Annotated in this window: 53 protein-coding genes (1 of these 53 running past the window's edge); 13 read left to right on the top strand and 40 right to left on the bottom strand. The window is 56.7% G+C overall.

Going from position 1 to position 57,671, the window contains the following annotated elements; translation table 11 throughout:
* Positions 1–216, top strand: a 216-nt coding sequence (locus tag KYE_RS21825; protein WP_227497747.1) for a hypothetical protein, incomplete at its 5' end; no start/stop codon positions are given.
* 37 nt (positions 217–253) lie between these two features.
* Here KYE_RS21825 and KYE_RS04075 read toward each other — a convergent pair.
* The 6 genes from KYE_RS04075 to KYE_RS04100 form a co-directional block, all read right to left on the bottom strand.
* Positions 254–877, bottom strand: coding sequence for a sulfite oxidase heme-binding subunit YedZ (locus KYE_RS04075; RefSeq protein ID WP_008170683.1), 624 nt, complete (start codon positions 875–877; stop codon positions 254–256).
* Positions 877–1,851: a protein-methionine-sulfoxide reductase catalytic subunit MsrP gene (gene msrP / locus KYE_RS04080; RefSeq protein WP_008170685.1), complete on the bottom strand. Its 975-nt coding sequence runs from the start codon at positions 1,849–1,851 to the stop codon at positions 877–879. Before msrP ends, KYE_RS04075 begins: the two co-directional genes overlap by 1 nt.
* A 97-nt stretch (positions 1,852–1,948) precedes the next feature.
* Complete coding sequence (gene pssA, locus KYE_RS04085) at positions 1,949–2,767, bottom strand: CDP-diacylglycerol--serine O-phosphatidyltransferase (protein ID WP_008170687.1); 819 nt, start codon at positions 2,765–2,767, stop codon at positions 1,949–1,951.
* Between the two features lie 89 nt (positions 2,768–2,856).
* Positions 2,857–3,873 carry a ketol-acid reductoisomerase gene (ilvC, locus tag KYE_RS04090; protein WP_008170689.1) on the bottom strand — a complete coding sequence of 339 codons (1,017 nt, stop codon included), beginning with the start codon at positions 3,871–3,873 and terminating at the stop codon, positions 2,857–2,859.
* A gap of 64 nt (positions 3,874–3,937) precedes the next feature.
* Positions 3,938–4,429 carry an acetolactate synthase small subunit gene (gene ilvN / locus KYE_RS04095; protein ID WP_008170692.1) on the bottom strand — a complete coding sequence of 164 codons (492 nt, stop codon included), beginning with the start codon at positions 4,427–4,429 and terminating at the stop codon, positions 3,938–3,940.
* Between the two features lie 2 nt (positions 4,430–4,431).
* On the bottom strand, positions 4,432–6,150 hold the full coding sequence (locus KYE_RS04100; RefSeq protein ID WP_008170695.1) for an acetolactate synthase 3 large subunit: 1,719 nt from the start codon (positions 6,148–6,150) through the stop codon (positions 4,432–4,434).
* Between the two features lie 520 nt (positions 6,151–6,670).
* Between KYE_RS04100 and KYE_RS04105 the strand changes: the two genes are divergently transcribed.
* Positions 6,671–7,126, top strand: coding sequence for a DUF4124 domain-containing protein (locus tag KYE_RS04105; RefSeq protein WP_008170697.1), 456 nt, complete (start codon positions 6,671–6,673; stop codon positions 7,124–7,126).
* Positions 7,127–7,190: 64 nt separating this feature from the next.
* Here KYE_RS04105 and clpB read toward each other — a convergent pair whose 3' ends face one another.
* The 3 genes from clpB to rluD all read right to left on the bottom strand — a co-directional run bounded on the left by clpB (position 7,191) and on the right by rluD (position 11,815).
* Positions 7,191–9,767, bottom strand: coding sequence for an ATP-dependent chaperone ClpB (gene clpB / locus KYE_RS04110; protein WP_008170699.1), 2,577 nt, complete (start codon positions 9,765–9,767; stop codon positions 7,191–7,193).
* Positions 9,768–10,089: 322 nt separating this feature from the next.
* Positions 10,090–10,848: a peptidoglycan editing factor PgeF gene (gene pgeF / locus KYE_RS04115; protein WP_008170700.1), complete on the bottom strand. Its 759-nt coding sequence runs from the start codon at positions 10,846–10,848 to the stop codon at positions 10,090–10,092.
* Positions 10,838–11,815, bottom strand: coding sequence for a 23S rRNA pseudouridine(1911/1915/1917) synthase RluD (rluD, locus tag KYE_RS04120; protein ID WP_008170702.1), 978 nt, complete (start codon positions 11,813–11,815; stop codon positions 10,838–10,840). The genes pgeF and rluD overlap by 11 nt, the downstream gene beginning before the upstream one ends.
* A 134-nt stretch (positions 11,816–11,949) precedes the next feature.
* Between rluD and KYE_RS04125 the strand changes: the two genes are divergently transcribed.
* Positions 11,950–12,783 carry an outer membrane protein assembly factor BamD gene (locus tag KYE_RS04125; protein WP_008170703.1) on the top strand — a complete coding sequence of 278 codons (834 nt, stop codon included), beginning with the start codon at positions 11,950–11,952 and terminating at the stop codon, positions 12,781–12,783.
* Positions 12,784–12,843: 60 nt separating this feature from the next.
* Here the strand turns inward: KYE_RS04125 and KYE_RS04130 are convergent, their stop codons facing one another.
* Entirely contained in the window at positions 12,844–14,514 is a 1,671-nt protein-coding gene (locus KYE_RS04130; RefSeq protein ID WP_008170705.1) for an NAD+ synthase, read from the bottom strand.
* Between the two features lie 93 nt (positions 14,515–14,607).
* Between KYE_RS04130 and KYE_RS04135 the strand changes: the two genes are divergently transcribed.
* From KYE_RS04135 to KYE_RS21005, 3 genes are all read left to right on the top strand, one after another.
* Positions 14,608–16,263: a sensor histidine kinase gene (locus KYE_RS04135; RefSeq protein WP_008170707.1), complete on the top strand. Its 1,656-nt coding sequence runs from the start codon at positions 14,608–14,610 to the stop codon at positions 16,261–16,263.
* A 56-nt stretch (positions 16,264–16,319) separates the two neighbouring features.
* Entirely contained in the window at positions 16,320–17,711 is a 1,392-nt protein-coding gene (locus tag KYE_RS04140) for a sigma-54-dependent transcriptional regulator (protein ID WP_008170709.1), read from the top strand.
* A gap of 95 nt (positions 17,712–17,806) precedes the next feature.
* Positions 17,807–18,367 carry a GspH/FimT family pseudopilin gene (locus tag KYE_RS21005; RefSeq protein ID WP_081467505.1) on the top strand — a complete coding sequence of 187 codons (561 nt, stop codon included), beginning with the start codon at positions 17,807–17,809 and terminating at the stop codon, positions 18,365–18,367.
* Between the two features lies 1 nt (position 18,368).
* Here the strand turns inward: KYE_RS21005 and KYE_RS04145 are convergent, their stop codons facing one another.
* The 13 genes from KYE_RS04145 to murJ form a co-directional block, all read right to left on the bottom strand.
* Positions 18,369–18,824 (bottom strand): type IV pilin protein, encoded by a 456-nt coding sequence (locus KYE_RS04145; RefSeq protein WP_008170711.1) that lies wholly within the window; start codon positions 18,822–18,824, stop codon positions 18,369–18,371.
* Positions 18,821–19,147 (bottom strand): hypothetical protein, encoded by a 327-nt coding sequence (locus KYE_RS04150; RefSeq protein WP_139043660.1) that lies wholly within the window; start codon positions 19,145–19,147, stop codon positions 18,821–18,823. The genes KYE_RS04145 and KYE_RS04150 overlap by 4 nt, the downstream gene beginning before the upstream one ends.
* Positions 19,148–19,188: 41 nt before the next feature.
* On the bottom strand, positions 19,189–22,545 hold the full coding sequence (locus KYE_RS04155) for a pilus assembly protein (RefSeq protein WP_008170716.1): 3,357 nt from the start codon (positions 22,543–22,545) through the stop codon (positions 19,189–19,191).
* The gene (locus KYE_RS20845) at positions 22,542–23,114 is read right to left on the bottom strand and encodes a PilX N-terminal domain-containing pilus assembly protein (RefSeq protein WP_008170718.1); all 573 of its coding nucleotides are present in this window, start codon (positions 23,112–23,114) and stop codon (positions 22,542–22,544) included. The genes KYE_RS04155 and KYE_RS20845 overlap by 4 nt, the downstream gene beginning before the upstream one ends.
* Before the next feature lie 10 nt (positions 23,115–23,124).
* On the bottom strand, positions 23,125–24,177 hold the full coding sequence (locus tag KYE_RS04165) for a PilW family protein (protein WP_008170720.1): 1,053 nt from the start codon (positions 24,175–24,177) through the stop codon (positions 23,125–23,127).
* Positions 24,178–24,180: 3 nt separating this feature from the next.
* A complete protein-coding gene (pilV, locus tag KYE_RS20850) occupies positions 24,181–24,660 on the bottom strand; it encodes a type IV pilus modification protein PilV (protein ID WP_319795858.1) in 480 nt (159 codons plus the stop codon).
* Positions 24,576–25,052 (bottom strand): GspH/FimT family pseudopilin, encoded by a 477-nt coding sequence (locus tag KYE_RS21010; RefSeq protein WP_081467503.1) that lies wholly within the window; start codon positions 25,050–25,052, stop codon positions 24,576–24,578. The genes pilV and KYE_RS21010 overlap by 85 nt, the downstream gene beginning before the upstream one ends.
* A 181-nt stretch (positions 25,053–25,233) precedes the next feature.
* Positions 25,234–26,187, bottom strand: a complete 954-nt coding sequence (gene ispH / locus KYE_RS04175) for a 4-hydroxy-3-methylbut-2-enyl diphosphate reductase (RefSeq protein ID WP_008170723.1) — start codon at positions 26,185–26,187, stop codon at positions 25,234–25,236.
* An 18-nt stretch (positions 26,188–26,205) separates the two neighbouring features.
* Positions 26,206–26,658 carry an FKBP-type peptidyl-prolyl cis-trans isomerase gene (gene fkpB, locus KYE_RS04180; RefSeq protein WP_008170725.1) on the bottom strand — a complete coding sequence of 151 codons (453 nt, stop codon included), beginning with the start codon at positions 26,656–26,658 and terminating at the stop codon, positions 26,206–26,208.
* 5 nt (positions 26,659–26,663) lie between these two features.
* A complete protein-coding gene (gene lspA / locus KYE_RS04185) occupies positions 26,664–27,188 on the bottom strand; it encodes a signal peptidase II (protein WP_008170727.1) in 525 nt (174 codons plus the stop codon).
* Positions 27,188–30,007, bottom strand: coding sequence for an isoleucine--tRNA ligase (ileS, locus tag KYE_RS04190; protein WP_008170729.1), 2,820 nt, complete (start codon positions 30,005–30,007; stop codon positions 27,188–27,190). Before ileS ends, lspA begins: the two co-directional genes overlap by 1 nt.
* A gap of 74 nt (positions 30,008–30,081) precedes the next feature.
* On the bottom strand, positions 30,082–31,053 hold the full coding sequence (gene ribF, locus KYE_RS04195) for a bifunctional riboflavin kinase/FAD synthetase (RefSeq protein ID WP_008170730.1): 972 nt from the start codon (positions 31,051–31,053) through the stop codon (positions 30,082–30,084).
* Positions 31,054–31,134: 81 nt separating this feature from the next.
* On the bottom strand, positions 31,135–32,715 hold the full coding sequence (murJ, locus tag KYE_RS04200; protein WP_081467504.1) for a murein biosynthesis integral membrane protein MurJ: 1,581 nt from the start codon (positions 32,713–32,715) through the stop codon (positions 31,135–31,137).
* A 261-nt stretch (positions 32,716–32,976) separates the two neighbouring features.
* Between murJ and rpsT the strand changes: the two genes are divergently transcribed.
* Complete coding sequence (rpsT, locus tag KYE_RS04205) at positions 32,977–33,246, top strand: 30S ribosomal protein S20 (RefSeq protein ID WP_008170735.1); 270 nt, start codon at positions 32,977–32,979, stop codon at positions 33,244–33,246.
* 61 nt (positions 33,247–33,307) lie between these two features.
* Here rpsT and proB read toward each other — a convergent pair whose 3' ends face one another.
* From proB to rplU, 4 genes are all read right to left on the bottom strand, one after another.
* A complete protein-coding gene (gene proB, locus KYE_RS04210; RefSeq protein WP_008170737.1) occupies positions 33,308–34,432 on the bottom strand; it encodes a glutamate 5-kinase in 1,125 nt (374 codons plus the stop codon).
* A gap of 36 nt (positions 34,433–34,468) precedes the next feature.
* Positions 34,469–35,662 (bottom strand): Obg family GTPase CgtA, encoded by a 1,194-nt coding sequence (gene cgtA, locus KYE_RS04215; protein ID WP_008170740.1) that lies wholly within the window; start codon positions 35,660–35,662, stop codon positions 34,469–34,471.
* 144 nt (positions 35,663–35,806) lie between these two features.
* Positions 35,807–36,067 carry a 50S ribosomal protein L27 gene (gene rpmA / locus KYE_RS04220; RefSeq protein ID WP_008170742.1) on the bottom strand — a complete coding sequence of 87 codons (261 nt, stop codon included), beginning with the start codon at positions 36,065–36,067 and terminating at the stop codon, positions 35,807–35,809.
* Between the two features lie 36 nt (positions 36,068–36,103).
* A complete protein-coding gene (gene rplU / locus KYE_RS04225) occupies positions 36,104–36,415 on the bottom strand; it encodes a 50S ribosomal protein L21 (protein ID WP_008170744.1) in 312 nt (103 codons plus the stop codon).
* Positions 36,416–36,658: 243 nt separating this feature from the next.
* On the opposite strand from rplU, the gene ispB reads away from it, so the two are divergent.
* Positions 36,659–37,627, top strand: a complete 969-nt coding sequence (gene ispB / locus KYE_RS04230) for an octaprenyl diphosphate synthase (RefSeq protein WP_008170746.1) — start codon at positions 36,659–36,661, stop codon at positions 37,625–37,627.
* On the opposite strand, the gene KYE_RS04235 is transcribed toward ispB, so the two are convergent.
* The gene (locus KYE_RS04235) at positions 37,620–38,606 is read right to left on the bottom strand and encodes a glutathione S-transferase family protein (protein ID WP_008170748.1); all 987 of its coding nucleotides are present in this window, start codon (positions 38,604–38,606) and stop codon (positions 37,620–37,622) included. The genes ispB and KYE_RS04235 overlap by 8 nt on opposite strands.
* A 115-nt stretch (positions 38,607–38,721) precedes the next feature.
* On the opposite strand from KYE_RS04235, the gene KYE_RS04240 reads away from it, so the two are divergent.
* From KYE_RS04240 to KYE_RS04250, 3 genes are all read left to right on the top strand, one after another.
* The gene (locus KYE_RS04240) at positions 38,722–39,633 is read left to right on the top strand and encodes a LysR substrate-binding domain-containing protein (protein ID WP_008170750.1); all 912 of its coding nucleotides are present in this window, start codon (positions 38,722–38,724) and stop codon (positions 39,631–39,633) included.
* 116 nt (positions 39,634–39,749) lie between these two features.
* The gene (locus KYE_RS04245; protein ID WP_008170752.1) at positions 39,750–41,279 is read left to right on the top strand and encodes a WS/DGAT/MGAT family O-acyltransferase; all 1,530 of its coding nucleotides are present in this window, start codon (positions 39,750–39,752) and stop codon (positions 41,277–41,279) included.
* A gap of 425 nt (positions 41,280–41,704) precedes the next feature.
* Positions 41,705–41,908 carry a DUF6316 family protein gene (locus KYE_RS04250; protein WP_008170755.1) on the top strand — a complete coding sequence of 68 codons (204 nt, stop codon included), beginning with the start codon at positions 41,705–41,707 and terminating at the stop codon, positions 41,906–41,908.
* Positions 41,909–41,925: 17 nt separating this feature from the next.
* On the opposite strand, the gene KYE_RS04255 is transcribed toward KYE_RS04250, so the two are convergent.
* The 8 genes from KYE_RS04255 to glyA form a co-directional block, all read right to left on the bottom strand.
* On the bottom strand, positions 41,926–42,453 hold the full coding sequence (locus KYE_RS04255; RefSeq protein WP_008170757.1) for a phosphatidylglycerophosphatase A: 528 nt from the start codon (positions 42,451–42,453) through the stop codon (positions 41,926–41,928).
* Entirely contained in the window at positions 42,450–43,406 is a 957-nt protein-coding gene (gene thiL / locus KYE_RS04260; RefSeq protein WP_008170758.1) for a thiamine-phosphate kinase, read from the bottom strand. Before thiL ends, KYE_RS04255 begins: the two co-directional genes overlap by 4 nt.
* A 3-nt stretch (positions 43,407–43,409) precedes the next feature.
* Positions 43,410–43,886, bottom strand: a complete 477-nt coding sequence (gene nusB, locus KYE_RS04265) for a transcription antitermination factor NusB (protein WP_008170760.1) — start codon at positions 43,884–43,886, stop codon at positions 43,410–43,412.
* Positions 43,886–44,362 (bottom strand): 6,7-dimethyl-8-ribityllumazine synthase, encoded by a 477-nt coding sequence (ribE, locus tag KYE_RS04270; protein WP_008170762.1) that lies wholly within the window; start codon positions 44,360–44,362, stop codon positions 43,886–43,888. Before ribE ends, nusB begins: the two co-directional genes overlap by 1 nt.
* A 47-nt stretch (positions 44,363–44,409) precedes the next feature.
* On the bottom strand, positions 44,410–45,525 hold the full coding sequence (gene ribBA / locus KYE_RS04275; RefSeq protein ID WP_008170765.1) for a bifunctional 3,4-dihydroxy-2-butanone-4-phosphate synthase/GTP cyclohydrolase II: 1,116 nt from the start codon (positions 45,523–45,525) through the stop codon (positions 44,410–44,412).
* A 64-nt stretch (positions 45,526–45,589) separates the two neighbouring features.
* Complete coding sequence (gene ribD / locus KYE_RS04280) at positions 45,590–46,705, bottom strand: bifunctional diaminohydroxyphosphoribosylaminopyrimidine deaminase/5-amino-6-(5-phosphoribosylamino)uracil reductase RibD (RefSeq protein ID WP_008170768.1); 1,116 nt, start codon at positions 46,703–46,705, stop codon at positions 45,590–45,592.
* Positions 46,702–47,220, bottom strand: a complete 519-nt coding sequence (gene nrdR / locus KYE_RS04285; RefSeq protein ID WP_008170769.1) for a transcriptional regulator NrdR — start codon at positions 47,218–47,220, stop codon at positions 46,702–46,704. The genes ribD and nrdR overlap by 4 nt, the downstream gene beginning before the upstream one ends.
* Positions 47,221–47,297: 77 nt before the next feature.
* Positions 47,298–48,551: a serine hydroxymethyltransferase gene (gene glyA, locus KYE_RS04290; RefSeq protein ID WP_008170771.1), complete on the bottom strand. Its 1,254-nt coding sequence runs from the start codon at positions 48,549–48,551 to the stop codon at positions 47,298–47,300.
* A gap of 267 nt (positions 48,552–48,818) precedes the next feature.
* Between glyA and ettA the strand changes: the two genes are divergently transcribed.
* A complete protein-coding gene (gene ettA, locus KYE_RS04295) occupies positions 48,819–50,480 on the top strand; it encodes an energy-dependent translational throttle protein EttA (RefSeq protein ID WP_008170773.1) in 1,662 nt (553 codons plus the stop codon).
* On the top strand, positions 50,480–51,856 hold the full coding sequence (gene radA / locus KYE_RS04300; RefSeq protein ID WP_008170775.1) for a DNA repair protein RadA: 1,377 nt from the start codon (positions 50,480–50,482) through the stop codon (positions 51,854–51,856). Before ettA ends, radA begins: the two co-directional genes overlap by 1 nt.
* Before the next feature lie 170 nt (positions 51,857–52,026).
* Here radA and KYE_RS04305 read toward each other — a convergent pair whose 3' ends face one another.
* From KYE_RS04305 to gltB, 4 genes are all read right to left on the bottom strand, one after another.
* Positions 52,027–52,395: a PilZ domain-containing protein gene (locus tag KYE_RS04305; protein WP_008170777.1), complete on the bottom strand. Its 369-nt coding sequence runs from the start codon at positions 52,393–52,395 to the stop codon at positions 52,027–52,029.
* Positions 52,396–52,663: 268 nt separating this feature from the next.
* The gene (gene hemE, locus KYE_RS04310) at positions 52,664–53,728 is read right to left on the bottom strand and encodes a uroporphyrinogen decarboxylase (protein ID WP_008170779.1); all 1,065 of its coding nucleotides are present in this window, start codon (positions 53,726–53,728) and stop codon (positions 52,664–52,666) included.
* Positions 53,729–53,854: 126 nt separating this feature from the next.
* Positions 53,855–55,273 (bottom strand): FAD-dependent oxidoreductase, encoded by a 1,419-nt coding sequence (locus KYE_RS04315; RefSeq protein WP_008170781.1) that lies wholly within the window; start codon positions 55,271–55,273, stop codon positions 53,855–53,857.
* A 72-nt stretch (positions 55,274–55,345) separates the two neighbouring features.
* A protein-coding gene (gltB, locus tag KYE_RS04320) for a glutamate synthase large subunit (RefSeq protein WP_008170784.1) crosses the window boundary here: on the bottom strand, positions 55,346–57,671 show its 3' portion. It continues 2,123 nt past the right edge of the window; 2,326 of the gene's 4,449 nt are visible here — the last part of the coding sequence; its start codon lies off the right edge, out of view; its stop codon occupies positions 55,346–55,348.

Here is a 57,671-nt window from a genome sequence, read left to right on the forward strand (position 1 = left end):
AGTATTCTACATCGTAACGCCGCCTTGTCAACCGTTAATCCGAAGAATTTTAAAACTCATTTTCTTCAGTACTTTCAAACGGTTACTTCTGCTCGGAAAACCGCTGTGAGTGGCTTGTCCCTCAGAAGTGGTGCGCATTCTACAGGCGTCAGGAAAACTGTCAACGAGGTTTTTGAATTAATTTATAGCGGTATCGGTTTCCACGTATCCGCCTGATCAGTCAGTGATCAGATCGTATTCTTTTTACTCAAAATCAGCCTCTGACAAACGGAATCAGCGCGCGACTCCCGCTCCATTTCCAACGAAGCGCCAGCAGAACTGCGATTATCAGGCCGTACACCACCATTTCTCCAACGTCACTGCGGGACTGCCAGATGAAATGAACCCATGCCGCTATCGCAATCGGGTACACCAGCTTATGCAAGGCTTTCCATTGCCGGCCCATCCGCCTCATCATCCCCTTTGTTGAGGTTAACGCCAGTGGCACAAGCATAAGGAAAGACACCGCCCCCGCCAGGATATATGGCCGCTTGGTGAACGTGGCCCATAGATCGCTCCAGCCAAGAATAAACTGCAGAAACGCCAATACATGCAACACCGCATAAAAGAACGCAAACAGACCAAGCATCCGGCGAACCCGGATCCACGCTCCCCACCCTGTCCAACGCTTGAGCGGTGTCATGCATAAGGTAGCAATCAATAACTGAAATGCCGCGATGCCCAGCGACTCTGTTACTTCTTGCCCGGGATCCGGGCCGAGGGACTGGCTGGCAATGCTGGCAATCAGCACCAACAGGGGAACGCTGGCGAGCAGCGCTACCAGCAGGCGAAACGCCAGCACAAACCCCGGTTGGTTCAGCACACGCTTCTCATTCATCAATAGAACTTGCTCAAATCCATGCCCTTGTACAGATCGGCAACCTGTTCTCCATAACCATTGAACTTGACGGTTTCCATGTAGTTGGGAGAGAGCAAGCCAGAGGGCAGCCTGCGCTCCCGCTTCTGGCTCCACCTCGGATGGTCAACTTCAGGGTTCACGTTGGCATAGAAGCCATACTCCTGGGGCGCAAGCATTTCCCAGGTAGTCTTGGGGCGCTCCTCCTGAAAGCGAATCTTGACGATCGACTTGATGCTCTTGAAACCGTACTTCCAGGGCACGACCAGCCGGATAGGCGCGCCATTCTGGTTGGGCATGGTTTTGCCATACAGCCCGACCGCGAGGAAGCTTAACTCGTTCATGGCCTCATCCATTCTCAACCCCTCCTGGTAAGGCCAGTCGATGGTGCTGAACAATGAGCGCTGCCCTCGCATCTGATCCGGATCATACAGGGTCTCGAAATAGACGTACTTTGCGCGGGAGTTGGGTTCAAGCCGTTTAATGATGTCGGCCAGTGGAATCCCGATCCAGGGGATCACCATCGACCAGGCCTCGACACAACGAAGTCGGTACACCCTTTCCTGATATTCATGGGGCTTGAGCAGGTCCTCCAGAGCATACTCACCGGGCCGCCCGCACTCCCCCTCAACCACGACGGACCAGGGATCAACGCTCATTTCATCGGCGTACCTGGCAGGATCCCCTTTGCCGGTGCCAAATTCATAAAAGTTGTTATAGCGAGTGACATCCTCGAAAGGCGTCTTTTTCTCATCGGTTGAGAAACCGGGCATTGCAACGTAGTCCAGCGCTTCCCCAGGGACCGGAAGCTCTGCAGCGGATAATAGACCCGGCATTGAAAGGCCAGCGGCAACGGCCACAGTGCCGGACATGAATTGCCGTCGGTTGAGGTAGACAGATTCGGGGGTAACTTCAGAATGAGGCAAAGCCCAGGATGGGCGCTTCTTAATGAACATGGAAAGTCTCCGTCAGGGCGTCAGCCAGCTAGGGCGTTGACCGGAGACTGTGGTTAAAATTCCCGGACCTCGATGAGGAAGCCCGGGAAGCGAGAGCTCAGTCAGCGGCCCCTGAAGCTTTCCGGGGCTTGCCACGGAACAGCGCACGAACAGGGCCGGACAACGCGTATATCAGAAATCCGGTAAAGAGTACGGTAGCCGGATCCAGCGCGATCACTACAAACACCAGAACCACAAGCAGAATAGCAGCAAAAGGCACCCGACCACGCAGATCCAGATCCTTGAAACTGCGATAGAGGATGTTGCTGACCATCAGCACGCCCGTACCTGCAACCACCACCATTGTCAGCAACGTGAGCCAGGCAGCGGGTTCAAAGAGATGGAAGCACCAGACCAGGCCGGCAACGCACGCTGCGGCAGCCGGGCTGGGCAAACCAACAAAGAACTTCTTGTCGACCGAACCGATCTGGGTGTTGAAACGCGCCAGACGAAGCGCAGCGCCAGCCACGTATATGAACGTAACGGCCCAACCGACCTTATCGAAGGCGTTCAGCGACCAGAAAAAAGCGACAAGTCCCGGGGCCACGCCAAAGGCCACCATGTCGGCCAGGCTGTCGTATTCTTCACCGAATTTGCTCTGGGTATTGGTCATCCGGGCAACACGGCCATCAAGACCATCCAGGATCATGGATACAAAAATGGCAATCGCGGCATTATCAAACACGCCGTTTGCGGCAGAGACTATGGCGTAGAAACCCGAAAACAGCGAAGCCGTTGTAAGCGCATTGGGGAGCAGGTAAATACCTTTGCGGCGGACCGGCGCACCTTCCACCAGCTCTTCTTCAACCACTTCCCCGGCCTCTACCTCAAAGTCCGGGTTCTGCTTGCCGTCGGCGGCTTTTCTTTCTTCAGTCATTCCCATTACTCCGGAAAGCGTTTGGGCGGAGTATATACGAAAAACGCGGCCACCCGGGCCGCGTTTTTCAAAACCAGGCGGAATTCCGCTTAGTTTTTGTCCTTATCCACGATCTTGTTCGCGGAGATCCACGGCATCATACCGCGCAGCTTCTCACCAACCACTTCGATTTCGTGAGCAGCGTTCTGGCGACGACGCGCCGTCATGGACGGGTAGTTCAGAGCGCCTTCAGAAATGAACATCTTGGCGTACTCGCCGCTCTGGATACGCTTCAGCGCGTTGCGCATCGCTTCGCGGGACTGCTCGTTGATGATTTCCGGGCCAGTCACATACTCGCCATACTCCGCGTTGTTGGAGATGGAGTAGTTCATGTTGGCGATACCGCCTTCGTACATCAGGTCGACGATCAGCTTCAGCTCGTGCAGACACTCGAAGTAAGCCATTTCCGGCTCGTAACCGCCTTCCACCAGCGTTTCGAACGCGGCTTTAACCAGCTCCACAGTACCACCGCAAAGAACGGCCTGCTCACCAAACAGATCGGTTTCGGTCTCATCCTTGAACGTGGTTTCAATGATGCCGGTACGACCGCCACCGATACCGCTGGCGTAGGACAGCGCCAGGTTCTTGGCGTTGCCGGAGGAGTCCTGGAAGATGGCGATCAGGTCAGGAATACCACCGCCGTTAGCGAACTCGGTGCGCACTGTGTGGCCCGGAGCCTTGGGAGCAATCATGATGACATCCAGATCCTTGCGCGGAACGATCTGATTGTAGTGGATGGCAAAACCGTGCGCGAATGCCAGAGTGGCGCCCTGCTGCAGATTCGGCTCGATTTCCGCCTTGTACAGCTGAGCCTGGTACTCGTCCGGAGTCAGAACCATGACCACGTCAGCGGCAGCAACGGCAGAGGGCACGTCGCTGGTCTTCAGGCCATAGGCTTCTGCCTTGGCAATGGAAGAAGAACCCGGGCGCAGACCCACGGTCACGTCAACGCCGGACTCTTTCAGGTTGCACGCGTGAGCGTGGCCCTGGGAGCCGAAACCGATGATGGCAACTTTCTTGCCCTGGATGATGGAAAGATCGCAATCCTTATCGTAATAAACCTGCATGAGAAACCTCTGTTATTTGTGATGACCCCAGAGGGCCATAATGTTCAAACCCTGTTTGAAATCGTTAAAGGCTAAGCACCTTCTCGCCCCGGGCAATACCGGATACACCGCTGCGCACCACTTCCAGCACACCCGACGTGCCAACGGCCTGAATAAAGCCGTCCAGCTTCTCGCTGTCCCCGGCCAACTGAACCGTGTAGACGGAGCTGGTCACATCCACGATCTGGCCGCGGAAAATGTCCACCGTACGCTTGATCTCGGCACGCTGGGAACCGGTGGCTTTCAGCTTGACCAGCATCAGCTCACGCTCGATATGGGCACCTTCGGTGAGATCCACCAGCTTGACGACTTCAATCAGCTTGTTCAGTTGCTTGGTGATCTGCTCGATCACCTTGTCCGACCCCGTGGTGGTCACCGTCAGACGGGACAAGGTCTCGTCCTCGGTTGGCGCCACAGTGAGTGTTTCGATGTTGTAGTTACGCTGGGAAAACAGACCCACAACCCGTGACAGGGCGCCAGGCTCGTTTTCAAGCAAAACAGAAATGATTCGACGCATGATCAGACCCTCTCCGTCTTGCTGAGCCACATATCTTTCATGGAACCCCGGGCAACCTGCATCGGATACACGTGCTCAAAGCGATCCACGTAGATATCCACGAATACCAGCTCGTCTTTCATGGCCAGCACTTCTTTCAGCTTGGTCTCCAGATCCTCCTTCTTCTCAATCCGGACACCCTTGTGGCCGTAGGCTTCCGCCAGCTTGATGAAGTCGGGCAGGGATTCCATGTAGGACTCGGCATGGCGGGACTCATAGTTCATGTCCTGCCATTGCTTGACCATACCCAGAGCCTGGTTATTCAGGTTAATGATCTTAACCGGCAGGTTGTACTGCTTGCAGGTCGACAGCTCCTGGATGTTCATCTGGATACTGCCCTCACCGGTAATGCACAGCACTTCGTCGTCCGGATGGGTCAGTTTTACCCCCATGGCCGCCGGCAGGCCGAAGCCCATGGTGCCGAGACCACCGGAATTGATCCAGCGGTTGGGCTTATCGAACTTGTAGTACTGGGCCGCGAACATCTGGTGCTGACCCACATCGGAAGTCACGAAGGCTTCGCCGTTGGTCAAGCGACAAAGCATTTCAATGACTTCCTGGGGCTTGATCACATCCGGGCTGGTCTCATAGCGCATGCCATGGAATGCCCGCCACTCGTCGATCTGCTTCCACCAGGAAGCGATTGCGTCCGCGTCCGGCTTTTCCTTGGCTTCCTTCACCAGCGACAGCATTTCCTTGAGCACAGCGTCAACCGGGCCAACGATGGGCACATCGGCATCCACCGTTTTGGAAATCGAGGCCGGGTCGATGTCGATATGGATGATGCGCGCGCCCGGACAGAACTTCTCGGTCGCGTTGGTCACCCGATCGTCAAACCGGGCTCCCACGCAGAGAATGAGATCCGAGTGGTGCATGGCCATGTTGGCTTCGTAGGTGCCGTGCATGCCAAGCCAGCCGAGGTGCTGTTTATCGCTGGCCGGGTAACAGCCAATGCCCATCAGGGTATTGGTGATCGGATAGCCCAGCAGCCTTACCAGCTCGGTCAGCTGATCCGATGCCTTGCCCAGAACAACCCCACCACCTGCGTAGATAATTGGGCGCTTCGCCGCCAGCATCATGTCGACCGCTTTCTTGATCTGACCGGCATGGCCGCGAATAGCGGGGTTGTAAGAGCGCAGTTTGACCTTCTTGGGATAGGCGTACTCGTAACGCTCGTTCGGCGTGGTCATATCCTTGGGAATATCCACGACCACAGGACCGGGGCGACCGGTCGCGGCAATATAATACGCCTTACGGATAATCTCCGGGATTTCCTCGGGATGACGGACACTGAGATTGTGCTTAACCACCGGACGGGAGACACCCATCATATCGGTTTCCTGGAACGCGTCCTCGCCGATGAGGGTGGACGCAACCTGGCCGCACAGAACCACCATGGGGATGGAATCCATGAATGCGGTGGCAATGCCAGTGATGGTGTTGGTGGCTCCAGGACCCGAGGTCACCAGTACGGTACCTGGTTTTCCGGTCGCACGGGCATAACCGTCGGCCATGTGGACCGCCGCCTGCTCGTGCCTTACCAGAATGTGCTTGACTTTGTCCTGCCTGAACAGCGCATCATAAATATGAAGGGCTGCACCACCCGGATAGCCGTATATGTATTCGATACCTTCATCTTGAAGGGACCGGATCAGCATATCGGCGCCAGACAATAACTCCACGATTTTCTACCCTCTTCTACGAGTGAATGAGCCGGGAAGGCTCCCGGTTGCCTGGATTCACGGTGTCCATGCTTCTTTTGAAAGCGGAACCGGCTGCTCCTCCACACCTTGTTAAGAGGTTGTCTCCTGGCCAGCCGCCCTCCTGAGGGTTGCGGAGAACGGCCAATCAACGGGTTGCACGTAAGCAACAACCATCCCGCGACGGATACGCGGCGCGTTCAGTGTGGTAATTGATGGGGGATACTCGCTCGGGATTGCCTGCCGTATTGACCCCAGTCTTCAGGCAATCGGTAATTCTGACAGCGCGAAACTCCCTGTCAATAGCCGCTGCAGGTTTCTGTGCCTATACTGGCCGAAGGTCTGCCATACTTGGAACAAATCCGATACAAAGATTTGAACCAGACAGAAGAAAATCCGCAATAGCGATGGCATGATAGGCAACATTGAAATTAAAAAAACGGGCCCGGTCTATCCAGGTTGTCTGCCTGCCCGGGAGCAGTGAACATACGCGAGTTGAGCCATGAACAGAAAAATCCTGACGCTGACCTTATTGCTGGCCGTTGTACCAGGTGTCGCCACGAGCGCCTCTGTCTATAAATGGACCGATGAAAACGGAGTTACCCACTTTGGCGACCGACAACCCACGGGCTCGAAGGCCGAGCGGGTCAATGTGCGTTCCGGCACTTCTACCGATGCTTCTGGCAACCGGCAGAGCCCCCAGGAGCGTCTGCAGAATATGCAGGAACACCAGGAAGATGAGGCAAGGCAGCGCCAGGAGACCGCCGTTGAGGAGGCCCGCCGGAAACAGCGCGACGCAAATTGCGCGACAGCCCGGTCCAACTTGGAGGTAATTGCCAACCACGCCCGCATCCGGATTGAGGAAAACGGCGAACTGCGCTATCTGACTCCGGAAGAGCTTGCCGAGAAACGGGCAGAACTTGAGCGAATGGCGGAAGATAATTGCGAACCGATGTGAACATGTAAAAATGGGGTCAGATGAAAGCTTTCATCTGACCCCGACTTCAGCTCCGACTCTCGGGTCAGGCTTTGGTGAAATCCAGGTGGTGGTCCTTCACTGTGCCACGAATGACATCACCCGACACAAACTCTCCCTTTAGCAGCCTCTGGGCCAGCGGGTTCTCGATCATCCGCTGGATGGCCCGCTTCAGCGGCCGGGCACCGTAGACCGGGTCATAGCCCACTTCCGCCAACAACTCCATGGCAGCATCATCCAGCTCCAGCTTCATATCCTGCTCTTTCAGGCGCTTGCTCAGAGACTCGATCTGAATCCGGGCAATGCCCTGGATTTGACTCTCCGCCAGCGGGTGGAACACCACCACTTCATCCACGCGGTTGATGAACTCGGGGCGGAAATGAGTGCCGACGACTTCCATGACGGCATTCTTCATGACCTCGTAGCTCTCCTCGCCGGCTTTCTGCTGGATGATGTCCGAGCCGAGGTTTGAGGTCATGACAATGACCGTGTTCCGGAAGTCGACGGTCCTGCCCTGCCCGTCAGTCAGGCGACCATCCTCAAGTACCTGCAAAAGTATGTTGAACACATCCGGATGGGCTTTTTCCACCTCATCCAGCAACAAGACGGAATACGGCCGGCGGCGAACCGCTTCGGTCAGGTAGCCACCTTCCTCGTAGCCGACATAGCCCGGAGGCGCACCAATCAGGCGGGCCACGGAATGCTTCTCCATGAACTCGGACATATCGATGCGCACCATGGCTTCCTCGGTATCAAACAGGAAGGACGCCAGGGCCTTGCACAGCTCGGTTTTACCCACACCCGTCGGGCCGAGAAACAGGAACGAACCGTTTGGACGATTGGGGTCGGACAATCCGGCCCGGGAACGACGCACCGCGTTAGAAACAGCTTCAACCGCCTCATCCTGGCCGATAACCCGACCATGAAGCGCCTCTTCCATGCGCATGAGCTTATCGCGCTCACCTTCGAGCATCTTGGACACCGGGATGCCGGTCCACTTGGAGACAATCTCGGCGATTTCCTCGTCGGTTACCCGGTTGCGAAGCAGCTTCATTTCCATCATTTCTGCCTGGCTGGCCATATCCAGCTGGCGCTCAAGCTCAGGAATCTGCCCGTACTGGAGCTCGGACATCTTGCCGAGGTCACCGGCACGACGGGCATTCTCCAGATCAATGCGGGCCTGTTCCAACCGGCTCTTGATCTTCTGGGACCCGTGCAATGCCGCCTTTTCGGTATTCCAGACTTCTTCCAGATCGGCGTACTCACGCTCGACACCGGTGATCACATCGGACAGTTCCGACAGGCGTTTTTTCGAGGCAGCATCGGTCTCTTTCTTGAGCGCCTCACGCTCGATTTTCAACTGAATCAGACGACGTTCGAGACGATCCAGGGCCTCCGGCTTCGAATCCATTTCCATCCGGATCTGGGAAGCGGCCTCGTCCACCAGGTCAATGGCCTTGTCCGGCAGCTGACGGTCGGCAATGTAACGATGCGACAGTTTGGCGGCGGCGATAATGGCGCCATCTGTCACCTCAACCCCGTGGTGAACTTCATAACGCTCTTTCAGGCCCCGCAGGATGGCGATGGTATCTTCCTCACTGGGTTCGCTGACCAGTACTTTCTGGAAGCGACGCTCAAGAGCGGCGTCTTTTTCGATGTTTTCACGGTATTCGTCCAGGGTAGTCGCGCCCACGCAGTGCAGCTCGCCACGAGCGAGCGCCGGCTTGAGCATATTACCGGCATCCATGGAGCCTTCGGCCTTGCCGGCACCAACCATGGTGTGAATCTCGTCGATGAACAGGATGATCTGACCTTCCTGTTTGGACAGTTCGTTCAGAACAGCTTTCAGGCGTTCTTCAAACTCACCCCGGAACTTGGCGCCGGCAATAAGGGCACCCATATCGAGTGACAGAACCTTCTTGTCCTTGAGGCCATCGGGCACCTCGCCGTTGACGATACGCTGGGCCAGCCCTTCGACGATGGCGGTTTTACCAACGCCGGGCTCACCGATGAGAACCGGGTTGTTCTTCCGGCGGCGCTGCAATACCTGAATGGTACGGCGAATTTCATCATCGCGGCCGATTACCGGGTCCAGCTTGCCGGCCTCGGCTCGCTCGGTAAGGTCGATGGTGTATTTGGACAGAGCCTGACGGTTTTCTTCGGCGCTGGCGTCGTTGACGGCTTCACCGCCGCGAACGTCGTCAATCGCTTTTTCCAGGGCAGCTTTATCAACACCCTGCTCCCGAAGTACGCGACCCAAAGTACCCCGATCTTCCAGGGCGGCCAGCAACATGAGCTCACTGGAGATGTACTGGTCTTTGCGTTTCTGGGCGAGCTTGTCGGCAATGTTGAACAGCCGGCCCATGTCATTGGACATGGAGACGTCGCCGGCCGATCCCTGCACTTCGGGCAGGTTTTCGATCTCCCGGGCGATCGCCTGGCGAATGCGTCCGGGCTCTGCGCCGGCCTGCTTGAGCAAGGGTTTGATGGCGCTGCCTTCCTGATCAAGCAGTGCCTGCATCAGGTGCACCGGCTCAATGAAGTTGTGATCCTTTCCGACCGCGATGGACTGTGCGTCCGCGAGGGCGGTCTGCAGCTTGCTGGTCAGCTTGTCGATTCTCATGTGTACTTTCCCCAAATTTCTGCGAATACCATGGTGCCTTGGGTGGCGGATATTCGATTGCTTTGACAGTTAATGTAGGGGCAAGTAGAGCGACTTCAAGCGGGGCTTCGGTGTATTCGTCAGAAAATTGACGGCCGTCAGTTATCTGATTCGAGCTTGGGTGCAAGGCTGGTGCAGGACTACTTTCCAGAACACGCCGTAAATACGTCCATGTAGGCTTGACTGCAGCATCCATGCTGCAGACAGTTCTGTAAAGTAGTCCTGCACCAGCCCCCGAAATTTGCGATCACAATCAGAACTAAACCATGAAAGACACTAATAATCAGCCTGTTAGCCAGATCAAAGTTGCCATCCGTCCAGTCCGACCATCCCTGCGGTACGAAAAAAACCGATCTGGATTTTGAACGGTACACAGACCACCGCCAGTCACGACGGAAACACCAAGGCGATTTAAACGTAAGACGGCAAGGCGATAGATATCCGCCATGAAATGCCCTGGCCGAGCGCCTGCGTCTTTGAAGGCGTGGACCGCTTTGGGATCATGGTCGAGGAAGGCGTCACGCACTTCCGGGCCAACTTCGAAGCTGTCAGGACCGATGGCCGGGCCGAGCCAGGCTTGCAGGGTTTCGGGAGCCACGGCCATGGCGCTCACGAGATTCTCGATAACGCCGCCACACAGGCTTCGCCAGCCGCAGTGGGCGGCACCGACGACTGTTCCTTCGCTATCAGCAAGGATAACGGGCAGGCAGTCAGCGGTGAGGATGGCGCAGGCGATGCCCGGATGACGGGTGTAGCTGGCGTCAGCCTCGACGGTTTGTCCGACGTTATTCGCGGTTAGTTCAACAACCTCGGTTCCGTGTACCTGGTTGAGCCAGCCAATCCGGTCGCTATCCAGTCCGATGGACTCGGCGAGCCTTCGCCGATTCTCTTGTACGTGTTCCGGGTCGTCTTCGACGTGACTACCGAGGTTAAGACTGTCCCAGGGTCGAACGCTGACACCCCCGACGCGAGTTGTGCTGATGGCCCGCACTCTATCGGGAGCAGACCAGTCTGGTTTCAGGGCGTTACCTTCAATAGTCACGGGTTTCCAGCTCCCGGGCGTGTTTGCGCAGAGCTTCAATCAACGCAACCATATCCTCAGGCAAGGGAACCTCCCAGGTCAGGATTTCACCGGTTTCCGGGTGTTCCAGGGTCAATTGCCGGGCGTGGAGGGCCTGACGGTTGAACGCCGAGAGGGCCTCTCTAAGCTCGTCAGTGGTTCCCTTGGGCAGTCTCAGCCGACCTCCATAGAGCGGATCTCCGACCAGCGGGTGTTTTACATGGGCCATATGAACCCGGATCTGATGGGTTCGGCCGCTTTCCAGTTTGCAGCGGACGTGAGTGTGGGCGGCAAAACGTTCCACCAGACGATAATGGGTGACCGCCGGTTTGCCGGAGGCGACGACCGCCATTTTCTTGCGCTCCCGAGGATGCCGGCCGATGGGCGCATCAACCGTTGCGCCGCCGGTGAGGGTGCCAACGACGACGGCCTCGTACTCGCGGCCCATGGTTCGGGTTTGTAGCTGGTCGACCAGGGACGTGTGCGCAATCAGGCTACGGGCAACGACCATAATGCCCGAGGTGTCTTTGTCGAGGCGGTGTACGATACCCGCCCTGGGCAGATTCTCGACCTCCGGTGCGTAGTTCAGCAGGGCATTGACCAGGGTTCCATCGGCATGGCCGGCCGCCGGGTGCACTACTAGGCCCGCGGGCTTGTTGATGACCAGCAAGTGCTCGTCCTCATAGACAATATCGAGGGAGATTTCCTCGGCCTGCCAGCTCACCTGGGCTTCCGGCTCGGCATCCAGCGCCAGGCGATCATCCAGCATCACTTTGTCCCGAGGCTTTCGCGTCTCACCATTCACCGTCAACGCGCCGCTTTTGATCCAGGACTGCAGGCGGGAACGGGAATGTTCGGGCATCAGTTCTGCCGCGGCCTGGTCAAGGCGCCGATCACTCAGTTCCGGCGGCACGACAAAGTTGGCGATGATTCGTTTTTCAGATGACATTAAGCCCCCAGGGCCTGTGTGTGTTACGTTTCGGTCAGATTATTGGAAACAGCGAGGCATTGCTCTGCACATGGAGCCACTTCCCCGCTACAATGACTGCCCTTGAATTAATCGACATTATACGGGATTCCGGAATGAGATCAGGTCTTCGTTTGCTGTTACTTTCCACACTGGTTGTTCTGGTCAGTGCCTGCGCCTCCAACAAGCAGGAGGAAGTACTTCCGGAGAAGACCTACTATGAGAATGCACGCCAGGCCATGACCTCCGGGAATTTCAACGAGGCAGAGGAGAACCTGGATGCCCTGGAAACCTACTATCCCTTCGGTCGCTACGCCGAACAGGCCCAGCTTGATCTGATTTATGCCCGCTACCAGAACCTGGACCTGGAAGGTTCCCGCGCAGCTGCCGACCGTTTTTTGCGTCTGAACCCGCAAAGTGACCACGGGGATTATGCGCTCTATATGCGTGGCCTCGCCTCCTACAACCTGGATATCGGCCTTGCTGCCCGTTACTTTCCGATCGACGTTGCGGCCCGGGATCCAGGCGAGCAGCTGCAGTCTTTCCGGGATTTTTCGGAACTGCTGAGCCGCTACCCGGAAAGCCAGTACGTCGCAGATGCCCGACAGCGAATGATCGCAGTGCGCAATCGCATGGCTGAGCTGGAACTTTACGCTGCCCGCTATTACGTCAAACGCCAGGCCTATGTGGCGGCCAACAACCGGGCGCGGTACATCATCGAGAATTATCCGACCGCAACGGTTACTGAAGAGGCTCTGATTATCCTGGCAGAAACCTTTCGCTTCCTGGATCTGAAAAAAGGTTCACAGGACGCAATCGCCATGCTCCGTACCAATTTCCCGGAAAGTGAGGCATTCAATGCCGACGGCGATTTTGAGGTGGATCTGCTGGAGGGTGAAAACCGTTCACTGACGAACGTTGTTACCTTCGGTTTGATGGGCGACGAGTAAGGGCTCAAACAGCTGAATTTGGGGCCAGATGAAAAGTTCATCTGACCCCGAATACTTCAACTATTTGCCACTCTTCCAGCCGTTGGTGATCGGATAACGCCGGTCCTTGCCAAATCCTCGCTCGGTAATTCGAACACCAATCGGCGCCTGCCGACGTTTGTATTCGTTGATATCTACAAGACGAATAACCCGCTCAACGTCGACTCGCTCGAAACCTTCCGCAACGATCGCATCGGCACTGAAATCCCGCTCTACATACAGATTCAAAATCTGATCCAGTACATCGTAACCGGGCAGGCTGTCTTCATCTTTCTGGTCCGGCGCCAGTTCTGCCGATGGCGGCCGGGTGATCACACGCTCGGGGATCACTTCTCCCTCCGAAAGCGTGTTGCGGTATTTGGCCAGGCGGAATACCAGGGTTTTGGGCACATCCTTGAGCACATCAAAGCCGCCAGCCATATCGCCATAAAGCGTTGAATAGCCCACCGCCATCTCGCTCTTGTTACCAGTGGTCAGCACCAGGGAACCAAACTTGTTGGAAAGCGACATCAGCAGAACACCCCGGAGACGCGCCTGCAGGTTTTCCTCGGTTGTATCCGGTTTGGTGCCCTCAAAAGGCGCTGCCAGAGTTTCCATGAAGGCGTCGTACATGGGTTCAATGGAAAACACATCATACTGCACGCCCAGGGCAACGGCTTCAGCCTCGGCATCCTCAAGGCTCATGCTGGAGGTGTAACGGAACGGCATCATCACCGCCCGAACCCGATCCTTGCCCAGTGCATCGACGGCAACCGCCAGAGTCACTGCCGAGTCGATACCGCCTGAAAGCCCTAGAACCACCGATTTGAATCCGTTCTTGTTTACGTAATCCCGTACACCGGTCACCAGGGCGCTGTAGACATTAGCCTCCAATGTCGGCTCTTCCGGCAACGCCTGGGATACCGACTGACAGTGGTGTTCGCACAGAAAGTCGACCGGATATAATCCTTCACCAAACTGAGGGGCCTCTGCAGTCAGCACACCGGAATGGTCAAACACCATGGAGCCACCGTCAAAAACCAGCTCGTCCTGACCGCCCACCAGATTCACATAAACGATACTGACCAGATTCTCCCGGGACTTTCTCTCCAACAGGGCCTTGCGACGTGCCTGCTTGTCGATATCGTAGGGTGACGCATTGAGATTCAGAATCAGACGGGCGCCTGCGGCCGCACAGTCTTCTACCGGGCCCTCCTTCCAGAGATCTTCACACACGGTGATACCTACGGGAACGCCGCGGATATCCAGAGTCAGAACATCCTGGCCTTCGGCAAAGTAACGCTTCTCGTCAAACACCTGGTAGTTGGGCGGGAAGCGCTTGAAATACCGGCCGGTAATTTCGCCACCATCAATCACCACCGCCGCGTTATACAACAGCGGGCCATGACGAAGGGGAGCACCGATAACGATCACCGGGTCCAGCCGTTCCGCCTGCAACCTTTCCAGCGCTTCGTTGACCCGTACCTCCAGGCTCGGGCGCAACAGCAGATCCTCCGGCGGATAGCCGGTCAGGCAAAGCTCCGGGAAAACCACGATGTCTGCCTGATGCTCGGACGATGCCCGGCGGGTAGCCTCCAGGACGAGCTCGGTATTGCCGGGTATGTCTCCCACCAGAAAATCCAGCTGGGCCATCACCACCCGCAGTTTTCTGGCAGACACCCCGGTCGCTGCCTGGTTTCCGGACACGGACATAAATCGGCTCCTGTAACTCATTGCCATGAAAAGGCTATTATAACCCCGCATAGGCGTGGATTTCTTCCGACCAACAGCGGATTCCTGTAAATCATGGCAGCAGATACACCAGCACAGTCGGCCGAAACGCTCGGCCAACCCCCTTCAACACCGTCCGGTGTGCAGCAGGCAAAGCTATTCAGGATCTACAACCACTACCGCCTGGTGGTGAGCCTGATGCTGGTGGCGCTGTTATTCGTGGACCCAGTCAACTTTGACATGCGTTTCCGGCTGCTGGATTACTACCAGGCAGGCGTCTCCGCTTACCTTGGTCTCAATGCCTTCATTGCCCTGCTCCTGGTGGCGGGCTTTCACCCCAGCCAGCGCCACATTACGCTTTCCATCCTGGTGGATATCCTGATCATGCACGGCCTGCTGCTTGCCAGTACAGGCATTACCAACGGCCTGGCCAACCTGGTGATTGTGTCTGTTGCGGCGGGCAATATCCTGACCCCAAGCCGCATGGGCACCTTCTATGCCGCTTTGGCCGCAATCTGCTCCCTGGGGATCTCTGGCTGGGCAGTTCTGGCTCTGGGCGAGTCCGCCGACGATATTGTCCGGGCCGGCTCACTGGGCATCCTTTACTTTGCTGCGGCTTTCGTCCTACAGAGCATTTCCCGCCGGATGATGCGCAGCGAGGCTCTGGCAAGCAGCCGCGCACGCAGTATTGCCGAGCTGGAGAAGATCAACCAGCAGATTATCCAGCGCATGCGTACCGGCATTCTGGTGCTGGACCGTTTCGGCCAGATCCGTCTTGCCAACGCTGCCGCCGAGGAGCTTTTATATGGTGCGCCAAAGACCTCGGTTCCGATTCAGGAGCGCGCAACCGTGTTGCCCAAACCGCTAAAGCAGGGCCTGGACGCATGGCTGAAGGACCCGACCCAGCGCATTGAGCCGTTCCAGCCCTCACCCACATCGCCGCTACTGCAGGCCAATTTCACCCAACTGGATCAGGAACGGGGTGACCAGATCCTCGTGTTCATTGAAGACATGAGCAAAGTCACCCAGCAGGCCCAGCAGATGAAGCTGGCATCGCTGGGCCGACTCACAGCCGGCATTGCTCACGAAATCCGCAATCCGCTGGGCGCAATCAGCCACGCGGCCCAACTTATGGAAGAAGCACCGAACCTGGAAGCCGGCGACCGCCAGATGCTGGCGATCATCCAGCGACACTCCCGCCGGGTGAACGGGATTATCGAAAACGTTCTTGATCTTTCAAGACGCCGGGCCGCCAATGCAGATCTGATCGAAGTCGCACCCTGGCTCCAGGAATTTCGGGAAGATTTCCTGCAAACGCAGGACGAGGACTGCACCACAGCCAACATTGTTCTGAAAATCGATCCGCAACTACCGCCAGCGCGGTTCGACAAAAGCCAGATTGAGCAGGTGATGGTGAACCTTTGCGACAACGGTTTACGCTACAGTCAGCAGCACTCGGGCCAGCAAAAGATCGGAATACACGCCGGGGCAACCGAGGATGGCGAGCGGGCCTATATCGATGTGCGGGACCTGGGCCCCGGCATTGCGCCGGAAAACAGAAACTCAGTGTTCGAACCGTTTTTCACCACAGACAAGACCGGGACCGGGCTCGGGCTTTATCTGGCCAGGGAACTGTGCGAGGCTAATCAGGCGCATCTTTCCCTGGTAGAAGACAACAAGCCCGGCTGCTGTTTTCGCATTACATTTGCTCACCCGAGGCGAATGATCTGAGCCTGCGCCGGCGGATATCGGGCGCTTGAACAACGACATGGAACCGACGACACAAGATGACCACATACACAGCGCTGATTGTTGATGATGAACCGGACATCCGGGAGTTACTCGAGATCACCCTCACCCGGATGGGAATATCAACCCTCACGGCACCCGACCTCACCAGCGCCCGGAAATTGCTGGAACAGAACGCCACCCACCTCTGCCTGACCGACATGAACCTGCCAGACGGTAATGGCATTGAACTGGTCCAGTGGATTCAGAAACACTCTCCGGCCACGCCTGTTGCCTTGATCACAGCGTACGGCAACATGGACACCGCGATTGAATCGCTCAAAGCCGGGGCTTTTGATTTCGTGTCCAAACCGGTGGAGCTGCCCCGACTAAGGGAACTGGTCAATAGCGCCCTCAAGCTATCTGAGCCCAAGGCAGACGCGGAAGATACAGCCGACGAGCCAGGCCTGCTACTCGGCAAATCACCAGAGATTCGAAAACTCCGGAACCAGACCCGAAAACTGGCCCGAAGCCAGGCCCCCGTGTTTATCAGTGGCGAATCTGGCAGTGGTAAAGAGCTGGTGGCCCGAATGATCCACCTCCAGGGACCCCGCCGCGAAGGACCGTTCATCGCGGTTAACTGCGGTGCGATTCCCTCGGAACTGATGGAAAGCGAATTCTTCGGCCACAAGAAAGGCAGCTTTACCGGGGCCGTGGAGAACAAAGACGGCCTGTTCCGCTCTGCCAACGGAGGTACCCTATTCCTTGATGAAGTGGCAGACCTGCCCCTGGCCATGCAGGTGAAACTGCTCCGCGCCATACAGGAAAAAGCCGTTCGGCCCGTCGGGGACACCAAGGAAGTGCCCGTCGACATTCGGGTACTGAGCGCCACCCACAAGAATCTGCCGGAGCTGGTCCAGGAAGGCAGCTTTCGTCAGGATCTTTTCTACCGGATTAACGTGATCGAACTCGCAGTACCACCCCTGAGAGAGCGGCCGGATGATATTTCTCTGCTTTCGAATCACATTCTTGAACGGATTGCGAAAGAGTATGAGTGTGACCCTGCCTCGTTAACGCCAGCGGCCGTGGACAGACTGCGAGGCTATGACTTTCCGGGCAATGTCCGGGAACTGGAAAACGTCTTGGAGCGGGCTTTTACCCTGTGCGACGCCGATCAGATCGATGCTGATGATCTGCATCTGGGGAATGGTGTTCAGCATGCAGCTTCGGCCTCGCAGATCATTGCTGAAGGGCAAGCAAACGGGGAAGATGGCATTGCAGCAGTACCCGATGGTGAAATCGATCTCGAAGGATATCTGGAAGGCATCGAGCGGCAAGCCATTGAGAAGGCGCTTGAGGCAACTCGGTGGAACAAGACGGCGGCAGCGAAACGATTGGGGATTAGCTTTCGAGCATTGCGGTATAGGTTGAAGAAGTTGGGAATGGAATAAAAATGTATTAACCTTCTCTTTGCCGTAAGGACTACGGTAGATAAAACTTAGCTTGACTGCCATCAAGGACTGGATGGCTAGTAGGAGATTCAAGGATGAGAACCACCTCCTCTTCCAAAGGCTTAACTTTGGTGGAATTATTGGTTGTTATATCGCTTTTAGCGCTTTTAGCAACGAAAGCTGTGCCTTCTTTCAATGAACTTATACAAAATAGCCAACGAACAGCTGCCATCTCTGAGCTTCGTCAGTTTCTAGCCTTAGCCAGACGACATTCAGTTATGACAGGGCAGATCGTAACCGTATGCCCTACGGAACCTGACGGTAAGTGCGGCCGAAATTGGAACGGGCCTGTTTCAATGTTTGCAGACCCAGGTAATCAACGGACTCTCCTTCAAGGCACCAAAGTCAATGCGGTTTTGCCTCCCCCTAAATTTGGAAATTTTATCGTGAGGTCACTGTCGAGAAGCTATTTCCAATTCAGACCAGATGGTTTTATATACAGCGATTTGGGAAACATCACCTGGTGCCCAGATTCAGGAGAAGCCTCTCTGGCAGGCCAGCTGATCATAAGCCGGAGTGGACGAATAAGAACCGCCACAGACAGCAACGGAGACGGCGTGGTCGACGACGCGAAGGGAAAGCCCGTGCGCTGCTGAATCACCAGCAGCCCGCAACGGTACTGCCATCTTTCACTGCAGTCTTCGCTCCGGTGTTCGAGATTCTGAGTGTGCCACAATCATCGTTCGCCTGATCACCCGAAGGCGCTGCCTGAAGAGAATAGGTGTTCGCAGTGACCGACCCATTAAAACCTATGGTGTAAAATGCAGTCCCACTCCGAGGAGACTGCGTAAACGGCAGCGTTGGGGCATTTCCGGAAGCATCAAGGTAACTGAAATTTGCGGAGTATTGACGTTCCATCCATTGGGCCAATTCCATTAAATCGGCTTGAGTCGCTGTCCGTCGAGTTTCTCTTACCTGGTTCTGATAGGAAGGATATGCGATCGCTGCAATAATCCCAATGATCGCCACTACGATCATTAACTCGATAAGAGTGAAACCAAGATTTTGCTGTCGGTTGGCGCCCTCTTTAGTTGTACCCAGCGAATGACTCATAGGGTATCCACCTCAATCAGAATCCGTTCCAATTCGCTACCAGACCTCTCATACTTCATTGACTTTAATTTTTGACCTTCACGAAGAATTTCCAACGCAGCTTGACCTGAAATCGATTGCCCGTTCATTATCACTTCCCGCTTAACGAACATTTCCTGGTCGTCGATAACCAACCTACCTTCGGTCGGGTAGATTGAATTGACAATAACCTGCTGCGCCTCCAACGTTGTATTTAAACCAGTTTTTGGCGACGTTTGGGCGATAGCCATGGCTGAGGAAACAGTCATGGCGAGCAAAAAAATCAAACCGAAAGCCTTATTCATGAAAATCCCCTTAGAGTCCAGACCCAAACAAACTATGGCGTTCACTCAACCAACTCATTCCAGCCACGACGACCAGCATTCGTAACTGCGCCACTCAATGGAGGAATTTCTACAACGTCGACAGGTTCGTCACCGTCGCTACCCGGCGTAAATCTGAAATTTCCAAGAATTGTAGACTGGTTTGGCATTGAATTTATCTTGTAGCCTGTCACGATCTGACTGAAGTCAAGAAAAGCTCTGGACTCTGGAGTTCTGCCGTCCAGACCGAACGCAAGAATCCAGCCCGCCCCGCCACCCAAGCAAGGATTTTGGTCCGGAATAATTGTGTTCAAATACAGAAACTCCCCTCTAACCTGCGGGCTAACGACAGCCCTCTCGCCACTAATATCCAAGTCAGCATACCAGCCATTAATCTCGGAAAAATCAAGGGCGTCCCCATTTGAGTAGCGAACCTCTGCGGTCGCCTCCCCCTCCAGAGCAAGGGTAGCCTCGTCAAGAGTTCTAGGCTCGAGTGTTGACCGTGTAAGACCAGCTACACCCTTATCCCATAACCCGTAAACTGACTGTGTATTTGTCGAGGTTACATCGTCACTTTCTAGGTATTGGCCGGTTCCGAAAAATATCAGCAGATTCGGTTCATTACCTGCACGGACTGCGTCTTTGTTTGCAGCCGCCACAGGCGCAGCCGTAATTGGCTGATTGGATGCTGCTGTGAAAAGCGGCTGTGGACCCGAGGCGTTGGAATATGCAGTCCCCCAGGAACCATTTGTGCCATCAGCTACCCAGAGCTTGCCATCAAGATCCCCTGCGTAGATCCGGTCAATCAGATAGTCACCAGTGGTATCGAAAGCACTGAGAGGAGATAGGCCATCACCATCCGAATCGAATTCGACATACCGGACTTCATCGCTCTCCCAAGTTCCATCCATACCCCCCTCGATATCCAACATGAAAAACCCGGTTGAATCTTCGGTAGAGTTGTATCCGTTAGATACGAAGGCGGTCCAGCGAATATCTGAACTTCCCCATTTGGCCATACCGATGATCGGGGCCTGCGTAACATAGCCAAGTTTGTTGTCGTTGCCCGCAGTAAACTCCCAAAGAACTATACTTTCTGCATTCGACTCTGAGAAGCTAGAAGGATCCGTTACATCAAGAGCGAAAATTCCTTTTGCGCCAGCTCTTCCGCCGCCAACAATGACACTTCTCCACGCCGTATCGTTAGTGAGGTTGCCATTTGCTCGCTTTCCTTTGGTATAGATATCCTGCTGCCTGATCTCCAAATCAACGTAGTACCGATGCTGATAGGCAGGGTCCGTGAGAAAATGAAGTCCTGCATTGTCAGCCGTAGAGTTGTAAACAAACTCAGGGATATATGCCAGAACTTCCTGCCCACCGCTCTTCGTCGCCGAGAAACCATGGAGCATTCCATCATTAGAGCCCACGTAAACAACAGGTGAACGATCTTTGTTGGTTTCCGCGAAGTCAGAGAAACGCTCGGAGGATTCGCCAAATGGATCCGAGTCCGGCCAGATAGCGCGTGGAGCACCCACAAACTCGGGGGAGGAATTAACAATGGATCCTAATCGGCTTCCCCGCTTACGAAACTCAGTGGTGTCCTCCAGTGAACGATCGCCGCGAATAAAATTCAACCTTTGCTCTGCCACAGTATCTGTGACGCCACCATAACGGAGGTCGTTTTTCTGGACATCGGTGAGATCATCCCAAAGAAAGGGGCTTGCGCTACCATTACCGTAGGTGATGATCACACGCTCATTGGTGCTGATGTCACGTTCATCCAGTAGGTCTCCAGCGGACCACCCGTTTCCGGCTTCTATCGCATCTTCAATATCGGGCACTACGGGGGTATCTGTTCCTCCAAGCTCAACGGCTTTGAGGTCGCCAGTCCAACCGTTTGGATCAAACTGGGATGAAAATATCAGTGCACCTTCCTGGAAAGAAGAGACATCAAACTCAACAGCCGTTGAAGACCCAGCTTCAGCTGTAATATCGCCTACGGTACCCTTTAGCTCTTTCGCAAAGGTCGAGGGGTTTGACGCACTAAAAAATCCACCTCGAGCGTTAACCGCGGCATGCAACATATCGTTCACTTTGTCTTCGTCAGAGGTTCCGCCCCACCAATTCAAGTATGTTCCATCTTCAATGGCTTTAAATGCAGCGACAGGATCCACCGATCCGGCGACGCCCAAGCCAACGGTATACGTAACCATATGTTGCCAAAAAGCGGGATTTCTCTCAGATACAGGCACATAGTTGTTAATGTCAGTTCTCAGGTCGCGCTTCCAGTAATACATGGCAACGTCTGCAAGGGTTCTGGAATTTCTGCCATCTTTAAACGGATCCACTGCCAAGTATTCGAAAGAATCGCCTCGTTCATTAGTTATCGCAGAGCCATTTACATCATCTGCCTGGTAGACATCAGAACTCGGATCACTACCGTTGTAGTAACCATCAGACATCAGGATGCTGTATGAGAGCCGACACTCTCTGACGGGATTTGTTTCAGAAACTTCTTTGCTCGGATCGTCTGACCAAGCCCTTTCACTTTCCTCAAAATACTGGCCAGCACCTTCGAGAGCGCGCCTCAGAGGGGTGTTACCACTGGCCGGGACATCATATAACCACCCTAAAAAAGCAGATCTTTGGTCATTTGAGTATTCGCGAACACCTGAAACAATTGCCCTGACGTCGGAAGCGTCGTCAATATCATTCTGCCCTCGATTTATTCTTCCCCACCCTAAGCGGAAAGAGGTCGGTAGCTCGAAAAACGCTTCCGCGATTCCGGCGCGCGACATGTACATTCTTGTTGAATAATAGGTAAACCAGTTTGCGAAATTTTGTCTCTCTTCATCAGATTGATCTTTGACAACAACCTTAGTATAGCAAGAGGCTGTTTTCGGGCTCGAAACACAAGCATCGGAGCTTTCATCCAACTGGTAATAAAATGCTGGCTCGTTATATGTATTACGCCAGGTCGGGAAGACATTCTCTAGGTTTGCGTCTCCCGCCGTAGTCATGTTGTCCGCGTAACCATAATAGTATGCCCCAGTAAAAGGACTATTCTGTTTACGCCCGGTTCCATCGGCTTTTCGTGGAGGCAGATATTGCAAATCAGGGTCAAACCATATGGTGTTCACTGCACTTGAAAAATACCAGGGACAATTTGAGGGGTTATTACAAAGATCATTGCCCAACTCATCTGGCATATATTCTCGCTCCATTGAGCCGGAATCATCGATGATGAACATCAAGTTCGGCGCAACAGCACTACCAATAAAAAGCGGCTCTTGAGCAAAATCCGGCCTAGCAGAGTAACCAGCGGTTGGAAGAACGAGAAGCCCAGCCAACGTACCAACAAACCATCTTGAATCAATCATTCGTTTCCTCCTGCCAGCCCACCAGGCTGAAAAATATAGAAGCCTTCCAGCAAGCGTGCGCTGGTCCCAGATGGCCCGGGAGCTCGAACAACGATACGCGCGTAGTCAAACTCGGTTGGTCCTGCCGCACCATACTGGCTCAGATCTCGCGGTAATTGCGCTTCAGCATCCAGAGTGACCTTACCTTTGTAGTCATAGAAATAAAGAGCTGAAATGCCATTTACAGCCGAAGCCTCGATTGCATTTACTGGATCCCCGGTTTCCCCGCTTTTGCTCCATGTCGTTGCTGCGAATGGAGAAGGGGGAGAAGCGCTTGAGCCCGGTGCTGACTCGTAAAACCCGGTTGTTGAGCCGAAATCGTCCAGATCGGCCAAACCATCCAGAGCCGCTTCAGCTTCAACCATTGCCCTTTCAGCTATCTCAAGTGCCAGCATCCCATCTCGCTGAGCTGAGGCCATCCGCTCCTGCATTACGCTGCCCTGCATACCTGAAATTGCCAGCAATGAGAGCACGAGCAGGATTACTAGCGAGACAAGGAGAACGGCACCCTTTTGTGTGTTTTTTGGCATAACATTTACCTCAGATGCGGTTCCGGATCGCGGCAGTGAAGTTAAAAGCTCTGTAGAGCCTGTCGTCTTGCGCAGTCCAGTTTTTTACTCCCGAGCAATCGGTCCAACTGGGGTAACAGAGTCTGGATCTGGTCTGCAAAACCTCATCTTCGCCGCCACGAACAAGCAGACTGACTTCCACAGCGAGCACGCTGTCCCAATCTAATGTTGAATCGCTTGGTAGCTTCCAATCCTGGACTCCAGTTGCAGGCTGCCCCTCACCAAAGCGCAGGCGCATATCAATAACGCCCGAAACAAGCTCAAACGTCGTCCCGTTGCGATCTCTCATAAAGAGGCCAGGCTCTCCTGATGCACCGGTTGCGATAAAGTAAGCCTCAGAGTAGGTCCGAAATACATCCGACCCTTCACCATACACAGCGCTCAAACAGTTCTGCGTGGTAGTGCAACCCGGAGGTGAATTGGCTGAAAAGTCATTCCCAGGCTCACCATTGCCACTATTTGCGACCAATGTAATTGTTGCGCCGCCAGTTCCGCCTTGAACATTAGACAATTCAAAAATATCGCCGTTAATACAGTCAGTTATCAGGATGATATCGCCAGTCTCAAGGTCTCCACGCTCATTTACTGTAAAAGATGCCGAGTTCACCTGAGCCGTTGAAGCAACTGAGGCGCCAGCTCTCCTAACACCCATTGTTACGAAAAAGTCAGTTCCTGCGATAGCGTCAGTTGGTCTCAGCGAACTTTCAGCCGTGATGCCCTGGAACTGGAAATCATGAAGTGCCGGATCATAATCAGAGTCGGAAACATCAAGGTTATTTGTGACCCCCTCTAAAGGGAAACAGCCGTAGAAGCCAGCATTTCGCAGGGCCCTCGAAAGAATATCTGCTCCAAAGCGGCCAGATTCCTGAGCCCGGGCACTTGCCTCCACTACCCGGAAGGACTGGCTGTTCGACGAAAATATCTGAACCAAACCCACTGTCAGAAAGGTGCCCAAAAGTAAGGCAATCATTAACTCGATTAATGAAAGCCCGCTCTGTTTTGATGGTGAGACGTTCAAATTCATTGCTTAAAGACTCGCGTTCATTGTCAGGGTTTGCGTAGCCGAGCCAGAATCACTAAACGGATCCCTCTCGGTCCACTGAACCGTAATCTGAGCCACATCTGCACTTACGGAAATCTGCAGATCACTGTCGGCACCAAGAACCTGCTGCATATTTGCCTCGAGTTGAGCGAGATCTGCTGAATCGAGAACATCTCCACCATTCGCCCTGACTCTGTCTGCAGCTGTTTGCGCATACAACGTTGCCTCCGAACGGAGAGTTGAATTCGCTGTTTGCTGCATAGACAGCAGTTGGACTCCTGCGACACCGAGCAAACCGATTGCCAGCACCAACAATGCGACAAGCACTTCGATCATTGAGAAGCCTGACTCTTTGTGGATTCGTCTCACTGGAGCTACCCTCACGGACATGTAATCGTTGTAGATTGGACCTGACCACCAAGAGTGACAGATACCTGAGTACCACGCTCTCCACTCTCGCCACATACGTTAAAAATCACATTGGAAGTATGTGTCGCCAGCCCATTAGCTCTAAAACCGGGATTTGAGCCAGATGTAAGCGATATATCTACACCGTCGCCCGGGCCTTCCACTTCTCGCAAAGTTTGCAAAGCTCCATTAACGGTAGCCTGAATCAAAACCCCCCCAGAGTAGTCTGAACCGTTTGGCGCCACAGAAACCGTAGTGCCCAATCGAACTGCTTCGGCTCGAGCCATGTTCAAGGCTCCCACCAAATCATTGCTTGACGACGTCAATCTGTTGCTCTCTATGAGCCTGCCAAAGCCCGGAACAGCCACAGTCGCCACGATTGCGATGAGTGTGATCAGAATGAGAAGTTCTATTAACGTAAAGCCAGCTGGCTGTTTGTGAATCAGCATAGTAGTTCCCACTATTCGTTATTCTTAAGGTAACTTGGGTAGGAGAGGCTATCTAGGGTAAGAGCGACGAAAGGAATTAAAGGTAGGATGAACGGTTATCAACTTGAGAAAAGATGACGCAATTCACAATCACGTCATCTTTTCATGCCATATGCGATGATGTAGACGCTTCACTAGTCGGCTAGCTAACCTCCACCACATCTATCCGAAGCTCTTTTGGCATAGAAAACACAATATTCTCCTCACGCCCGGCAATCTCCTCCGGAACGCTGCCGCCAAGCTCTCGCAGGCGAGTAATTACATCATTCACCAGAACCTCCGGAGCTGAGGCGCCAGCGGTCACGCCAACCGAGGTCTTCCCTTCCAGCCAGGCGGCGTCGATCTGGGAGGCCTCGTCGATAAGATAGGCTGGTGTGCCCATGCGCTCGGCCAGCTCGCGCAAGCGATTTGAGTTGGAGCTGTTCGGCGAGCCAACCACCAGCATCAGATCACAGTCGCCAGCCAGCTGCTTCACGGCGTCCTGGCGGTTCTGGGTGGCGTAACAGATGTCATCTTTTCGCGGGCCCTGGATTTCCGGGAACTTTGCTCGGAGGGCGTCGATGACCCGGGCGGTATCGTCCATGGACAGAGTGGTCTGGGTCACGTAGGAGAGCTTTGCGGGGTCTTTTACCTCGAGGTTGGCAGCATCCTCCTCGTTTTCCACGAGGTAGATTTCACCGCCATTGCTGTGGTCGTACTGTCCCATGGTGCCTTCCACTTCCGGGTGGCCGTGGTGGCCGATCAGCACGCATTCCCGACCATCGCGACTATAGCGCATGACTTCCAGGTGGACTTTGGTGACCAGCGGGCAGGTGGCATCGAAGACTTTCAGGCCGCGGCGGGCGGCTTCGTTCTGGACTGCCTGGGAAACACCGTGGGCGCTGAAGATAACCAGCTTGTCGTCTGGAACTTCATCCAGCTCGTCCACGAAAATGGCGCCGCGGTTGCGCAGGTTATCCACCACAAATTTATTGTGGACAACCTCATGCCTTACGTAGATAGGCGCTCCGAACACGTCCAGCGCCCGGTTTACAATTTCAATGGCGCGGTCCACGCCGGCACAAAAACCTCGGGGATTGGCGAGTCGGATCTGCATATCAACCTGCTATTCTGGTTAGTGGGCCGGGCCTGCCGGTTCCACGTCGATGATTTCTACTTCAAACGTCAGTGTACGCCCTGCCAGGGGGTGATTGAAATCCACCTCAACTTCGTCACCTTCTACACGGCTGACAACACCGGGCAACTCGCTCTGGCGCGCGTCGGCAAAGGAAATCATTACGCCGGGTTCCAGCACCATATCGGGGCTGAACTCATGGCGCTTGAACGTCTGTACGTTATTCGGGTTGTGCTGGCCAAAGGCTTTCTCGGGCGGCACCTGGAAGCTGCCTTTATCACCAGCTTTCATACCCATCAGGTAGGCCTCGAAATTCTCCGGCAGGTTGTCATCGCCGATTTCCAGGGACGCCGGCTCTTTCTCAAAGGTCGAATCAATCACTTCGCCATCCGGGAACTTCAGGGCGAAGTGCAGTTTTACCCGGGTACCCTTGTCGACAGGCAGTTCATTCATAAGAGTTACTCACTCCTTTTCGCATCCCCGTCCGAGTCGGCGGGTTTGCGGAACATATCAAGAATCATCATGGCGGCACCGATGGTGATCGCAGTGTCAGCCAGGTTAAAGGCGGGAAAGTGCCAGTCCTGCCAGTAGAAGTGCAGGAAATCGACCACGTAGCCGTGCACCACCCGATCGTAGACGTTGCCCAGGGCGCCGCCGAGTATGAGTACGATGGCAATGGCGGTCCAGGTTTCATGGCGCTGGAGGTTTTTTAGCCAGTAAATCAGCACCACGCTGACCACGAGCGCCAAAGTTACGAAGAACCAGCGCTGCCAGCCGGCCGCGCCAGCCAGAAAACTGAACGCTGCTCCAGTGTTGTGAAGCAGCGTCAGATTAAACATCGGCATCACCGGAACCGGATCACCGTAGGTCAGCATGGCGGTGGCCATGGCCTTGGTGCCAAGATCCAGAGCGATCACCAGCACCGCCAGCCACAGCCACTTCAGTTTGCTCCCGGTGACCTGCTCTGTCATGGTCGCGTCCATCAGGCGTAGGCGCGGGCTTCGCCGGGCCCTTCCACGTTGATCACACAGCGACCACAGAGGTCGTCGTACTTGGCATTGCGGCCGACGTCTTCCCGGTGGTGCCAGCAGCGCTCGCACTTGGTGTGAGCGGCGGGTGTCACCTTCACGCGGAGACCTTCATGGGAGGTCATTTCCGCATCGCCCGCTTCTGAAACCGGTTTGACACTGGCCTCGGAGGTAATCAGAACAAACCGCAGCTCCTCACCCAGGTGCTTCAGATCGGCAGCCAGGTCGCCTTCGCAGAACAGAGTCACCTCGGCACTGAGCGAGCCTTTGATTTCACCCCGTGCCCTGGCTTCCTCCAGGCACTTGTTGACGGCCTCTTTCACGCTGTACATCTCGCGCCAGTAATCGCGGCCAAGCTCAGCGTTTTCCGGCAGTGCTGTGAGACCTTCGTACCAGGTTTCATAAAACACGGTATCGCTGCGCTTACCCGGCAAATGCTGCCAGATTTCATCAGCGGTGAAGCTGAGAATCGGGGCAATCCAGCGAACGAGCGCTTCGGCCACATGGTACAGGGCCGTCTGGCAGGAACGCCGCGCCAGACTGTCGGCCTGGGTGGTGTACTGGCGATCCTTGATGATATCCAGATAGAAGCCGCCCAGAGTTGCTTCACAGAAGTTGTACACCTTCTGGTAAATCCGCAGGAAGGCGTAGTTGCCATAGTCTTCATGGAGCTCTTCCTGCAACTGCAGGGCACGATCCACCATCCAGCGGTCAAGGGCGATCATGTCTTCCGACGCCACCATGTGCTGCTCCGGATCGAATCCGGTCAGGTTGCTCAGCAGGAAGCGGGAGGTGTTCCGGATCCGGCGGTAACCATCGGCGGTCTGGCGCAGGATGTCCTTGGACACGGTCATTTCGCCGCTGTAGTCGGTTGCGGCCACCCACAGGCGCAGGATGTCGGCGCCCAGCTCGTTCATGACTTCCTGGGGCGCGATCACGTTGCCCAGGGATTTGGACATCTTGTGGCCCTTGCCATCGACGGTAAAGCCGTGGGTCAGAACCTGCCTGTAAGGCGCCACGCCATTCATGGCGATGGAGGTTTTCAAGGACGACTGGAACCAGCCACGGTGCTGGTCTGAGCCTTCGAGGTACATATCCGCCGGGAACTGGCCCAGCTCCTCGCGAACCCGCAGGACAGACTCGTGGGTGACACCGGAATCGAACCAGACATCCAGGGTATCCGTTACCTTCTCGTATTGCTCGGCATCACTACCCAGCAGGGACGACGCATCCAGCTCGTACCAGGCATCGATACCGCCCTCTTCGATCTGCTGGGCCACCTGCTCAATCAGGTTCTGGGTGTCCGGGTGCAGCTCCTGGGTTTCCTTGTGGATAAACAGGGTGATGGGCACGCCCCAGGTCCGCTGACGGGAGATGCACCAGTCCGGCGACTGGTTGAACATGGCTTCGATACGGTTCTTACCCCAGGACGGCACCCAACGTACACCCTGGATCGCTTCAAGGGCATCAGCGCGCAGGTTTTCCTTATCCATGCTGATAAACCACTGGGGTGTGGCCCGGTAGATCAGCGGGGTCTTGGTACGCCAGCAGTGGGGATAGCTGTGACGGAACTTCTCGGAGCGGACCAGCTTGCCCTCGCGCTCGAGGGCGCTGCAAACCGGCTCATCGGCCTTGTAAACGTGTACACCGGCCAGCTCACCGGCGGCCGAAGTGTAGGTGCCATCCGCCTGAACCAGGTTGATAGTGCCGATGTTGTAGGCCTTGCCCACCTCAAAGTCTTCCATACCGTGGTCAGGCGCGGTATGAACCGCGCCGGTACCGGCATCGGTGGACACGTGATCACCCAGGATCACCGGCACCTGCTTGTCGTAGATCGGGTGCTGGAGAATCAGATTCTCAAGAGCCGCGCCAGCACAGGTTGCCAGCACTTCGTAGCTCTCAACCTGCCAGCGGGCCATGATGCCATCGACCATGTCGGCAGCCAGGATCATCCGCTCCGGGCCGTGCCCGACATCGGTCTGTACCAATGCATAGTCCAGATCGGCATTAAGGGAAACGGCCTGGTTAGCCGGAATGGTCCAGGGCGTGGTGGTCCAGATAACCACGGACACATCGCCATTGCCATTATCGGTGCCGAACAGTGACAGGGCTTTTGCCTGGTCAACCGCGGTAAAGCGCACATCGATCTGGGTCGAGGTCTTGTCCTGGTATTCAACCTCGGCCTCTGCCAGTGCGGACTGACCCACCACACTCCAGTAAACCGGCTTGTAACCACGCACGAGGTGGCCCTTGGCGACAATCTTGCCCAGGGCACGAACAATACCCGCCTCAACTTTGGGATCCATGGTCAGGTAGGGTTTGTCCCACTCCCCCATCACGCCCAGGCGAATGAAATCGGTTTTCTGACCGGCAATCTGCTTGGTGGCGTAGTCGCGACAGGCCTGGCGGAAGGTCTTGTAATCCACCTTCACACCGGCCTTGCCAATCTCCTGCTCCACCTTGTGCTCGATCGGCAGACCATGACAGTCCCAGCCCGGCACGTAAGGCGCGTCATAGCCCATGAAGCTGCGGGACTTGACGATCATGTCCTTGAGAATCTTGTTGACCGCGTGACCAATGTGAATGCTGCCGTTGGCGTAAGGAGGGCCATCATGAAGGATGAACTTTTCCCGCCCTTCACGCTGCTTGCGCAGGTTGCCGTAGACGTCGAGATCCTGCCAGCGCTTGAGCATTTCCGGCTCGCGCTTGGCCAGGTTGCCGCGCATGGGGAAGGCGGTTTCCGGCAGATTCAGGGTGTGCTTGTAGTCGCTCATGGTTTGTGTGCGTACTCTTTTGGTCTTGGTCAGTTTGGGTCGGTCATTTATTCGTTGGGGCGCAGCCGGGCGTTTCAATCCGCGCTTTTCACAGAGCCGTTTTCGGCAATCCACGCTCGAGCCTGGTCAAAATCCCGGGCAATCTGATCTTTCAGCTCATCCACAGAACCGAATTTTTCCTCGTCCCGCAGGCCATGCCGGAACACAACCTCCAGGTGCTGACCATAAAGTGTGCCAGCAAAGTCAAACAGGTGCACTTCCAGTGAGGGCCGCTTGCCGTCAACGGTCGGACGCACACCAATATTGGCAACGCCATCGAATCGGGCGCCATCGTCAAGGGTGGCGGCAACCACATAGACACCGCGCAGGGCGGGTGTCCGATGTAACAAAATATTCGCGGTTGGCGCACCAATCTGGCGCCCCAGTTGGCGGCCATACACGACCCTCCCCCGGATTCGATAGGGGTGGCCCAGCAGCGATTCGGCTTTCTCGAGCCCATTCACCGTGAGTAAATCCCTGACACGTGTACTGCTTACTCGCTCGCCGTCGACGGTTACTGTCAGGGTATTCTCGACGGAAAATCCGGCGTCGTATCCAACTTTCTCGAGAAGCGCGAAATCGCCCGCCCGATCACAGCCAAAACGGAAATCATCGCCGACCACAAGGTGACGAACCGCCAATCCATGGATCAGAACATCGTCTATAAAGCCCATGGCCGAATAACTACGGAACGCCTGGTTGAAGCGCAGGCACAGCACAATATCAATGCCTTCCGCCAGCAGGGCCTCGAACTTCTGACGAAATCCCATCAGCCTCGGCGGCGCTTCCCTGCCCTGAAAAAACTCCCGGGGTTGGGGCTCGAAAATCATCACCACCGAGGGCACGCCCAGGGCCTTGGCCTTACTTTTGACCTGATCAATAATGGTCTTGTGCCCAAGGTGCACACCGTCGAAGTTACCGATGGTGGCGACACACCCGTTGGCGAGCGGTGAATCCTCCCGACGGGAAAGCATTTTCAGGTTGGTCAGGCCCCGGATCAGACGCATGCAATGCGAACCTTCAATTGCCAGCTAGCTTTCAGCGCTCACTTTTACCGCAACGCTGGTGAGAAAACGCGCGATTATACCTTACCTGTGGCGGAAATGTCTTACCCGAACCCCGGCCAGCGCCAGTGCAACGAAGTACACGGCGACACCCGCCCCTACCAGCATCGCCATGTCCGCTGCACGCTGATAGCCTTCGTTTGCCAGCCACACCGACACCGGGGCGTTGAGCCAGACAATGACGGCCGCCAGGGCACCGTTGGCAAATAGCAGCTGTAGCAGAAACCGGGGCCAGCCGGGCTGGCTCTGCCAGGCCCCTTCCTTACGCAGTCCGCGCCAAAGAAGGTAGCCATTCAACCAGGCCGATATTGAGGTAGCCAGCGCGAGACCGGCGTGGGCCAGCGGGAAAATGAGAATCAGGTTGAACACCATGTTTGCCACCATGGCAATGATGCCGATCTTGACCGGGGTTTTGGTGTCTTCTCTTGCGAAAAACCCCGGCGCCAGAACCTTGATGAGCATGAACGCCAGCAACCCGGCGGAATAGGCCCGCAAGCTCTGGGCCGACATGGCCACATCCCGGTCGGTAACGGCGCCATAGTGGAACAGGGTGGCAATCAGCGGCTCGGCCAACAGCGCAAGCGCCAGGGCAGCCGGTAGACCAATCAACAGGACCGCCCGAACCGCCCAATCCAAAGTGGCCGCGAACTGGTCCGCTGACGCCGCTGCGTGTTTACGGGAAAGGCTCGGCAGAATAACCGTCGCAATGGCTATCCCGAACACGCCGAGGGGCAATTCCGAGAGTCGATCGGAGTAATACAACCAGGAAACGCTGCCGGTCTGGAGAAAGGACGCCAGAACCGTATCCAACAGCAGATTGATCTGGCTGACGGATACCCCGAACAGCGCAGGCGCCATCAGCTTGAGAATCCGGCTGACACCTTCGTGGCGATAATCCACACGAGGCCGTGGCAGCAGGCCCAATCGCATCAGAAACGGCAACTGGAAAAACAACTGCAGGGCCCCGGCAATGAAAACACCCCAGGCCAGAGCCATCACCGGCTCATCCATCAGCGGCGTCAACCAGATGGCTGCCGCAATCATCGCCAGATTGAGAAGAACCGGGGTAAACGCGGGTACCGCAAAGCGATCGTAACTGTTGAGGATGCCGCCGGCGAAGGCTGTCAGGGATATCAGCAACAGGTACGGAAAGGTGATGCGCAACATGTCGCTGGTCAGCGCAAATTTCACCTCATCATCCAGGAAACCAGGGGCAAAGACCGCCGTCAGCACCGGCGCCCCGAGAATGGCCACCAGCGTGACGCCCAACAGCACCAAGCCGAGGGAGCCGGCCACCGCATTGACCAGCCGCTGAACGTCCGAGAGCGACTGATTCTCCCGATAGGATGACAGGACAGGCACAAAAGCCTGGGAGAAGGCGCCTTCCGCAAATAGCCGACGCAGGAAATTCGGAATCTTGAAAGCCACAAAAAAAGCATCGGCACCGGCACCGGCACCGAAATAGCGAGCGATGACCATATCCCGAACCAGACCCAGCACCCGGGACAGCATGGTCATAATACCGACGAGCCCCGACGATCTGAGTAGTCCTGGCGGCTTGGGTAATTGCTTCTGTTCAGGCGTTGATTCAGGTTCCGACGACATGCAGGCCCTTGCTTGGCATTCTGAATATCCTTTTGGCGCTCGTATTTCGGGAATTACCTGCTTCCCGGTCAAGCCCGCGTTCAGTGAGCCGCGAGTTTACCACAGGCCTTCTGTGTCGGGGCATGAAATGGGTTTTAGCCTTGACATTTGAAGGTTTGAGCGGCATAGTTCCGCGTCATTTATTTCGACGCGCTGGTTTTGGCGCGCCCGCGATGTAACGAATCATTCAGCAACGAATTTGAGATTTTCAGGAGTTTTACGGTGGCAAATTCCCCGCAAGCCAAGAAGCGCGCACGTCAGAACGAGAAGAACCGCAAGCACAATGCAAGCCTGCGCTCCATGGCTCGTACTTATGTGAAAAAGATCCAATCCAAGATCGAAGCCGGCAACTACGAAGAAGCCCAGGCCGCTTTCCAGCAGGCTCAGCCGATTCTGGACAGCATGGTCAACAAAGGCATCTTCGCGAAGAACAAGGTTGCTCGTAGCAAGAGCCGCCTGAGCGCCAAGATCAAGGCCCTGAAGAGCGCCTAATCAGCTCGATTCAGGCAAAAAAACCGGCCATCTGGCCGGTTTTTTTATGGACGAGCGATTATCACACAATCACCAGATTGTCCCGGTGGATCATCTCCTCGCCTGACATATAGCCAAGGATCTCGGTAATCCGGTCACTGGAACGGCCGGCAATAGCCCTGGCTTCGTCGGCGTCGTAATTAACCAGCCCCCGGGCGACTTCACGACCACTCTGGTCGAAGCAGGACACCATCTCGCCACGGCGAAACTGCCCCGACACACCTTTAACACCCACCGGCAGAAGACTGCGGCCACCCAGGCACAGCACTTTCACCGCACCATCATCCAGAGTCAGCCTGCCACGGGTCTGCAGGTGGCTGGCGAGCCATTGCTTTCGGGCAGCAATCCGGCCCTGCTCCGGCAATAACAGAGTACCGATTACATCACCCTGCCGCAGGCGACCAATCACGCCCTCAATGCGACCACCAACAATGACGGTGAAAGCCCCGGACCGGGCAGCAAGCCGCGCAGCACGCAACTTTGTCTGCATGCCGCCGCGCCCGAGAACACCGGCGCCGCCACCCGCCATGGCATCCAGTTCGCGATCGCCGGCCCTGCGCTCGGTCACCAGACAGGCATCCGAATGCTTCCTGGGATCCTTGTCAAAGAGGCCCAGCTGGTCAGTGAGGATAATCAGGCCATCCGCCTCAATCAGATTGGCAACCAGGGCGCCCAGGGTGTCGTTATCGCCAAACCGGATCTCGTCGGTAACCACAGTGTCGTTTTCGTTCACAATGGGCACGACACCCAGGTTCAGCAGGGCCCTGAGGGTTCCCCGGCCATTCAGATAGCGCTTGCGGTCGGAGAGGTCGTCATGAGTCAACAGAATCTGGGCGGTATGGATATCGTGCCGTTTGAACTGGGCCTCCCAGGTCTGCACCAGACCCATCTGACCAACCGCCGCAGCAGCCTGCAACTCATGGAGCTGCTCTGGCCGGACAGTCCAGCCAAGACGACTCATTCCCTCGGCGACGGAACCAGAGGAAACGACAACCACCTCCACGCCATCTTCAATAAGCTCGGCGATCTGATCCACCCACAAACCCAGGGCCGCCACATCCAGGCCACGGCCATCGTTGGTCAGCAAAGCGCTTCCGATCTTGATAACCAGGCGACGGGCCTGGCGCAACTGTAGGCGTTCAGTCATGGTGCTTGAGCGATCTCTCTGGTATCAGTCCTTGGTTTACTCCGGGGCGTAGACCACTTCGACATCGTAATCATCATCGTCAAAGTCGTCGTCATCGTCCTCTTCGCGGGCCGCGCGGCGTGCCTGACGCTCGGCTTCAATACGGGCGCGAGCTTCGTCGTCCATCTGCCGGCGACGTTGGGCCTCCCGCTCCGCGAATTCCGGATTCTGGGCCTCTTCCTCAGCCTGCTCTTCGATCCAGCGCATGACGGCCTGAGCCAGGGACTTGGTGCCCTCGCCACTGAGCGCAGAGATCCAGAAAACCGGCCCTTCCCATCCGAGCTCATCGACAATGGCCTGACAATGAGCATCGCGATCTTCTTCGGCCACCATGTCGACCTTGTTCAGTACGAGCCATCTCGGACGGTTGGCCAGAGTTTCGCTGAACTTCTCAAGCTCATGCTCGATCGCTCTAACCGCATCGGCGGGCGACGAGCCATCGTACGGTGCCACATCCACAAGGTGCAGCAGTAGACGGGTGCGCACGAGATGCTTCAGGAAGCGGATACCCAGGCCGGCACCTTCGGCGGCACCTTCAATCAGACCCGGGATATCGGCAATCACGAAACTCTGGTGCGCCTGTACACTGACAACACCAAGATTGGGTACCAGCGTGGTAAACGGATAGTCCGCAACCTTCGGGCGAGCCGCCGACACCGAACGGATAAAGGTAGACTTGCCAGCATTGGGCATGCCCAGCAAACCCACGTCCGCCAGCACCTTCAACTCCAGCCTCAGGTTACGCAACTCGCCCTCGGAACCCTTGGTAGTCTGGCGCGGGGCGCGATTCACCGAGGATTTGAAACGGGTGTTGCCAAGACCATGAAACCCGCCCTGGGCCACCTTGAGGCGCTGGCCGGCGTGGGTCAGATCTCCCAGGACCTCATGGGTATCCATATCGACCACCGTGGTGCCGACCGGAACCGGCAGAACCAGGTCCTCGCCTTTGTTGCCGGTACAGTTGCGGCCGGAGCCCGGCTCGCCATTCTGGGCCTTGTGTTTGCGCTGGAACCGGTAGTCGATCAGCGTGTTCAGCGACTCCTCGGCTTCCAGATATACGGAACCACCATCGCCCCCGTCGCCGCCATCGGGGCCACCCTTGGGAACGTATTTTTCTCGCCGGAAGCTCAGGCAGCCGTGACCGCCCTTGCCGGCTTCCACAATGATGGTGGCTTCGTCTACGAATTTCATGAATCAACCCTTTGCGCCATGCGCATAAACTAAAAAGCCCCGCAGCCTCTAGGAAGCTTTGCGGGGCTCCGGATGGTTCTGAGCACCTGATAATATCAGGATATCAGCGCCACCCAGGGTTCGACAGAACCGGATCGCCGCTGCTTACGCAGCCGGAACGATGCTCACGAACTTACGGCTCTGCGGGCCTTTGGTTTCGAACTTCACCTGGCCGTCTGCTTTCGCAAACAGGGTGTGGTCCTTGCCAATGCCAACATTGCTACCAGCGTGGAAACGAGTGCCACGCTGACGGATGATGATGCTGCCTGCAGATACAGTCTCGCCGCCAAAGCGCTTCACACCAAGTCGTTTAGACTCGGAATCGCGACCGTTACGGGTACTACCTGCTGCCTTTTTATGAGCCATTACCAGCCTCCTTATTTAAGGGGTAATTCGAGAGCCTCAGCCCTTGATACCCGTGATCTTGACTTCAGTAAACCACTGACGGTGGCCCTGACGCTTCATGTGATGCTTACGACGACGGAACTTGATGATCTGAACCTTGTCATGACGGCCGTGGCTAACCACTTCTGCGGTCACTTTGGCACCATCAACTACCGGCGCGCCTACCTGAACCTTGTCGCCGTCGGCGATCAGCAGAACGCGATCAAACTCAACGTTACCGCCGGTTTCAACTTCCAGCTTTTCCAGCTTCAGGGTTTCGCCTTCTTTTACACGGTGCTGCTTGCCACCGCTAACAATAACTGCGTACATTCACTCGTTCTCCACGATTGACCCATCCCTGCTCTTATCCACCTGGTTCTAAGGGAGGCGCTCTGGCGACCCTATAGCAGGGAGCGCAGGTTGGGATGAGTTGGGCGCGTGATTGTACGAAAAGACGCACCGCAACACAAGCCAAGTTGACACTACCTTCGGCAATACCTAGCATTGCCGCGACCTGCCTTTAATATCAACAATCGTAACGACGATAACACCAGCAAGGGATCCACAAGCCGCATGACAGCCCAGCGCATTTACGACACCGTGGCCGACGACTTCAGCCGCGTTAATGATCTGATCATCCAGCGGCTTTCCTCAGATGTTCCCCTGGTGGAGAAAATCGCCCAGTACATCATTGAAAGCGGCGGTAAGCGCTTGAGACCGCTACTGGTTCTGCTTTCCAGCCAGGCCGCCGGCTACGAGGAAAACGACCACCTCAAGCTCGCAGCCGTGATCGAATTCCTGCACACCGCCACCCTGCTGCACGATGATGTAGTAGACACCTCGGACATGCGCCGCGGCCGAAGCACCGCCAACGCCCGCTGGGGCAACGCGCCAAGCGTTCTGGTAGGTGATTTCCTCTACGCCCGTGCTTTCGAGATGATGGTGGAGCTGAAAAGCCTGCGAATCATGGACGTTTTGTCCCACGCCACGGCGGTAATCGCCGAGGGCGAGGTTATGCAACTGATGAACGTGAAAAACCCGGACCTCACCGAAGAGCAGTACATGAAGGTCATCCACAACAAGACTGCCATGCTGTTCGAAGCCGCCTCCCACACCGGCGCACTGCTTGCCAACGCCAATGCAGAGCAGGAGCTGGGCCTGAAAGACTACGGCAAGCATCTGGGCCTGGCTTTCCAGCTGGTGGACGATGTCCTGGATTACCGCGGCGACGCCGAAGCCATGGGCAAAAACGTGGGCGACGATCTGGCTGAAGGCAAGACCACCCTGCCGCTGATCCACGCCATGAACCATGGCACCGGGGAAGAACGGCAGTTGATCCGTCAGGCCATCCGCAAGGGCGGCCTGGACGATCTGCCCCGCATCCTCGATATTGTTGAGCGCTCAGGCGCAATCGAATACACCATGGCAAAAGCGCGGGAGCAGGCGGAACTGGCCCAGACCTGCCTTCACCCCCTTCCAGACTCAGGCCATAAAGAAGCCATGGAACTGCTGACCGAGGTCGCAGTCGCGAGAGTTAGCTAAGCGACTCACGCCCGTGGGGTGAGTCAAAGTCCAGCTCCGGACCAACCGGTACTATCTGAGTCGGGTTGATGGTTCTCTGGCTTACGTAGTAGTGGCGTTTGATCTGATTAATATCCACGGTCTCCGCCACGCCTGGCACCTGGTAGAGGTCCCGAACGTAGGCAGAAAGCGCCGGGAAATCGCTGATCCGCTGGCGGTTGCACTTGAAGTGGCTGTAATACACTGCATCAAACCGGATCAACGTGGTGAACAACCGCCAGTCAGCCTCGGTCAGCCGGCCACCGACCAGATACCGTTGAGAAGACAACCGCTCCTCAAGCCAGTCGAGAGAATCAAACAACGCATTGTAGGCTTCCTCGTACTTATCCTGCGCAGTGGCAAAGCCCGCCTTGTAAACGCCATTATTAACCGTGTCGTAAACCCGGGCGTTCACAGAATCAATCTCTTCTTGCAGCTCCCCGGGATAGAAATCCAGATCGGTACGAACACCCTCAAGGCCATCAAATGCCGAATTGAACATCCGGATAATTTCGGCCGACTCGTTGCTCGCAATCGTTTCTTTCTTTTTATCCCACAAGGTCGGCACTGTTACCCGGCCAGAATATTCCGGTGCAGCCTTGGTGTAGACCTGATGCATGAAGCGGAATCCATGGAGATGGTCCCGGTGCTGCTCGCTGTCGGGCCGGAATTCCCAGCCGTTTTCAACCATGTCAGGGTGCACCACTGACACTGAAATGTGCTTCTCCAGACCTTTGAGCTTCCGGAAAATCAACGTCCGATGCGCCCAGGGGCAGGCCATTGAGACATACAGGTGATAGCGCCCGGATTCCGCCTTGAAACCGCCTTCGCCATCCGGCCCCGGCGAGCCATCGGCGGTCACCCAGTTCCGGAAACGCGCCGCTTCCCGTTCAAATTTGCCACCAGTCTTGTCGGTGTCATACCACTTGTCGTGCCATTTGCCATCAATCAGCAGGCCCATAAAGCCCTCCCGTTAAAATTCCTGAACATGATGAAATCAATACAGGCAGAATACCGGGGACCCTGCTACGCTCTCAAACAAGCATTTCTGGCCAACAACCTCAGATAATTCGAACATGCATACAGCCATCACCATTGACGCCCTCAAAGTCCTTGATGCCATTGACCGCAAAGGCAGTTTCGCCGGTGCCGCCAACGAACTGTTCCGGGTTCCCTCCGCCATCAGTTACACCGTGCAGAAGCTGGAAGAAGACCTGAATGTCGCCATTTACGACCGAACCGGTCACCGCGCCCGACTGACACCGGCCGGCCGCTACCTTTTGGAAGAGGGCCGCACACTGCTCGAGGCGGCAGAAAACCTCGCGCACACCACGCGCCAGGTCGCCCAGGGCTGGGAAACGCGGTTACGGATCGGGTTCAACTCACTGCTGCCGGCGGAATGCCTGTTTCCGGCAATCCGGGAATTCTATGAGCTGGGCGTACCGGTAGATGTACAAATCGTGGAAGAGGTCTTTGCCGGAACCTGGGATGCTCTGCAAAGCCGCCGCGTGGATCTGATCATCGGCGCCGATAATTTCAGCAAGCCAGCGGGAAACTACACAACCCAATCCCTGGGCGACATGCCGTTCGTTTTTGCCGTTGCCGCCGATCATCCCCTGGCCGATGCCGAAGCGCCGCTCTCCGAGGACGAAATCTCCCGTTATCCGGCAGCCGTCGCTGCAGACACATCAAGGTCCTTGCCCCCGGGCCACGCCGGCATATTCCACCGCCAGCGAACCTTGACGGTGGCCAACATTGACCAGAAGATCGCCATACAGGTAGCCGGCCTCGGCGTGGGATGGTTGCCAAGGGCACGAATCAGCGCAGAACTGAAGGAAGGCAAGCTGGTCATCAAGGAAGTGCAGGAATCGCGACAACCAATCAAACTGCAACTGGCCAGGCATGCCGAGGACCAGGGCAAGGCCCTGATGTGGTTTTGGGACCGACTCAGCGCGGAGGGAGCCGTTTCAGACTGGCTAACAAGCTGAAAATAAAGCAAATGGTATGACTCCAACTCGAAGTCATACCAGGCAAATGAGTCAACCGTTTGCGCGGGCACTTCGTTTATACTGCAGCTGAAACCAACGCCGAAGGGAGCTCTCTGATGCGGCAACTGTCGGAACTGGATGCCTCGTTCCTGTATCTCGAGTCGGAAACCACACCGATGCACATCGGAGGCATCTACCTCTTCGATGCTTCCGAACGGGAGAAACCGCTGGCCTTCAGCACCTTTGTCGCCTACCTTCGAAGCCGCCTGCATGTTGTGCCGGTTTTCCGGCAACGCCTGAAAGAAATTCCCCTGCGCCTGGGCCGCCCCTACTGGATTGATGACCCCGATTTCAGCATCGAGCGCCACCTTGCCTACGTTAATCTGGGCGAACACGGCCGCAAGGCAAGCCTGATGACGCTGGCCTCACGGATTCTGGAAGAACCTCTGAAAAGGGACCGCCCGCTGTGGCACATCACCTTCGTAGACGGTTTCAAACTGGACGAGCAGGACACCGGCAGTGATGGCTTCGCTTTGATCGTCAAATTGCACCACGCTGCCATCGACGCCTTCAGTGGCGAGGAGATTATTGGCAAACTACTGGAGTATACGCCCGAGCCCAGCCCGATTGCGCCACCTCGACCCTGGCAGCCCAGACCAGAACCCTCGGAAGAACGGGTCATGCTCCAGGCCGGTGCGAACATCATTCGCACGCCACTGCAGTTCACCTCTCTGGCGTTCAACGCAGCCGAGGCTACAGCCCGGGGACTGATCCAGAAGCAATTACGCAAACTGCCACTCCCGCTGCCCCTGTTTTCCGCCCCAAACAGCCCTTTCAATCGGCAGATTACGGCAAATCGGCAGATTGTCGCCCCCAGCGTGGAGCTTTCGCGCCTGAAGGCGATCAAGGCGTTTCTCGGGGACGTAACGTTGAACGATGTGGTTTTGGGCCTTTGTGCCGAGGCCCTGAAGCGCTATCTGATCAGCGAGGGCGCCAATGCCGACAAATCCCTGGTGGCAATGACACCGATTTCGGTTCGTTCCAACAGCCTACGACGAGCCACCGGGAACCAGATGTCTGCCATGCTGCTGGATCTCGCGACCGATGAAACCGATCCTGCCCAGCGGATACGGCGCATACACTGGAACGCGGTTGCCTCGGAGCCCTACCGGGAGGCTATTGCTGCAGATCGGCTGACGGAACTGCTGCCTTCAACCATGCTGGCGCTTTCCGCAAGACTTTACTCGGAATTGCAAATTGCCCAGCGTTACCAGCCGGTATTCAATCTGCCAATCACCAATGTTCCCGGACCACAGGTTCCACTGTATCTGCAGGGGGCACGCCTGGTTCAGCAATACAATACGGCGCCGCTGTTCGACAGTATGGGACTGGTTATTGTAGCGGTGAGCTATGAGGGAAGGCTGACACTGAATTTCACCACCTGCCCCGATGTGGTGGCCCACGGAGAGTCATTGCAGTCTCACGTGGATGAAAGCCTCAACGCCATTGAAGCAGCCATGGAACGGCTCGGAACAGAGGCAACCAAAGAACCCATCGCAGCCTCCCCAACACAGACCCTCGCAGATGATGCCATGACCGCGATGGAGGGGCTTCTCAAGAAAGCCCTGAAACGTTTCCGGGCCTGAACCGGACCCGGAAACGGTCAAGCAAGACTCGCTTATTCGAACGCCCAACGAAGAAACGCTTTCTTTTCCTCGTCACTCGCTGTTTCCCAAATGGTTTTCAACTGTTCAAGCGCGTTTTCAGCACTTGCCGGAGAACTCCGGCATTTCCTGCTCGGCCTCCTGACGCGACTCGGGCCGATCAAATTCGAACCCATAGGTCTCCCCGGCTTCCGCCGCTTTGGTAGCATTCTGACGAGTGCAAGACAACGGCGGGCTTCGCTGACCCACTCCGGCTTTTTCAACGCAGATCCCGATTGAGACCCAACCCGTAAAATTGTAAAAAAATGTTGAATTCGCCCCGAATTGGGTTAATTTTAAACAGATCGGCAGATATTAACGCGGCGCCCGAGAAGCAAGAACGAAAAGCGGGCAGTACAGGAGACGCCATGGACACCCATCGCAGGACCGGAGAAGAAGGGCCGGTTCCCTTTCGCAGTAGTCGATTCTTCTGCGTAGGGAGCAAATGGTACTTTACCACCCGGGAAGGGTTTGACAGTGGCCCGTTCGCTTCACGGGAGCGGGCGGAAACAGGCCTCAAACGCTTTCTGCACGTGGTCCGTATGCTGCCGGAAGAACAACAGCTTCACTGACAGGCCTTCGTGCCCGTCTAGACCATGACGGGCACCAGCCACACGTCTACTGCCCACAGGCAGATCAGGGCCATGACGCCGGCAATAACATCGTCAACCATGATACCCAAACCGCCAGGCAGGTGCTGGTCCAGCCAACTGATGGGCCACGGTTTTGCAATGTCAAAAAGCCGGAACAGAGCGAACGCCCCCAGAACCCCATAGATAGTGTCAGGGAAGAGGCCAAGGGCAATCCACATCCCGACGAATTCGTCCCAGACAATGCCGCCATGGTCGTGAACCTTCAGGTCTTCAGCGGTCTTTCCGCAGAGCCAGATACCTACGATAAAAGCAGCCAGTACCACCAGCCAGTAGCCCACGGGCGGCAACCAGGCGAAGACGTACCACAGCGGAATGGCGGCCAGGCTGCCCCAGGTGCCGGGCGCCCTCGCCGTTGCACCGCTGCCAAAACCAAAAGCGAGCAGATGCACCGGGTTACGCAAGAATCCCGGCGGGAGTATGACTGCCGGCGCCTCCGGTTCCGGGGTCTCGCCTTCCTGACTCATAATTCACTCCTGAAATGGTCAAACCCGGCGGGCACCGCTTCCAAACTGCAATCGACACCGTCGAGATACAGGCCCGGCTCAGCGTCAACGAAGCCGATCACGGTGAGTTGGCGCTTCAGTGATTCCGGGGCACGCTCCCAGTTTTCTCGCGAGAAACACAGGCACAGTTCGTAATCGTCTCCGGAGCGCAGTGCACAATCCAGGGCCTTCTCACCCTTTAGCCGAACAAGCGCTGGCGAAAGAGGCATCCTGGCACTCTCGATCCGGGCACCGACCCCTGATGCGGAAAGAATGTGCCCGAGATCTGCCAGCAAACCATCAGAGATATCAACCGCCGCAGTGGCATATTGGCGTATAGCACCTGCCAGATCCAGTCTCGGCCAGGGATGGTGATAGCGTTCGAGCACGGCAAGCATGTCAGCGGAAGGGGCAGGTTCCGAAAGATAGTCTAAAGCGGCGCCGGCATCCCCCAAGGTTCCGGACACGGCAATCAGATCTCCGGGACGGGCGCCGGAGCGTCGAATCCCGGCTCCCTGCTCTACAGTGCCATGCACCTGCAGGCTCAGGGTGAGCGGCCCGGAGGTGGTATCCCCGCCGGCCAGCTCCAGACCAAACGCCTCGCTGGCCTTTCGCAATCCCATCGAGAAGTCTTCAAGCCACTGCTCATCCACGGCTGGCAGCGTCAGTGCAAGCGTGAAACATTCCGGGTCGGCACCCATGGCAGCAAGATCGCTGGCAGCGGCGGCAAGTGCTCGCCAGCCCAGATAATCGGGACGGTAGTTTCGGGGAAAGTGGACACCCTCCACGAGGGCGTCCACAGAAAAGACAAGGTCCCGGCCTGCGGGAATACGCTGAATCGCGCAATCGTCCCCTGGGCCCAGGATCAGGGATCCGGATTCCTGCCGCCCGGCAAGCGGCAGAAAGTAACGGCGAATCAGCTCGAATTCGCCCATCGACTAGCGAGCGCGGGTCTCGGCAAGCCGGAGTCGGCCGCTCAGCTTGTCGAGAATGCTGTTAACAAATTTATGGCCCTCGGTGCCACCAAAGCGCTTGGCCATTTCAATGCCCTCGTTAATGACCACCTTGTAGGGCACATCAAGCCGATGCTTGAGCTCATAGGCTCCCAGGCGGACAATCGCCAGTTCCACGGGATCAACCTCTTTAATAGGCCGATCCAGGAACGGCTCGATCAGCTTGTCCAGTTCGCCCTGCTCGCGATGTACCCCACGGAGCAGATCCCGGAAATACAGCAGGTCGACCTTGCTCATGTCATTGTCGACCATGAACTCAGCTTCAATGTCAGAAATCGCCGTCTTGCTGAAATGACGCTGATAGAGCCCCTGCATGGCGAGGGCCCTGGCACGGCGTCGATCACCGGCTTTCGGTTGGCCAGACGGAGCCGGCTGCGGTGATGTACCTTCGGTTTCGCTCATTACTCACCCAGCTTCTTGAACAGGCTGACCATTTCAAGGGCGGTGATTGCCGCTTCGGCACCCTTGTTACCGGCCTTGGTTCCGGAACGCTCGATGGCCTGTTCGATGGAATCCACCGTCAGCACACCGAAGGTTACCGGCACGTCGGTATCAAGACTGACCGCGCCAAGGCCGCTGGAGGCCTCGCCGGCAACATACTCGAAATGCGGTGTGCCGCCACGGATAACTGCACCCAGGGCAATAATCGCATCGTACTCACCGGTTTCGGCAACGCGCTTGACGGCCAGGGGCATTTCATAGGCTCCCGGCACGCGGACGATGGTGACGTCGTCATCGGAAATACCGTGACGGCGCAGGGTATCCAGCGCGCCCTCTACCAGGCTTTCCACAACAAAGCCGTTAAAACGGCCCACTACAAGCGCATAGCGCCCGCTGCACTCGGTAAAATCACCTTCAATTACTCTGATATCTGCCATCGATGGCTCCTTCACGTGTCGCGGCATCGGGGCCACGACCGGGTTTATCATTCGGGGGTGTAGGGAACGTATTCGACCACTTCCAGATCGAAACCGGAAATGGCGGAAAATTTGATCGGCGGGCTCAGCAGGCGCATTTTGCCAACACCAATATCCCGGAGAATCTGGGAGCCGGTACCAACCGTGAAGTAAACGCCGGAGCTTCCCTTGCCGGAGGAGCCCTTACCCTCATCAAAGAATTCCTGGATCCGGTCTTCCAGATTGTAGCTGTCCTCGGCACTGTTCAGCAGGACAACCACGCCCTTGCCTTCCTCCGCCACTTTCTCCAATGCGTGATGTAGAGGCCAGCTACGGGAATCCTTGCGGCGGGCCCCCAGAAGATCCCGAAGGGTATCGGTGATGTGGACCCGTACAAAGGCCGGTTCGTCGGGGGAAATATCTCCCATCAACATGGCCAGATGAGTGGCTCCCTGGATGTTGTCGCGATAGGTCCGAAGTTTGAATACGCCGTACTCGGTGTCCAGGTCGTTCTCTTCCACACACTCCACGGTGCGTTCGTTCATGGTGCGGTAATGAATCAGATCGGCAATGGTGCCGATCTTGAGGTCGTGCTCTTCGGCAAACCGCTCCAGATCTTCCCGACGAGCCATCGAGCCATCGTCATTCATAATCTCGCAGATCACACCCGCCGGTTCGCAGCCGGCCAGCGCCGCAAGATCACAGGATGCTTCCGTGTGCCCGGCGCGGCTCAGCACACCGCCGGGATCAGACATCAACGGGAAAATATGGCCGGGCTGGACCAGATCACTGGCCCTGGCGTTGCGCGCCACTGCCGCCTGAACAGTACGGGCACGGTCCGCAGCCGAGATGCCAGTCGTCACGCCTACAGCGGCCTCAATGGAGAGGGTAAACTTGGTTCCGAAGCCGGAGGCGTTCTGCTGCACCATCAATGGAAGACCCAGCTGTTCGCAGCGGTCCCGGGTCATAGGCATGCAAATCAGGCCACGACCAAACCGGGCCATGAAGTTGATGGCTTCGGCCGTGCAATGCTCAGCAGCCATCACGAGATCGCCCTCATTCTCGCGATCCTCGTCATCCATCAGTATGACCATTTTGCCCTGACGGATATCTTCTATGATGTCTTCAATGCTGTTCAGTGCCATGTGGTTTTTTACCCTTGCGGCGCTCCGGCAAATGTTGGCTTCCGGAACATCCTGAGTTTATGAATTACCGGCGAGTGAGAATCAGGCGCTGATCCTCACCCACCTGACGTCGATCCAGCACGTTCCATTGTACTTTATCTGCCATGGTTTCCAGCGGCAGGTGGGCGGTCGGCCTCCCCGTACTGCCCAGGAAAACCGGCGCCTGGTAGAGCCAGAGTTCGTCGACCAGATTTTCGCTAATGAACGTTCCAGCCAGAGTCGGTCCCGCCTCCACCAGCAGCTCGTTGATACCCAGCTCCCCCAGCGAGTCCAGCAGTTCGGCCAGATCAATGCCGTTGTCTTTCCAGGCGACGCCGGTAAGGCTGATGCCCAGTGCCGCCAAATCCTGGGCCGGCGCCGTGGCCAGAGTTGATGATGCACAGAACACCTGCACATTGCCGCCCTGAAGAATATTCGCCGTGGAGGGCGTGCGCGCATCCCGGTCGGCAATTACCCGCAGCGGCTGCCTGGACGGCTCGGTGGCATCGCCAATGTCTCCGAGCTCCTCGCGACGGACTGTCAGCGAGGGATCGTCGGCGAGCACGGTTCCGACACCGGTCAGAATGGCATCACTGATCGCTCTAAGACGCTGGACATCCCGACGTGCCTCAGGACCGGTAATCCACTGGCTCTCGCCGGAAGCCATGGCGGTACGGCCATCAAGACTTGCCGCCATTTTGAGCCGCACCCAGGGTCGGCCGGTGTTCATGCGTTTCATGAAGCCCGGATTCAGGCGGGCAGCTTCTTCCGCCAGCAGGCCTTCAGTAACCCGGATTCCAGCTTCCCTGAGCATGTCCAGCCCACGGCCAGACACCGAGGGGTTCGGGTCCTTGGTTGCGGCGTAGACGTGGGCAACACCAGCATCAATCAGCGCCCTGGCGCAGGGCGGCGTCCGGCCAAAATGGCTGCACGGCTCCAGTGTTACATAAGCTGTCGCACCCCGGGCATCCGGACCGGCCTGGCTCAGGGCACGGGTCTCGGCGTGGGCTTCTCCGGCACGCTCATGCCACCCCTCACCAAGAACCAGATCTCCCCGGGCAATGACACACCCAACCCGTGGATTAGGGTGGGTAGAGTACCGACCGCGCCACGCAAGCTGGACAGCCCGCGCCATCATGGCCCTGTCGCGGTTCTCGATCATGCCTTGCCTTTCGGGGCGTGGTTATCCGCCAGCGCTTTGGCAACATCCACGGCTGCCTCACCGTTGCTGGCCGACAACCTCTCGATCTCTTCCTTGAATTCGTTGATATCCTGAAAGCTGCGATATACCGAGGCGAAGCGGACATAGGCAACCTTGTCCAACTGGCGCAATTCGGTCATCACCTCTTCACCCAACTGCATGGACTTCACTTCCCGCTCTCCGGTCGCCCGCAACCGGTATTTGATCCGATTGAGAGCCGCATCAATCTGTTCAATGCTCACGGGGCGCTTTTCCAGCGCTTTCATCAGCCCGGCGCGCAGCTTTTCCTCATCAAACGGTTGTCGGGTACCATCCTGTTTGACCACCCTTGGCATCACCAACTCGGCAGATTCGAAGGTAGTAAAACGCTCCCGACAGGAGAGACATTCCCTGCGGCGACGCACCTGATCACCCTCGGCCACCAGCCGGGAGTCAATCACCTTGGTATCTGCTTCACCACAGAAGGGACAATGCATAGTCAGGAGCTCCGAAGAGGAAGCCGGGCCGAAAAGTCGGCCCGGCAGGTCATGCCTGTAGTCTAGCTATAAAACGATTAGCCGTAGACAGGGAAACGGGCGCAGAGTGCACTTACCTGCTCACGAACCCGGCTGTTGACCGCCTCGTCGTCCAGGTTATCGAGGATGTCGCAGATCCAGCCAGCGAGGTCGCGACACTCGGACTCGCCGAAACCACGGGTGGTGATTGCCGGGGTGCCAATGCGAAGACCGGAGGTGACAAACGGAGACCGCGGATCATTGGGAACCGCGTTCTTGTTAACGGTGATGTGGGCACGACCCAGCGCCGCATCCGCATCTTTTCCGGTAATGTCCTGTTTGATGAGGCTGACCAGGAACAGATGGTTCCTGGTGCCACCGGAAACCACATCATAGCCACGATCCACAAACACCTGGGCCATGGCGGAGGCGTTCTTCACAACCTGCTGCTGGTAGGTCTTGAAATCGTCGCTCATGGCTTCCTTGAAGCACACCGCCTTCGCGGCAATCACGTGCATCAGCGGGCCACCCTGGCCGCCCGGGAATACCGCAGAGTTCAGCTTCTTCTGCAGATCAGCGTCATCGCAGGCCAGGATAAGCCCACCACGGGGACCGCGCAGGGTCTTGTGTGTAGTCGTCGCGATCACGTGGGCATGGGGAACCGGATCCGGGTAAACGCCCGCGGCCACCAGGCCAGCCACGTGGGCCATATCGACAAACAGGTAAGCGCCCACCTTGTCGGCAATCTCACGGAAGCGGGCGAAATCCAGCTCCTGGGAGTAGGCTGAGAAGCCAGCAATAATCATTTTTGGCTTGTGCTCAAGAGCCAGCGCTTCGATCTCATCGTAGTCGAGAAGGCCAGTGTCGGTATTGATACCGTACTGCACGGCATTGTAGATCTTGCCGGAGAAGTTGACACTGGCGCCGTGAGTCAGGTGGCCACCGTGGGCGAGACTCATGCCCAGAACCGTATCACCAGGCTTGAGCAGAGCCATAAAGACAGCCGAGTTGGCCTGGGAACCAGAATGCGGCTGGACGTTGGCATAGGCAGCACCAAACAGCTCTTTGGCACGTTCAATCGCCAGGTCTTCGGCAATATCCACGAACTCGCAGCCGCCATAGTAGCGCTTGCCCGGATAGCCTTCCGCGTACTTGTTGGTCAGCACGCTGCCCTGGGCTTCCATCACTCGGGGGCTGGTGTAGTTCTCGGACGCGATCAGCTCGATGTGAGCTTCCTGGCGCTTCTCTTCCGCCTGCATGGCGTTCCAGAGTTCGTCGTCAAAGCCGGCGATTTTCATTTCACGATTAAACATGGATGCGCTGCCCCTGTGTGCTTGGCTGGCCCGGAGAGCTTTGGCGATCTCCGCAGGCTCCCTGAAAAATTGGGTCGCTATTCTATCTTACAAACGGGTGAAAAATCACCCTTTAACCGTCCGCAGATACCGGCATGCGGCCAACTCCGGTTTCTGCTCAATTGCTATCACTGGTAGGTTTCGATACCTTACCGGATCAATAGCAATTAGCCCGAGCCGTCAGTTTCCGAATTCACGAACCTGTTATATCAAGAGGTGTACGCCAACATGGCCCAATACGTTTACACCATGAACCGCGTGGGCAAGGTGGTCCCGCCCAAGCGCGAGATTCTGAAGGACATTTCACTGAGCTTCTTCCCTGGCGCCAAAATCGGCGTTCTGGGTCTCAACGGTGCCGGTAAATCCACCCTGCTCCGCATTATGGCGGGCGTGGACCAGGATTACATCGGTGAAGCCCGCCCGCAGCCCGGCATCAACGTGGGCTATCTGCCCCAGGAGCCAGAGCTGGACGAAGAGAAAACCGTCAAGGAAATCGTCGATGAAGCGGTTTCCGGTGTGCATGACGCCCTGGCCGAACTGGACCAGGTGTACGCCGCCTACGCCGAACCGGATGCGGATTTCGACGCCCTGGCCAAGAAGCAGGGCGAGCTGGAGGCCTACATCCAGGCCACCGATGGCCACGATATTGAACGCAAGATGGAAGTTGCCGCGGACGCCCTGCGTCTTCCACCCTGGGATCAGAAAGTCAGCGTTCTCTCCGGTGGTGAGCGCCGCCGGGTCGCACTGTGCCGTCTGCTGCTGTCCGGCCCGGACATGCTGCTGCTGGACGAGCCCACCAACCACCTGGATGCCGAATCCGTGGCCTGGCTCGAGCGCTTCCTGCATGACTACGAAGGCACCGTGGTCGCCATCACCCACGACCGGTACTTCCTCGACAACGTCGCCGGCTGGATCCTGGAACTGGACCGTGGCCATGGCATTCCATTCGAAGGTAACTACAGCCAGTGGCTGGAGAACAAGGAAAAGCGTCTGGAAATGGAATCCAAGCAGGAAGCCTCTCACCAGAAAGCCATCAAGCAGGAACTGGAATGGGTGCGCAGTAATGCCAAGGGCCGTCAGTCCAAGAGCAAGGCCCGTCTGGCCCGTTTCGAGGAGATGAGTTCCCAGGAGTTCCAGAAACGAAACGAAACCAACGAGCTTTACATTCCACCCGGACCCCGTCTGGGCAACAAGGTGATCGAGGTTGACGGCATCAGCAAGTCCTTCGGTGACCGCCTGCTGTATGAAAACGTGTCCTTCAGCGTGCCACCCGGCGCCATCGTGGGCATTATCGGTGGTAACGGTGCCGGTAAATCCACTCTGTTCAAGATGATTGCCGGTTTCGACAAGCCGGATTCTGGCGACATCACCGTCGGGGAAACCGTGGAACTGGCCTACGTGGATCAGATGCGCGATCTGGATGGCAGCAAAACCGTTTGGGAAGAGCTCTCCGACGGCAACGATATCATCAAGGTTGGCAATTACGAGACGCCCTCCCGGGCTTACGTAGGCCGTTTCAACTTCAAGGGCAGCGACCAGCAGAAGCGGGTTGGCGACCTGTCCGGCGGTGAGCGCAACCGTTTGCACCTCGCCAAGCTGCTGAAACAGGGCGGCAACGTGCTGCTGCTGGATGAGCCGACCAACGATCTCGACGTGGAAACCCTTCGCGCCCTGGAAGAAGCCCTGCTGAATTTCCCGGGCTCTGCCCTGGTTATCTCGCACGACCGTTGGTTCCTCGACCGTGTGGCCAGCCACATCCTGGCGTTCGAGGATGATGGCGAGGTGGTGTACTTCGAAGGCAACTTCACCGAGTACGACGAGGACTTCAAGAAGCGCAAGGGTGATTCGGCGATGCAGCCGCAGCGCATGAAGTACAAGAAGCTGGCCTGATGGCGAAAACGAGAACCGCCTACGTCTGCACCGAATGCGGTGCAGACTATTCCAAATGGCAGGGCCAGTGCACGGCCTGCCAGGCCTGGAACACCATCAGCGAAGTCCGCGGCGTCAGCAGCAACAGCAAAGGCGCCCGCGGTGGCCGCTTTGAGGGCTTTGCCGGCAGCCTGTCCGAGGTCCAGAGCCTGGATGATGTCAGCCTGGCAGAGCAGCCTCGTATCAGCTCCGGCATGCAGGAGTTTGATCGGGTTCTGGGCGGAGGTCTCGTCGAGGGCTCGGCTGTTCTGATGGGCGGCCACCCGGGCGCGGGCAAGAGTACCCTTCTACTCCAGGCCGTCTGCCACCTGGCTGCCAGCGTCCCCGCTTTGTACGTCACCGGTGAGGAATCCCTGCAACAGGTCGCCATGCGCGCCAAACGGCTGGGCCTGCCCACCAAAGACCTGAAGATGCTGTCCGAAACCAGTGTCGAGCGAGTCATGCAGGTGGCTGAGGCGGAAAAACCACGAATTCTGGTGGTAGACAGTATTCAGGTGATGCACATGGCGGATATCGAGTCCGCGCCCGGCAGTGTCTCCCAGGTGCGGGAAAGCGCAGCCTACCTGACCCGTTTCGCCAAGCAGACCGGCACCATCCTGTTCCTGGTCGGTCATGTCACCAAAGACGGCAGCCTGGCCGGCCCGAAGGTTCTGGAACACATGATCGACTGCTCTATCCTGCTGGAAGGCTCCAGCGACAGCCGTTATCGAACCCTTCGGGGGATCAAGAACCGGTTTGGTGCAGTGAACGAGTTGGGTGTGTTCGCCATGCTGGAACAGGGGCTAAAGGAAGTGAAGAACCCCAGCGCGATCTTCCTGAACCGCGGCGAAGACGCTGCCCCTGGAAGCGTGGTGATGGTGGTCTGGGAAGGTACCCGCCCCATGCTGGTGGAGATCCAGGCCCTGGTGGATATGGCTCAGGGCGGCTACCCCAGACGGGTCGCAGTTGGCCTCGATCAGAACCGGCTGGCCATGCTCCTTGCCGTATTGCACCGCCATGGCGGCATGCACGTATCCGACCAGGACGTGTTCGTGAACGTGGTTGGTGGCGTAAAAGTAAACGAAACCAGCGCCGATCTCGCGCTGCTGGCCGCCATTGTCTCCTCCTTCCGAGACCGCGCCCTACCCCAGGACCTGGTGATCTTCGGCGAAGTCGGCCTCTCCGGGGAAATCCGCCCGGTGCCCAGTGGCCAGGAGCGCATCTACGAAGCCGCCAAACACGGCTTCACGCGGGCTCTGGTACCGAAATCCAATGCCCCGCGCAAGGCCATCGACGGCATGAAGGTGATTCCCGTTACCAAACTGAGTGATGCTCTTACTGCTCTGGAAGACCTTTAAGCCTGCCATCTTCGGAGTGAACGGTCAGGTTGACTTCGGAGCTTCCAAAAACCGCTACAAGCACATCCCTGTGCGCTTGTCCTCGGCCATCCTTGGCCTCCGACATTTTTGAAAGCTCCGAAGTCAACCTGACCTGCAGGCAGCGGTGCCAAAGTCCGGCTGCAAAAGCTCTAATCAATGAGGTGGGCAAACTCTCTTTCCAGCAACGCCTGATCTCCGAGGTTAAGTTCCACTAGGCGTTTTAAGTGGGTAGCACTATCGAGATCTATGTACTGGCATTTGAAACCCAGCCGGTGCGGCTCCACGTGCCTAAGCTCTACCGCCATAACAATACCTGCCTCATGATCATTCAGATGAATAATCACTTCGCAGGGCTGCTTTAAGGGGACCTGCCAACCCTCCGGCCGCTTCACCAGAACACCTTTCAGCGAAATATCCAGCACCTCCGTCGTCCAGACGGATTCCTGGCAGTGGAGCTCACACGGCGCATCAAACTCGATCCGGTGGAACCGGCGCTTTTCTGGGGTCTTGGTGGGCAAGTGGTTACTCCTGTTCACCGGTCTTGTTTTACCTGACTATAGACCGGACAGGTCGATGCATCCAGAGGATTTTGGAGGAGGTTAACTATCGGAAGGATATATCTGTTAGGTCAGACTCGGGCCGTTATGGGCCCCTTTCCAAAAATGTCGGAGGCCAAGGATGGCCGAGGACAAGCGCACATGGATGTGCTCGTAGCGGTTTTTGGAAAGGGGCCCATAACGGCCCAGCCATCAAACAAGCAGGCTAGAAGAGGCTAAGCCGCGGAATTCAGCGGTGATACTCTGGGCTCAGCTCGACCACAGCTTCAATGAACGCCTTTGCATGCTCCGGATCGACATCCGGCGTAATCCCGTGACCAAGGTTAAATATGTGCCCATTGCCGGAACCGAAGCGCTTGAGGATATCAGCCACTTCCTGCCGGATCCGCTCAGGCGGTGCATACAGCATCGCCGGATCCATGTTGCCCTGAAGGGCCACTCGATCACCAATCCGGGCCCGGGCATTACCGATATCGGTAGTCCAGTCCAGACCAACGGCATCCGCACCGGAATCGGCAATGGATTCCAGCCACTGACCGCCATTCTTGGTAAACAGGATCACTGGCACCCGGCGACCATCGCTCTCGCGAATCAGGCCGTCAACGATCTTCCTCATGTAGCGGAGCGAGAACTCTTCGTACGCCCAGCTGCTCAAAACGCCTCCCCAGGTATCGAAAATCTGTACAGCCTGGGCACCGGCCTTGATCTGGCCGTTGAGGTAGTCAATGACCGCGTCCGCCAGATGATCCAGCAAGCGGTGCATAACCTCTGGCTGGCCATACATGAGCTTCTTGGCCTCCCGGAAATCCTTGGAAGAGCCCCCTTCAATCATATAGGTGGCGAGGGTCCACGGGCTTCCGGAGAAGCCGATCAGGGGAACACTGCCATTCAGCGCACCGCGGATGGTGGAGACCGCGTTCATGACGTAATCCAGGTCCACCTCAGCGTTGATCTTCGGCAGAGCGGCAACATCGGCTTCGGAGCGGATCGTGTTCCGGAATTTCGGGCCCTCGCCGGTTTCGAAGTACAGGCCGAGACCCAGAGCATCCGGAATGGTCAGGATGTCTGAGAACAGGATGGCCGCATCCAGCGGGAAACGCTCCAGGGGCTGTAGCGTCACTTCACAGGCCAGCGGCGTGTTCTTGCACAAGCTGAGAAAATCCCCGGCCTTCGCCCTTGTCGCACGGTACTCCGGCAGGTATCGCCCTGCCTGTCGCATCATCCAGACCGGTGTGCGGTCCACGGGCTGGCGCATCAGGGCGCGCAGGAAACGATCATTCTTCAGCTCGGTCATAGAAAATCCAGCGTGTTCTGTACAAAGGGGAAAATTGGATGGAGGCCATAATACCCGGTTTGCGGGAATAAAAAAGGGCGGCTTTCCCTTAGGAAACCGCCCTTCTCATCAGGATCAACCGTGCAATCAGATATCCAGGTAATCCATGATGCCTTCGGCAGCCTGACGGCCTTCCCAGATAGCGGTTACGACCAGATCCGAACCGCGGACCATGTCCCCGCCCGCAAAGATTTTCTCGTTGCTGGTCTGGAACATGAACTCTGCGCCTTCCGGAGCAGTTACCCGGCCCGAATCGTCGGTATTCACTTTCAGCTCATCGAACCAGTCGGCCGGGCTCGGACGGAAACCGAAGGCGACCAGAACCGCGTCCGCAGGAATAACCTCCTCGCTACCCGGGACCACTTCCGGACGGCGACGACCATTTTCGTCCGGATCGCCCAGACGGGTCTGAACCACCTTCACACCCTCAACCCGGTCTTCACCAATAATGGCGATGGGCTGACGATTGAAGAGGAACTTAACGCCCTCTTCCTTGGCGTTGGCCACTTCCCGGCGAGAACCCGGCATGTTGGCTTCGTCCCGGCGGTAGGCACAGGTGACGCTCTCGGCCTGCTGACGGATCGAGGTGCGGTTGCAGTCCATCGCCGTATCGCCGCCACCGAGGACAACAACCCGCTTGCCTTTCATGTCAATGAAGTCTGCTTCGTCTTTCTCGAAGCCGAGACGACGGTTGACGTTCGAAACGAGGAACGGCAGTGCATCGTACACGCCCGGCAGGTTCTCACCCGGGAAACCTCCCTTCATGTAGGTGTAGGTGCCCATGCCCATGAAAACGGCATCGTACTCGTCAATGATCTCCTGCAGCTGAACGTCCTTGCCCACCTCGGTAGACAGGCGGAATTCCACGCCCATCTCCTCGAACACCTTGCGGCGACGGGTCATAACGGATTTTTCCAGCTTGAACTCGGGAATGCCGAAGGTCAGCAGGCCACCGATTTCCGGATAGATATCGAATACAACCGGCTTGACGCCATTGCGAACCAGAACGTCCGCGCAGCCCAGACCCGCAGGCCCAGCGCCGATGACTGCAACCTTCTTGTCTGTCCACTTCACGGCGGACATATCCGGTTTCCAGCCCAGGGCAAAGGCGGTGTCGGTAATGTACTTCTCGACAGACCCGATGGTAACCGCACCGTACCCGTCGTTCAGCGTGCAGGCACCTTCACACAGGCGATCCTGCGGACAAACCCGGCCGCAAACTTCAGGCAGGGAGTTGGTCTGGTGACACAACTCGACGGCCCGCATGATATTGCCTTCGGAAACCAGCTTGAGCCAGTTCGGAATATAGTTGTGAACCGGGCACTTCCACTCGCAATAGGGGTTACCACACTCAAGACAGCGATGGGACTGGGACGCCGCGTTATCTGCTGTGAAGGGGTGGTAAATTTCACCAAACTCTTTCTTCCGCTTCTTGGCCGGGACCTTTTTCGGGTCGACACGTCCAACCTCGACAAACTGGAAGTCATTACTCAGTCGTTCTTTCATCTGGATGCTCTCATCAACTCGATTTCGACAAGGGCGGCAGCCAGGCTGCTCGCCCCAAACCCTCTCAGCCTCTTATTCCGGACGCGCCCGGGTGCTGGCCAGCAGACTGCGCAGATTCGCAGCCTTGGGTTTCACCAGCCAGAAGCGGCCAATGTAGTCGTCGAAATTCTCAAGAATGTGCTCTGCCCACTCACTGCCGGTTTCCGAGATATGCTCCCGGATTACACCACGCAGGTGATTGCGGTAGGACTCCATGTCCTCGCTGGAAATCCGCTGAATTTCCACCAGCTCGTGGTTGTATTTGTCCACGAACGTGTTGTTGATATCCATGACGTAAGCAAAGCCACCGGTCATACCAGCACCGAAGTTGTGGCCAGTAGAGCCCAGCACCGTCACCAGACCACCGGTCATGTATTCACAGCAATGGTCTCCGGCGCCTTCCACAACGGCATGGGCACCGGAATTACGAACTGCAAATCGCTCACCCGCGGTTCCGGCAGCAAAGAGTTTGCCGCCGGTTGCGCCGTAGAGACAGGTATTGCCGACGATAGAGGTTTCCTGGGTCTTGAACGCGCTGCCGCGGGGCGGCTTCACAACCAGCTTGCCACCGGTCATGCCCTTACCGACGTAGTCGTTGGCGTCCCCTTCAAGGATCAGGTTGAGACCACCCACGTTCCAGACACCAAAACTCTGGCCAGCGGTACCGGTCAGGTCCAGGGTGATCGGTGCATCCACCATACCCTGGTTACCATGGATCTGGGCGATTTCGCCAGAGAGGCGGGCGCCAATAGAGCGATCACAGTTGGTGACTCGATAGGACCACGCGCCTCCACTCTTCTCTTTGATCGCCGCAGCGGTATCCTGAACCATCTGTTCCGCGAGCCTGCCCTCATCAAACGGGTGATTCCGTTCGACCTGACAGGTCTGCGGCTTGTCTGCAGGAATATGGTCGTTAGACAGCAGGCGACTCAGATCCAGTTTCTTCTGACGTTCGGTATCACCGGGCAGGCGCTCCAGCAGGTCAACGCGACCCACAAGCTCTTCCAGGGTACGCACGCCCAGCTTGGCCATCCACTCCCGGGTCTCTTCGGCCACGAAGCGGAAGAAATTCATCGCCATTTCCACCGTGCCCTTGAAGTGCTCTTCACGGAGGTGGTCGTTCTGTGTAGCCACACCGGTCGCGCAGTTATTCAGGTGACAGATACGCAGGTATTTACAACCCAGCGCAACCATCGGGGTGGTACCAAAACCGAAGCTCTCGGCACCAAGGATCGCGCCCTTTACCACGTCCAGACCTGTTTTCAGGCCGCCATCAGTCTGCAGGCGAATCTTGCCACGCAGGTCATTGGCTCGCAGCGCCTGCTGGGTTTCGGTAAGCCCCAGCTCCCAGGGAGAACCGGCGTAGCGGATCGACGTCAGCGGGCTCGCCGCTGTACCGCCATCGTACCCGGACACCGTGATCAGGTCGGCGTACGCCTTAGCCACACCTGCGGCAATCGTACCGACGCCGGGCTCAGAGACCAGCTTCACAGACACCAGAGCCTGCGGATTGACCTGTTTGAGGTCGAAAATCAGCTGGGCCAGATCCTCGATGGAATAGATATCGTGATGCGGCGGCGGTGAAATCAGCGTTACGCCCGGGACCGAATAACGCAGGCGGGCGATCAGTTCATTGACCTTGCCACCGGGCAACTGGCCGCCTTCGCCCGGCTTGGCACCTTGGGCCACCTTGATCTGCATGACATCCGCACTACGCAGATATTCGGCTGTAACGCCAAAACGTCCGGACGCGATCTGTTTGATTTTCGAGCGTTTTTCAGTGCCATAGCGAGCGGGATCTTCACCGCCCTCGCCCGAATTAGACCGGCTGCCCAGGGTATTCATGGCCACCGCCAAGGCTTCGTGGGCCTCGGGTGACAGGGCACCAAGTGACATACCGGCCGAATCAAAGCGGGTGAAGATGTTTTCAACCGGCTCTACTTCCGAAATATCAATCGGCTTGATGTCTTTCCGGAAGACAAGAAGGTCACGGAGCGTCGCAACCGGACGCTCGTTAACCAGACCCGCGTATTCCTTGTAGTGGCCATAGTCGCCGCTGGTCACCGCCTCCTGGAGCTTACCGACCACATCCGGGTTAAAGGCATGATACTCCTGGCCATGGACGTACTTCAGAAGACCGCCCTGAATGATGGGCTTGCGCGGCTTCCAGGCCACGGACGCCAATTGCTCCTGGTCCTGCTGGAAATCGTAGAACCCGGCACCCTGGATTCGGCTGGGCACACCCTTGAAGCACAGGTCAACGACATCATCGGCCAGACCGACCGCCTCAAACAGCTGGGCGCCACGATAGGAAGTGATGGTGGAAATTCCCATCTTCGACAGTATCTTCAGCAACCCT

The organism is Marinobacter manganoxydans MnI7-9, from assembly GCF_000235625.1.
Lineage (GTDB): Bacteria > Pseudomonadota > Gammaproteobacteria > Pseudomonadales > Oleiphilaceae > Marinobacter > Marinobacter manganoxydans.

Bases quoted from the DNA above. Each gene is read 5' to 3' on its own strand.
- KYE_RS04075 (WP_008170683.1), bottom strand. From the start codon at position 877: ATGAATGAGAAGCGTGTGCTGAACCAACCGGGGTTTGTGCTGGCGTTT.
- msrP (WP_008170685.1), bottom strand. From the start codon at position 1,851: ATGTTCATTAAGAAGCGCCCATCCTGGGCTTTGCCTCATTCTGAAGTT.
- pssA (WP_008170687.1), bottom strand. From the start codon at position 2,767: ATGACTGAAGAAAGAAAAGCCGCCGACGGCAAGCAGAACCCGGACTTT.
- ilvC (WP_008170689.1), bottom strand. From the start codon at position 3,873: ATGCAGGTTTATTACGATAAGGATTGCGATCTTTCCATCATCCAGGGC.
- ilvN (WP_008170692.1), bottom strand. From the start codon at position 4,429: ATGCGTCGAATCATTTCTGTTTTGCTTGAAAACGAGCCTGGCGCCCTG.
- KYE_RS04105 (WP_008170697.1), top strand. From the start codon at position 6,671: ATGAACAGAAAAATCCTGACGCTGACCTTATTGCTGGCCGTTGTACCA.
- clpB (WP_008170699.1), bottom strand. From the start codon at position 9,767: ATGAGAATCGACAAGCTGACCAGCAAGCTGCAGACCGCCCTCGCGGAC.
- rluD (WP_008170702.1), bottom strand. From the start codon at position 11,815: ATGTCATCTGAAAAACGAATCATCGCCAACTTTGTCGTGCCGCCGGAA.
- KYE_RS04125 (WP_008170703.1), top strand. From the start codon at position 11,950: ATGAGATCAGGTCTTCGTTTGCTGTTACTTTCCACACTGGTTGTTCTG.
- KYE_RS04130 (WP_008170705.1), bottom strand. From the start codon at position 14,514: ATGTCCGTGTCCGGAAACCAGGCAGCGACCGGGGTGTCTGCCAGAAAA.
- KYE_RS04135 (WP_008170707.1), top strand. From the start codon at position 14,608: ATGGCAGCAGATACACCAGCACAGTCGGCCGAAACGCTCGGCCAACCC.
- KYE_RS04140 (WP_008170709.1), top strand. From the start codon at position 16,320: ATGACCACATACACAGCGCTGATTGTTGATGATGAACCGGACATCCGG.
- KYE_RS21005 (WP_081467505.1), top strand. From the start codon at position 17,807: ATGAGAACCACCTCCTCTTCCAAAGGCTTAACTTTGGTGGAATTATTG.
- KYE_RS04145 (WP_008170711.1), bottom strand. From the start codon at position 18,824: ATGAGTCATTCGCTGGGTACAACTAAAGAGGGCGCCAACCGACAGCAA.
- KYE_RS04150 (WP_139043660.1), bottom strand. From the start codon at position 19,147: ATGAATAAGGCTTTCGGTTTGATTTTTTTGCTCGCCATGACTGTTTCC.
- KYE_RS04155 (WP_008170716.1), bottom strand. From the start codon at position 22,545: ATGATTGATTCAAGATGGTTTGTTGGTACGTTGGCTGGGCTTCTCGTT.
- KYE_RS20845 (WP_008170718.1), bottom strand. From the start codon at position 23,114: ATGCCAAAAAACACACAAAAGGGTGCCGTTCTCCTTGTCTCGCTAGTA.
- KYE_RS04165 (WP_008170720.1), bottom strand. From the start codon at position 24,177: ATGAATTTGAACGTCTCACCATCAAAACAGAGCGGGCTTTCATTAATC.
- pilV (WP_319795858.1), bottom strand. From the start codon at position 24,660: ATGTGGCGAGAGTGGAGAGCGTGGTACTCAGGTATCTGTCACTCTTGG.
- KYE_RS21010 (WP_081467503.1), bottom strand. From the start codon at position 25,052: ATGCTGATTCACAAACAGCCAGCTGGCTTTACGTTAATAGAACTTCTC.
- ispH (WP_008170723.1), bottom strand. From the start codon at position 26,187: ATGCAGATCCGACTCGCCAATCCCCGAGGTTTTTGTGCCGGCGTGGAC.
- fkpB (WP_008170725.1), bottom strand. From the start codon at position 26,658: ATGAATGAACTGCCTGTCGACAAGGGTACCCGGGTAAAACTGCACTTC.
- lspA (WP_008170727.1), bottom strand. From the start codon at position 27,188: ATGGACGCGACCATGACAGAGCAGGTCACCGGGAGCAAACTGAAGTGG.
- ileS (WP_008170729.1), bottom strand. From the start codon at position 30,007: ATGAGCGACTACAAGCACACCCTGAATCTGCCGGAAACCGCCTTCCCC.
- ribF (WP_008170730.1), bottom strand. From the start codon at position 31,053: ATGCGTCTGATCCGGGGCCTGACCAACCTGAAAATGCTTTCCCGTCGG.
- murJ (WP_081467504.1), bottom strand. From the start codon at position 32,715: ATGTCGTCGGAACCTGAATCAACGCCTGAACAGAAGCAATTACCCAAG.
- proB (WP_008170737.1), bottom strand. From the start codon at position 34,432: ATGACTGAACGCCTACAGTTGCGCCAGGCCCGTCGCCTGGTTATCAAG.
- cgtA (WP_008170740.1), bottom strand. From the start codon at position 35,662: ATGAAATTCGTAGACGAAGCCACCATCATTGTGGAAGCCGGCAAGGGC.
- rpmA (WP_008170742.1), bottom strand. From the start codon at position 36,067: ATGGCTCATAAAAAGGCAGCAGGTAGTACCCGTAACGGTCGCGATTCC.
- rplU (WP_008170744.1), bottom strand. From the start codon at position 36,415: ATGTACGCAGTTATTGTTAGCGGTGGCAAGCAGCACCGTGTAAAAGAA.
- ispB (WP_008170746.1), top strand. From the start codon at position 36,659: ATGACAGCCCAGCGCATTTACGACACCGTGGCCGACGACTTCAGCCGC.
- KYE_RS04235 (WP_008170748.1), bottom strand. From the start codon at position 38,606: ATGGGCCTGCTGATTGATGGCAAATGGCACGACAAGTGGTATGACACC.
- KYE_RS04240 (WP_008170750.1), top strand. From the start codon at position 38,722: ATGCATACAGCCATCACCATTGACGCCCTCAAAGTCCTTGATGCCATT.
- KYE_RS04245 (WP_008170752.1), top strand. From the start codon at position 39,750: ATGCGGCAACTGTCGGAACTGGATGCCTCGTTCCTGTATCTCGAGTCG.
- KYE_RS04250 (WP_008170755.1), top strand. From the start codon at position 41,705: ATGGACACCCATCGCAGGACCGGAGAAGAAGGGCCGGTTCCCTTTCGC.
- KYE_RS04255 (WP_008170757.1), bottom strand. From the start codon at position 42,453: ATGAGTCAGGAAGGCGAGACCCCGGAACCGGAGGCGCCGGCAGTCATA.
- thiL (WP_008170758.1), bottom strand. From the start codon at position 43,406: ATGGGCGAATTCGAGCTGATTCGCCGTTACTTTCTGCCGCTTGCCGGG.
- nusB (WP_008170760.1), bottom strand. From the start codon at position 43,886: ATGAGCGAAACCGAAGGTACATCACCGCAGCCGGCTCCGTCTGGCCAA.
- ribE (WP_008170762.1), bottom strand. From the start codon at position 44,362: ATGGCAGATATCAGAGTAATTGAAGGTGATTTTACCGAGTGCAGCGGG.
- ribBA (WP_008170765.1), bottom strand. From the start codon at position 45,525: ATGGCACTGAACAGCATTGAAGACATCATAGAAGATATCCGTCAGGGC.
- ribD (WP_008170768.1), bottom strand. From the start codon at position 46,705: ATGATCGAGAACCGCGACAGGGCCATGATGGCGCGGGCTGTCCAGCTT.
- nrdR (WP_008170769.1), bottom strand. From the start codon at position 47,220: ATGCATTGTCCCTTCTGTGGTGAAGCAGATACCAAGGTGATTGACTCC.
- glyA (WP_008170771.1), bottom strand. From the start codon at position 48,551: ATGTTTAATCGTGAAATGAAAATCGCCGGCTTTGACGACGAACTCTGG.
- ettA (WP_008170773.1), top strand. From the start codon at position 48,819: ATGGCCCAATACGTTTACACCATGAACCGCGTGGGCAAGGTGGTCCCG.
- radA (WP_008170775.1), top strand. From the start codon at position 50,480: ATGGCGAAAACGAGAACCGCCTACGTCTGCACCGAATGCGGTGCAGAC.
- hemE (WP_008170779.1), bottom strand. From the start codon at position 53,728: ATGACCGAGCTGAAGAATGATCGTTTCCTGCGCGCCCTGATGCGCCAG.
- KYE_RS04315 (WP_008170781.1), bottom strand. From the start codon at position 55,273: ATGAAAGAACGACTGAGTAATGACTTCCAGTTTGTCGAGGTTGGACGT.